This window comes from Desulfovibrio sp. GTC20076, from assembly GCF_055385905.1.
Genome location: NZ_AP039366.1, coordinates 343,312 through 400,982, shown reverse-complemented (window position 1 = coordinate 400,982; position 57,671 = coordinate 343,312). Strand labels below are relative to the sequence as shown.

At 52.3% G+C, this 57,671-nt stretch carries 54 protein-coding genes, 1 tRNA gene, 1 other RNA gene and 2 pseudogenes (1 of these 58 running past the window's edge); 45 read left to right on the top strand and 13 right to left on the bottom strand.

The features are described 5' to 3' along the window. The 8 genes from ACZ495_RS01845 to ftsH form a co-directional block, all read right to left on the bottom strand. A protein-coding gene (locus ACZ495_RS01845) for an OmpP1/FadL family transporter (RefSeq protein ID WP_012625332.1) crosses the window boundary here: on the bottom strand, window positions 1–720 show its 5' portion. 573 nt of this gene lie to the left of the window's left edge; the window shows 720 of its 1,293 coding nt (coding positions 1–720); the start codon lies at window positions 718–720; its stop codon lies off the left edge, out of view. A 188-nt stretch (window positions 721–908) separates the two neighbouring features. Then, entirely contained in the window at window positions 909–3,293 is a 2,385-nt protein-coding gene (gene priA, locus ACZ495_RS01840) for a replication restart helicase PriA (RefSeq protein WP_464262527.1), read from the bottom strand. A gap of 198 nt (window positions 3,294–3,491) precedes the next feature. After that, window positions 3,492–4,364 carry a UTP--glucose-1-phosphate uridylyltransferase GalU gene (galU, locus tag ACZ495_RS01835; RefSeq protein WP_012625334.1) on the bottom strand — a complete coding sequence of 291 codons (873 nt, stop codon included), beginning with the start codon at window positions 4,362–4,364 and terminating at the stop codon, window positions 3,492–3,494. Window positions 4,365–4,429: 65 nt separating this feature from the next. Continuing rightward, window positions 4,430–5,782 (bottom strand): phosphoglucosamine mutase, encoded by a 1,353-nt coding sequence (gene glmM, locus ACZ495_RS01830; protein WP_012625335.1) that lies wholly within the window; start codon window positions 5,780–5,782, stop codon window positions 4,430–4,432. Between the two features lie 59 nt (window positions 5,783–5,841). Beyond that, on the bottom strand, window positions 5,842–6,774 hold the full coding sequence (locus tag ACZ495_RS01825) for a CdaR family protein (protein WP_012625336.1): 933 nt from the start codon (window positions 6,772–6,774) through the stop codon (window positions 5,842–5,844). Continuing rightward, complete coding sequence (gene cdaA, locus ACZ495_RS01820) at window positions 6,761–7,633, bottom strand: diadenylate cyclase CdaA (protein WP_371261800.1); 873 nt, start codon at window positions 7,631–7,633, stop codon at window positions 6,761–6,763. The genes ACZ495_RS01825 and cdaA overlap by 14 nt, the downstream gene beginning before the upstream one ends. 374 nt (window positions 7,634–8,007) lie before the next feature. Beyond that, the gene (folP, locus tag ACZ495_RS01815; RefSeq protein WP_394027260.1) at window positions 8,008–8,910 is read right to left on the bottom strand and encodes a dihydropteroate synthase; all 903 of its coding nucleotides are present in this window, start codon (window positions 8,908–8,910) and stop codon (window positions 8,008–8,010) included. Further along, window positions 8,910–10,937, bottom strand: coding sequence for an ATP-dependent zinc metalloprotease FtsH (ftsH, locus tag ACZ495_RS01810; protein ID WP_464262526.1), 2,028 nt, complete (start codon window positions 10,935–10,937; stop codon window positions 8,910–8,912). The genes folP and ftsH overlap by 1 nt, the downstream gene beginning before the upstream one ends. A gap of 254 nt (window positions 10,938–11,191) precedes the next feature. Between ftsH and ACZ495_RS01805 the strand changes: the two genes are divergently transcribed. The 12 genes from ACZ495_RS01805 to trbD all read left to right on the top strand — a co-directional run bounded on the left by ACZ495_RS01805 (window position 11,192) and on the right by trbD (window position 17,569). Beyond that, window positions 11,192–11,285 (top strand) — tRNA-Sec (locus ACZ495_RS01805). A 256-nt stretch (window positions 11,286–11,541) separates the two neighbouring features. Further along, entirely contained in the window at window positions 11,542–11,946 is a 405-nt protein-coding gene (locus ACZ495_RS01800) for a single-stranded DNA-binding protein (RefSeq protein ID WP_072311935.1), read from the top strand. After that, window positions 11,946–12,533, top strand: coding sequence for a helix-turn-helix domain-containing protein (locus tag ACZ495_RS01795; protein WP_407844126.1), 588 nt, complete (start codon window positions 11,946–11,948; stop codon window positions 12,531–12,533). Before ACZ495_RS01800 ends, ACZ495_RS01795 begins: the two co-directional genes overlap by 1 nt. Continuing rightward, window positions 12,531–12,592: hammerhead ribozyme type II (locus ACZ495_RS01790), an RNA gene on the top strand. The genes ACZ495_RS01795 and ACZ495_RS01790 overlap by 3 nt, the downstream gene beginning before the upstream one ends. 14 nt (window positions 12,593–12,606) lie before the next feature. Next, window positions 12,607–12,951 carry a hypothetical protein gene (locus tag ACZ495_RS01785; RefSeq protein WP_072312551.1) on the top strand — a complete coding sequence of 115 codons (345 nt, stop codon included), beginning with the start codon at window positions 12,607–12,609 and terminating at the stop codon, window positions 12,949–12,951. A 222-nt stretch (window positions 12,952–13,173) separates the two neighbouring features. Beyond that, on the top strand, window positions 13,174–14,424 hold the full coding sequence (locus tag ACZ495_RS01780) for a hypothetical protein (protein ID WP_407844125.1): 1,251 nt from the start codon (window positions 13,174–13,176) through the stop codon (window positions 14,422–14,424). Continuing rightward, entirely contained in the window at window positions 14,421–14,801 is a 381-nt protein-coding gene (locus ACZ495_RS01775) for a TraK family protein (RefSeq protein ID WP_072312553.1), read from the top strand. Before ACZ495_RS01780 ends, ACZ495_RS01775 begins: the two co-directional genes overlap by 4 nt. Further along, the gene (locus ACZ495_RS01770) at window positions 14,801–15,535 is read left to right on the top strand and encodes a nucleotide-binding protein (RefSeq protein WP_407844123.1); all 735 of its coding nucleotides are present in this window, start codon (window positions 14,801–14,803) and stop codon (window positions 15,533–15,535) included. Before ACZ495_RS01775 ends, ACZ495_RS01770 begins: the two co-directional genes overlap by 1 nt. A gap of 4 nt (window positions 15,536–15,539) precedes the next feature. Beyond that, window positions 15,540–15,977: a hypothetical protein gene (locus ACZ495_RS01765; RefSeq protein WP_407844122.1), complete on the top strand. Its 438-nt coding sequence runs from the start codon at window positions 15,540–15,542 to the stop codon at window positions 15,975–15,977. Further along, a complete protein-coding gene (locus ACZ495_RS01760; protein ID WP_407844120.1) occupies window positions 15,974–16,978 on the top strand; it encodes an ATPase, T2SS/T4P/T4SS family in 1,005 nt (334 codons plus the stop codon). The genes ACZ495_RS01765 and ACZ495_RS01760 overlap by 4 nt, the downstream gene beginning before the upstream one ends. Continuing rightward, window positions 16,962–17,291, top strand: coding sequence for a TrbC/VirB2 family type IV secretion system protein (locus tag ACZ495_RS01755; protein WP_072312556.1), 330 nt, complete (start codon window positions 16,962–16,964; stop codon window positions 17,289–17,291). The genes ACZ495_RS01760 and ACZ495_RS01755 overlap by 17 nt, the downstream gene beginning before the upstream one ends. Next, window positions 17,288–17,569 (top strand): conjugal transfer protein TrbD, encoded by a 282-nt coding sequence (gene trbD / locus ACZ495_RS01750; RefSeq protein ID WP_407844119.1) that lies wholly within the window; start codon window positions 17,288–17,290, stop codon window positions 17,567–17,569. Before ACZ495_RS01755 ends, trbD begins: the two co-directional genes overlap by 4 nt. Before the next feature lie 78 nt (window positions 17,570–17,647). Here the strand turns inward: trbD and ACZ495_RS01745 are convergent, their stop codons facing one another. Beyond that, window positions 17,648–17,854 (bottom strand): hypothetical protein, encoded by a 207-nt coding sequence (locus ACZ495_RS01745; protein WP_407844118.1) that lies wholly within the window; start codon window positions 17,852–17,854, stop codon window positions 17,648–17,650. Between ACZ495_RS01745 and trbJ the strand changes: the two genes are divergently transcribed. From trbJ to ACZ495_RS01730, 3 genes are all read left to right on the top strand, one after another. Continuing rightward, on the top strand, window positions 17,853–18,686 hold the full coding sequence (trbJ, locus tag ACZ495_RS01740; protein WP_407844117.1) for a P-type conjugative transfer protein TrbJ: 834 nt from the start codon (window positions 17,853–17,855) through the stop codon (window positions 18,684–18,686). The two genes, ACZ495_RS01745 and trbJ, sit on opposite strands and share 2 nt — an antisense overlap. Window positions 18,687–18,850: 164 nt before the next feature. After that, window positions 18,851–20,089: a P-type conjugative transfer protein TrbL gene (trbL, locus tag ACZ495_RS01735; RefSeq protein ID WP_407844116.1), complete on the top strand. Its 1,239-nt coding sequence runs from the start codon at window positions 18,851–18,853 to the stop codon at window positions 20,087–20,089. Continuing rightward, window positions 20,082–20,579, top strand: coding sequence for a thermonuclease family protein (locus ACZ495_RS01730; RefSeq protein ID WP_407844115.1), 498 nt, complete (start codon window positions 20,082–20,084; stop codon window positions 20,577–20,579). Before trbL ends, ACZ495_RS01730 begins: the two co-directional genes overlap by 8 nt. Window positions 20,580–20,699: 120 nt before the next feature. Here the strand turns inward: ACZ495_RS01730 and ACZ495_RS01725 are convergent, their stop codons facing one another. Continuing rightward, entirely contained in the window at window positions 20,700–21,032 is a 333-nt protein-coding gene (locus ACZ495_RS01725) for a hypothetical protein (RefSeq protein ID WP_407844114.1), read from the bottom strand. A gap of 40 nt (window positions 21,033–21,072) precedes the next feature. Here ACZ495_RS01725 and ACZ495_RS01720 point away from each other — a divergent pair, with 40 nt between their 5' ends. From ACZ495_RS01720 to ACZ495_RS01615, 22 genes are all read left to right on the top strand, one after another. After that, window positions 21,073–23,523 (top strand): VirB4 family type IV secretion/conjugal transfer ATPase, encoded by a 2,451-nt coding sequence (locus tag ACZ495_RS01720; RefSeq protein WP_407844112.1) that lies wholly within the window; start codon window positions 21,073–21,075, stop codon window positions 23,521–23,523. Continuing rightward, complete coding sequence (locus ACZ495_RS01715) at window positions 23,523–24,209, top strand: VirB8/TrbF family protein (RefSeq protein ID WP_407844111.1); 687 nt, start codon at window positions 23,523–23,525, stop codon at window positions 24,207–24,209. The genes ACZ495_RS01720 and ACZ495_RS01715 overlap by 1 nt, the downstream gene beginning before the upstream one ends. 13 nt (window positions 24,210–24,222) lie before the next feature. Further along, window positions 24,223–25,143, top strand: a complete 921-nt coding sequence (gene trbG / locus ACZ495_RS01710; protein WP_407844110.1) for a P-type conjugative transfer protein TrbG — start codon at window positions 24,223–24,225, stop codon at window positions 25,141–25,143. A gap of 7 nt (window positions 25,144–25,150) precedes the next feature. Next, a complete protein-coding gene (locus ACZ495_RS01705) occupies window positions 25,151–26,350 on the top strand; it encodes a TcpQ domain-containing protein (protein ID WP_407844109.1) in 1,200 nt (399 codons plus the stop codon). Between the two features lies 1 nt (window position 26,351). Next, window positions 26,352–27,920 carry a secretin N-terminal domain-containing protein gene (locus ACZ495_RS01700; RefSeq protein ID WP_407844108.1) on the top strand — a complete coding sequence of 523 codons (1,569 nt, stop codon included), beginning with the start codon at window positions 26,352–26,354 and terminating at the stop codon, window positions 27,918–27,920. 4 nt (window positions 27,921–27,924) lie between these two features. Continuing rightward, window positions 27,925–29,187 carry a type 4b pilus protein PilO2 gene (gene pilO2 / locus ACZ495_RS01695; RefSeq protein WP_407844107.1) on the top strand — a complete coding sequence of 421 codons (1,263 nt, stop codon included), beginning with the start codon at window positions 27,925–27,927 and terminating at the stop codon, window positions 29,185–29,187. 2 nt (window positions 29,188–29,189) lie between these two features. Then, complete coding sequence (locus ACZ495_RS01690) at window positions 29,190–29,804, top strand: hypothetical protein (protein WP_407844106.1); 615 nt, start codon at window positions 29,190–29,192, stop codon at window positions 29,802–29,804. Between the two features lie 7 nt (window positions 29,805–29,811). Beyond that, window positions 29,812–31,437 carry an ATPase, T2SS/T4P/T4SS family gene (locus tag ACZ495_RS01685; protein ID WP_407844105.1) on the top strand — a complete coding sequence of 542 codons (1,626 nt, stop codon included), beginning with the start codon at window positions 29,812–29,814 and terminating at the stop codon, window positions 31,435–31,437. Next, entirely contained in the window at window positions 31,434–32,504 is a 1,071-nt protein-coding gene (locus ACZ495_RS01680; protein WP_407844104.1) for a type II secretion system F family protein, read from the top strand. Before ACZ495_RS01685 ends, ACZ495_RS01680 begins: the two co-directional genes overlap by 4 nt. Further along, window positions 32,501–32,974, top strand: coding sequence for a type 4 pilus major pilin (locus ACZ495_RS01675; RefSeq protein WP_407844103.1), 474 nt, complete (start codon window positions 32,501–32,503; stop codon window positions 32,972–32,974). The genes ACZ495_RS01680 and ACZ495_RS01675 overlap by 4 nt, the downstream gene beginning before the upstream one ends. Before the next feature lie 2 nt (window positions 32,975–32,976). Continuing rightward, the gene (locus ACZ495_RS01670) at window positions 32,977–33,933 is read left to right on the top strand and encodes an ATPase, T2SS/T4P/T4SS family (RefSeq protein WP_407845244.1); all 957 of its coding nucleotides are present in this window, start codon (window positions 32,977–32,979) and stop codon (window positions 33,931–33,933) included. After that, on the top strand, window positions 33,930–34,349 hold the full coding sequence (gene pilM / locus ACZ495_RS01665) for a type IV pilus biogenesis protein PilM (protein WP_407844102.1): 420 nt from the start codon (window positions 33,930–33,932) through the stop codon (window positions 34,347–34,349). Before ACZ495_RS01670 ends, pilM begins: the two co-directional genes overlap by 4 nt. Before the next feature lie 4 nt (window positions 34,350–34,353). Continuing rightward, window positions 34,354–35,499, top strand: a complete 1,146-nt coding sequence (pilV, locus tag ACZ495_RS01660; protein ID WP_464262525.1) for a shufflon system plasmid conjugative transfer pilus tip adhesin PilV — start codon at window positions 34,354–34,356, stop codon at window positions 35,497–35,499. A gap of 12 nt (window positions 35,500–35,511) precedes the next feature. Beyond that, entirely contained in the window at window positions 35,512–36,729 is a 1,218-nt protein-coding gene (locus tag ACZ495_RS01655) for a TrbI/VirB10 family protein (RefSeq protein WP_464262524.1), read from the top strand. After that, on the top strand, window positions 36,730–38,721 hold the full coding sequence (locus ACZ495_RS01650) for a type IV secretory system conjugative DNA transfer family protein (protein ID WP_464262523.1): 1,992 nt from the start codon (window positions 36,730–36,732) through the stop codon (window positions 38,719–38,721). It begins immediately after the preceding gene. Next, entirely contained in the window at window positions 38,684–39,220 is a 537-nt protein-coding gene (gene traF / locus ACZ495_RS01645) for a conjugative transfer signal peptidase TraF (RefSeq protein WP_407844098.1), read from the top strand. The genes ACZ495_RS01650 and traF overlap by 38 nt, the downstream gene beginning before the upstream one ends. Beyond that, entirely contained in the window at window positions 39,210–39,413 is a 204-nt protein-coding gene (locus ACZ495_RS01640) for a hypothetical protein (protein ID WP_407844097.1), read from the top strand. Before traF ends, ACZ495_RS01640 begins: the two co-directional genes overlap by 11 nt. After that, window positions 39,379–41,619, top strand: coding sequence for a zincin-like metallopeptidase domain-containing protein (locus ACZ495_RS01635; RefSeq protein WP_464262522.1), 2,241 nt, complete (start codon window positions 39,379–39,381; stop codon window positions 41,617–41,619). Before ACZ495_RS01640 ends, ACZ495_RS01635 begins: the two co-directional genes overlap by 35 nt. Further along, window positions 41,619–42,146, top strand: a complete 528-nt coding sequence (locus tag ACZ495_RS01630) for a lytic transglycosylase domain-containing protein (RefSeq protein ID WP_407844095.1) — start codon at window positions 41,619–41,621, stop codon at window positions 42,144–42,146. The genes ACZ495_RS01635 and ACZ495_RS01630 overlap by 1 nt, the downstream gene beginning before the upstream one ends. 293 nt (window positions 42,147–42,439) lie before the next feature. Then, a complete protein-coding gene (locus tag ACZ495_RS01625; RefSeq protein ID WP_407844093.1) occupies window positions 42,440–44,743 on the top strand; it encodes a DNA topoisomerase 3 in 2,304 nt (767 codons plus the stop codon). A gap of 20 nt (window positions 44,744–44,763) precedes the next feature. Beyond that, on the top strand, window positions 44,764–45,672 hold the full coding sequence (rdgC, locus tag ACZ495_RS01620; RefSeq protein WP_407844092.1) for a recombination-associated protein RdgC: 909 nt from the start codon (window positions 44,764–44,766) through the stop codon (window positions 45,670–45,672). A gap of 56 nt (window positions 45,673–45,728) precedes the next feature. Continuing rightward, window positions 45,729–46,319 carry a phage tail protein gene (locus tag ACZ495_RS01615; protein ID WP_407844091.1) on the top strand — a complete coding sequence of 197 codons (591 nt, stop codon included), beginning with the start codon at window positions 45,729–45,731 and terminating at the stop codon, window positions 46,317–46,319. 5 nt (window positions 46,320–46,324) lie between these two features. Here ACZ495_RS01615 and ACZ495_RS01610 read toward each other — a convergent pair. Continuing rightward, window positions 46,325–46,516 (bottom strand): annotated as a pseudogene (locus ACZ495_RS01610) (IS3 family transposase); the annotation flags it as partial. 296 nt (window positions 46,517–46,812) lie between these two features. On the opposite strand from ACZ495_RS01610, the gene ACZ495_RS01605 reads away from it, so the two are divergent. The 6 genes and pseudogenes from ACZ495_RS01605 to ACZ495_RS01580 all read left to right on the top strand — a co-directional run bounded on the left by ACZ495_RS01605 (window position 46,813) and on the right by ACZ495_RS01580 (window position 55,450). Next, window positions 46,813–47,919, top strand: a complete 1,107-nt coding sequence (locus ACZ495_RS01605) for a glycosyltransferase (RefSeq protein ID WP_407844090.1) — start codon at window positions 46,813–46,815, stop codon at window positions 47,917–47,919. After that, on the top strand, window positions 47,916–49,220 hold the full coding sequence (locus ACZ495_RS01600; RefSeq protein ID WP_407844089.1) for a lipopolysaccharide biosynthesis protein: 1,305 nt from the start codon (window positions 47,916–47,918) through the stop codon (window positions 49,218–49,220). Before ACZ495_RS01605 ends, ACZ495_RS01600 begins: the two co-directional genes overlap by 4 nt. After that, window positions 49,217–50,116, top strand: coding sequence for a glycosyltransferase family 2 protein (locus ACZ495_RS01595; RefSeq protein WP_407844088.1), 900 nt, complete (start codon window positions 49,217–49,219; stop codon window positions 50,114–50,116). Before ACZ495_RS01600 ends, ACZ495_RS01595 begins: the two co-directional genes overlap by 4 nt. A 272-nt stretch (window positions 50,117–50,388) precedes the next feature. Next, window positions 50,389–52,701 (top strand): glycosyltransferase, encoded by a 2,313-nt coding sequence (locus ACZ495_RS01590; RefSeq protein WP_407844087.1) that lies wholly within the window; start codon window positions 50,389–50,391, stop codon window positions 52,699–52,701. 86 nt (window positions 52,702–52,787) lie between these two features. Continuing rightward, on the top strand, window positions 52,788–54,185 hold the full coding sequence (wbaP, locus tag ACZ495_RS01585; RefSeq protein ID WP_407844086.1) for an undecaprenyl-phosphate galactose phosphotransferase WbaP: 1,398 nt from the start codon (window positions 52,788–52,790) through the stop codon (window positions 54,183–54,185). 155 nt (window positions 54,186–54,340) lie between these two features. Further along, a pseudogene (locus tag ACZ495_RS01580) lies at window positions 54,341–55,450 on the top strand (IS3 family transposase). 11 nt (window positions 55,451–55,461) lie between these two features. Here the strand turns inward: ACZ495_RS01580 and ACZ495_RS01575 are convergent. Both ACZ495_RS01575 and ACZ495_RS01570 read right to left on the bottom strand, forming a co-directional pair. Then, entirely contained in the window at window positions 55,462–56,169 is a 708-nt protein-coding gene (locus tag ACZ495_RS01575) for a helix-turn-helix domain-containing protein (RefSeq protein ID WP_407844084.1), read from the bottom strand. A 69-nt stretch (window positions 56,170–56,238) separates the two neighbouring features. Further along, window positions 56,239–56,496: a hypothetical protein gene (locus tag ACZ495_RS01570; protein WP_407844083.1), complete on the bottom strand. Its 258-nt coding sequence runs from the start codon at window positions 56,494–56,496 to the stop codon at window positions 56,239–56,241. Window positions 56,497–56,590: 94 nt separating this feature from the next. Here ACZ495_RS01570 and ACZ495_RS01565 point away from each other — a divergent pair, with 94 nt between their 5' ends. Both ACZ495_RS01565 and ACZ495_RS01560 read left to right on the top strand, forming a co-directional pair. Next, a complete protein-coding gene (locus tag ACZ495_RS01565) occupies window positions 56,591–57,355 on the top strand; it encodes a ParA family protein (protein WP_407844082.1) in 765 nt (254 codons plus the stop codon). Between the two features lie 12 nt (window positions 57,356–57,367). Next, a complete protein-coding gene (locus ACZ495_RS01560) occupies window positions 57,368–57,634 on the top strand; it encodes a hypothetical protein (protein ID WP_407844081.1) in 267 nt (88 codons plus the stop codon). Window positions 57,635–57,671: the final 37 nt, after the last annotated feature.

Sequence of the window (57,671 nt, the reverse complement as noted above, 5' to 3'; positions counted from 1 at the left end):
GAAGTCCACATCGCCGAAAAGGTTGAGCGTGATCTGGCTTTTGTAGGAAAGGCCCAGGGACCACTGGTCATTGAAACGCATGTGCATGCCGAGATGCGCGCCCACGCCCCAGCCGCTGCCTTCCAGTTGCAGATCATTACCGACAATATCCGGATAGGATGCGGCAGTTATCGTCGGGACCTTGTTGCCCATGTACACATGGGCGTACAGGGCCTCCACTCCCACGGAAAGGGAGAGCATGTCGTTGACCTTGTAGGCCAGGCTGGGCACAAACGACACGGTCTGCATGCCGATATCATACATATTGTACCGGCCGACCCACTGGCTGTTGAAAGAATTGCCCAGACCGAAGCGGCTGAAAGAGGCAAAGCCCAGCCACACATTATCGTTTAACTGATGGCTCACAAAACCGTGCGGCGCCAGCCACACATTGGGCTTGGTAGAGGTATGCTTTTCCACTCCGTTGGCCATGTCGGACACAATGGTACCCATAGGAGCAATAAAGGCCAGGCCGCCCATAACGTGAGTGCCGGGAATCTGTGTTATACCCGCGGCATTATACGCCAGAGTGGACACATCATCCGCGCGGCCCACCATGCCGCCGGCAAGAGCCACCCCGCGGGCGCTCCATTCGTTAAGGGCAAAGCCTTCAGCCCGGGCATCGGGCGAACAGCAGAGAACCAGGGCCAGCACCAGCGCCAGTGCGCGAAAAATCTTCATTACTCCTCCAGAAACCTCAGCCGGCGCAGCCGCATCCCGAATACAGAACGCCAGCTATCCGGACCGTCACGCAACGGCCTGAAACGCCGCCCCCAGTGGGCCAGTCTGCATTAAAAAATTGGCCGCCCTGGCTTCTTCGGAGAAGAAGCGGCGGCACCCCACAGCCAACAGAAAAATGCAACTGCCATTCACAACATATTTACAGGATCAAGGTCAAGAAAAAGTCGTAGATTTTTAGCGCATTTTTGTGAAAGAGCAAAAAAATACAGCGACCGGATGGCCTGCCAGTCCTGCCCTTTCACAAGGCAGGTATACCGCCGCCTGCCCCGCAGCAACGCCAGCGGCGCGGGAGCGGGACCCAGCAGTTGCAGGCCCAGTTCCGTCGAGCGGCCGCGCAGGGCCACTGCCAGGTCATTGAGGGCCGCAGGCCCTCCGCTTTCTTCGATGCCGTGGGAAATGCGTATGAGAGCCAGGCGCACAAACGGCGGATAGCGGCGCAGCCGGCGGCGGGCCAGTTCTGCCGCGTAAAATCCCTCGTAATCGGCCTCACGCACGTACTGCCAGCAATAATGGCTCACGTCCCGCGTCTGTATGAGCACCTGCCCGGCCTTGTCGCCACGTCCGGCCCTGCCTGACGACTGCACCAAAAGCTGAAAGGTGCGCTCCGCTGCGCGATAGTCCGGCAGGTTAAGCCCAAGGTCGCCATCAGCCACCACAGCCAGGGTCACGTTGGGAAAATGATGCCCCTTGGAAAGCATCTGCGTACCCACAAGAATGGACGATTCCTGCCGGGCAAAGGCTGCCAGGATTTCCTCCATACGGCCGGGGCGGCGGGTACTGTCCCTGTCCAGCCGCAGCACGGGTGCTCCGGCCAGAACCTCCAGGCGTTCGCCCAGGCGCTCTGTGCCTTCACCCATCGGCAAAAAATTCATTCCCTTGCATTCGGGGCAAGGCGAAGGAAACGGACGAGTATACCCGCAATAATGGCAAACAAGCTTTTCGCGCCCCTTGTGATAGGTCAGGCCTATTTCACAATGAGGGCAGCGCAGGGTACGCCCGCAATCCAGGCAGTACATAAGCGGGGCATAGCCGCGACGGTTGAGCAGCACCACGGCCTGCTCGCCCCTGCTGATAACCTCACGCAGGGCTTCTTCGCTGCGGGGAGCCAGCAGACCGGTTTCGGAGGTGGCCGCCGGCGAAAGGGAACTTATGTCCACAAGCTCCACAGGCGGCAGGTCGCGGTCGCCTACACGCCTGGGCAGGCGCAATATGGGCAGATGCCCGCTTTCCGACGCATGAAAGGTCTTGAGGTCAGGCGTGGCGGAGCCGAGAACCAGCAGGCCGTGAATCTGCGCCATACGAAACCATGCCACCTCCTTGGCCTGATAGGCGAGGCTTTCATCCTGCTTGAAAGAAGCGTCGTGCTCTTCGTCCAGCACAATGCAGCCCAGGTGCGGTACGGGCAAGAACAGGGCCGAACGTGTGCCTACCACCAGACAGGGTTCGTCACGCCCGGCCAGTTGCCTGTAGGTATCTTCCCGGCGCGCGGGAGACTGATAACCGTGATGGAAAAAAAGTGGAACCTGGGGCAGGGCGCAGGCGGCGTCACGCCGCAGCTTGTGGGCCAGCGCGACCTCGGGCGCAAGCAAAAGCATGCTCCTGCCCGATTCAAGACAGGCGCGGGCCAGCTCCAGATACACAGCGGTTTTGCCGCTGCCCGTCACCCCGTACAGCAGGCGCGAAGCAGCCCGCCCGCCGGAATGCGCGTTTTCAAGCGCCGCCTTCATATCCGCGAGAGCGCGCTCCTGATCATCATTGAGCGTAAAAGAAGCTGGAGGCGGCGGCAAAAGGCTCTGCTCCACGGCCTCAACCACATCCTCGGCATCCTGCCGCGTCAGGGTGACGTGTCCGGCGGCCAGCAGAGACTGCAATGGACCCCCTGCCCCCTGCCCCAGCGAACGGATAAGATGACGGCGGCTTACAGCCCCGTGCTCGTGCAGAAACTCCAGAATTTCTATCTGCCGTGTGGCAGAGGGCCGCACCGGCCAGGGGGGGTCCACACGCAACACGCAAAATTCCTCACTGGCGGCATCGGCTCCCGGCGGCAGCAGCCGGGCCTGCCCGTGGGCAAGAGCCTGGGCAAGGTGCTGCCTTGTGGCCGCATCAGCCCCCCGAATGCGGGCCAGGGGCCATGAGGCTGCTCCCTTTTCGTGGAGCAGGCGCAGGCGCACACGGGTAAGGCGCAGCCCTTGCGGCAGCACATGCCCCAGAATATGACCGGGGCTGAGGGCTTGCCGCAGGGCAAGATCCTGTGCCAGCGCCAACAGTTCGGGCGTGAGGACAGCCTTTTCTTCCAGCGGCCAGCAAACACTTTTGCAGGCCACCCCCGCGGGCAGGTCAATGTGGGTGCTGGTTTCAAGCAGAACCCCGGCGCGCAGGGCCGCCTTGTCTCCCCTGCCCAGCGGCACGGCCACGCGCAGGCCGGGCTGCCAGAACTCCTGTGGAAATTCTGGCGGCAAGGCGTAACTCAAGGTGGCATAAGGGGGACTCAGAAGAGCAATGCTGGCATACATGTGGGGCAGAGTTAACCAATACGGCGGGGAAAGCAAGCCTCTGCACAAGGCCCGGCCCGCCGGAAGCCTGCCTGCAGCGTCTGCGCAGATTTTTGAGCACAAGAAAGGCCCGTTTCAGCCCGGCGGCATAAACGCGCAGACAGCCTGAAACGGGCCTCTGAAACTGCTCAGCAGGCCAAATGTCGTTAACCGCGATTCCTAGTGGAATTGCACAAAATTCTTGAGCAAATTCAACAAATCATAGCGCAATTCTTCGTCCTGCAGGGCAAAATAGATATTGGCCGTCAAAAATTCCGCCCAGTCTCCGGCGTCAAAACGCATGCCCGACATGCGCACCGCCATCATGCCCCTGTCCTGCGCCATGGCCTGAAGAGCGTCAGTCAGTTGAATTTCGCCGCCGTGCCCTGGAGTGACTTTTTCAAGATAGTCAAAAATATCGGGTGTAAGCACATAACGGCCCACAATAGCCATGCGCGAGGGGGCCTTGTCACGGGCGGGCTTTTCCACCATACTCTTGACCCTGAATACGCCGGGAGCAACTTCGTCCCCTTCAATGATGCCGTAACGGTCTACCTTTTCCCATGGCACTTCCATAACGCCGATGACGGGCATCTTTTCAGCCATGGCCACGTCAATAAGCTGGGCAATGCCGGGAACACCGCCAAACATCAGGTCATCACCCACCATAACGGCAAAAGGATCGTCCCGTACCAGTTCACGCGCACACAGCACGGCATGCCCGAGACCGAGCTGTTTTTTCTGGCGCACGGACATGATGTTGACCATTTCCGCTACCTTGCGCACTTCTTGCAGCTTGTCGAGCTTTCCGGCGCGTTCAAGCACAGCTTCCAGTTGCAGGTTATAGTCAAAGTGGTCTTCAATGACGCTTTTGTCGCGGTTGGTTACAAAAATAACGTCCTGGATATTGGCCTTCTGGGCCTCTTCCACCACATACTGGATGACCGGCTTGTTGTAGATGGGCAGCATTTCCTTGGGAATATTCTTGGTCGCGGGTAATGAACGCGTACCCCATCCGGCCACGGGAATAATAACCTTGCGAATATCCTTCATGCTCGCCTCCGCTGTTGCTTTGCTTGTCTGTAGTCTCGTTCAAAAACCGGATGTCCGCAAGGAGCTTAACGCAGTTCCCGCTCCACCACCTGGGCCAGGTCTTCGGCGTAGGTCCGCACCCTGTCTTCATGCTCGCCTTCCACCATGACGCGGCACAGGGCCTCGGTGCCGGAATAGCGCAAAAGTACCCGCCCACGGCCGCCCAGTTCTTTTTCCACCTGGGCCACGGCTTCACCAATGGCGGGGCGCTCCTCAAAGGGCAGGCGCTTTTCCACCCGCACGTTGATGAGCTTTTGCGGAAAGGGCGTCAGCAGCCCGGCCAGTTCAGAAAGCGGCCGCTCTTTTTCCCGCATGATACGCAATATCTGCAGCGCGGCCAGCAGTCCGTCACCCGTGGTGCTGTAACGGTGGAAAATAAGATGCCCCGACTGTTCACCGCCGAGCATGGCTCCTTCACGGCGCATGGCCTCCATGACGTAACGGTCGCCCACCTTGGTGCGCAAAAGCTGACCGCCGTGATCGCGCATGAAAAGTTCCAGAGCCATGTTGCTCATGGCCGTGGCTACCAGCAGGTTGCCGGGCAGTTCGCCCCTGGCCATCATGGCCTGGGCACACAGGGCCATGATCTGGTCGCCGTCCAGAACTACCCCGCGCTCGTCCACCACGATAAGGCGGTCGGCATCGCCATCCAGGGCCAGGCCGATGTCGGCCCGCACCTCGCGCACCTTGGCCGCGACCACGTCAGGATGCAGCGAGCCGCAGTGCTCGTTGATATTGGTTCCGTCAGGGCCGGTCCCGATGCGGAATACTTCAGCCCCAAGCTCTTCCAGAGCAAGGGGAGCCACCTTGTAGCTTGCCCCGTTGGCACAGTCCACCACAATGCGCAGGCCTGAAAGGGTCAGGTGGGCAGGAAAGCAGTTTTTGGTGTAGACAATGTAGCGCCCGCCCGCGTCTTCAATCTTTGTGGCACGGCCCACGCCGCGCGAATCGGGATACGGCCAGGAAAAACCGGCATCCAGCACCATGGCCGCGATCTCGTCTTCGGCCATATCGGGCAGCTTGTACCCGTCGGCATCAAAAAACTTTATGCCGTTGTCCTGAAAGGGATTGTGCGAGGCCGAAATAACCACACCCAGATCCGCACGCATGCTGCGCGTCAGAAAAGATATGGCCGGGGTAGGCAACGGACCTGTCATGATGACGTGCATACCCGCAGCGCACAGCCCCGCCGTGAGGGCGGACTCAAACATATACCCCGACAGGCGCGTGTCCTTGCCGATAACCACTTTATGCTGATGCTGACCCCGCCGGAAACGAATCCCTGCGGCCAGCCCCAGACGCAGGGCAACGTCCACCGTCATCGGGTATGTATTCACCGTGCCACGCAAACCATCCGTGCCGAAAAGACGATCGGCCATGCCATCTCCTTCAAGGGCAAAAGCGCCCTCCGTTTCCCGCAACTTGCCGGGAGTACGGGCTATTTTTTCTTGCGGCTTACCGTAACTTCTTCTGTGCCGGGGTTCAAGAGCGTCATGCCCTCGGGCAGGCGAAAGCGCACTTCTACCCGGCGGCTTTCGCCTTCATCAAGATCGGGCGGGCTGACGGTAGCCTCCAATTGTCCAAGATAGCGGGAATTCTTGACCAGCGCATCGGGCACCTCCACGAGCACGGTCAGTTCTTCCGGCTCCACTTTGTAGAGGCGGCGGTTTTCGGCAGAAATTTCCACCTTGCAGCGCTGGCTCACCGTAGTGCGCCCGCTGGTAATGCTGTACTGCACCTTGACTGTAGGAGGAATCGCGGTCACCAGACTCGGCGTATCCAGGGTTATGACCTGATGCACAGTGCTTCCCGCTGCCGTGGGGTCGGCCATGATGGTAACCGGCACGTGAGAGATTTCTTCCACCACGCTTTCCGGTCCGCGCAGGGTAACCGTGGCAGGGTCCACCCTGGCATTCTCCACAGTCAGCGCCCCGTTGCGCAGGGGCGAATCCACGGTGAGCCGCACGGGAACCGCCCGTTCCACCAGAGTATCAGCAGTAATGGCGATGCGCGGTGGCTGCACGTCAATAAGCTCAAAGGCGCGAAACCCCGGGCCGAGATGTTCGGCCGTAAGGGGCACCATTGTAACACCTTTTTTGATATGGGAAAGATTGACCGCCTGGATAAGCTTGCTCTGGGTAACCGAGCGCAAAAGGGTTTCCGGCCCGCGCAGGCGCACCACGGCCTTGTTGATAAGGCCATCGGTGATCACAAGGTTTGCGGGTATGCCGTAGTAGTCAAGGGTGACTTCCAACTGGGCTTCAAGGCGCTCGCGCACGCTGACCACATACCACATGCTCACGGCCGCAAGCACGGCCACCAGCAGGGACGCCAGATGTGGCGCACGCCGGGGAATATCAGAGGACTTCATTAAGCACCTCCCGCAGGCGACCGGCATCCAGGGCACGCATGAGTTCGCCCTTCATGGCTACTGAAATCTCGCCCCGTTCTTCAGAAACGACAATAACCACAGCATCGCTTTCCATAGTTACCCCAAGGGCCGCGCGGTGACGGGTGCCGAAGCTTTGTCCCTTGGCCACAGCCAAAGGCAGTATGCAGGCCGCAGCCATAAGCCGCCCCCGGCTGATAACCACCGCCCCATCGTGCAGGGGCGCTTTGGGGTAAAAAATATTCATGAGCAGCTGACGCGAAAGCTGTGCGTCAACCCGCACGCCTTCGCGCTTGATCATGTCGCCGAGCCGCATGCTGCGCTCCACCACAATAAGCGCTCCCACGCGCAGGCGGGCCATTTCCACACAGGCCATCACCACTTCCTCAACACCGTCCTGCATAAGCTGTTTTTTGCGAAACAGCCGGTGCGTACCCATTTCACCAAGGGCCTGTCGGATGTCGGACTGAAAAATGACCACTATGAGTATGAAGATGGAGCTGAAGATATGCTGCAAAAGCCAGCTCAGCGTGTACAGGCCCACGGCTCTGGAAAAAAAATACAGCAGCGTCAGCAGACCGAGACCGGTCAGTACGGCCAGAGCACGCGAGCCTCGCACCATCTGGATAAGCTGGTACAGAAGCACGCTGACCACGCCGATATCCAGAAGATCGCGCCATTCGATGGGTATATTGTCAAACACCGTAGTATCCTTGGACGAAGATATAAAAACCGCTGTTGTGCGCCGCCTCGGGCAGACGCCGCCCGCTGTCTTGCCGTGCGCCGGGTATTGAACAACGTTCTTCCGGAGCGGCTGCCTGCCGTCAGCCGCAGGTAGCATGGCGTTTTCCGGCGAATCCTTGCCCGCTACATGGCCTTATCCGCCCGGCCGGCGGATTCGTCAAGAGCTTGGCGGTGTGAATTTCAAGGCGGCTCTTATGACTTTTGGGCGCGGCAAAAAAACGATCTCGATGTATTGAAGACAGCTTTCCGGCAGTTACCGCTCAAAATTCTGCCGGCTCAATACGACAGGTGTTTTCGCCACACTGCCAAGACAGCCTTTACCGCCGGGATGCGCCTGAACTGCCCCGGAAACGGAGCGGAAAAGTTCACCCGCACTCGGCCAGCAGCCCCTGCATGCTGCCATTGGCAGCCTGGGGGCCTGCCGCAGTAGCATGAAAAAAAGGACACGCACCGGCGTGCCCTTTTTGTATTTTACTCTACAGATGGGCCACCCGGCAAGGGGCCGGGAGTGAAAGCCGTGGCAACCGCCAGCCCTTGCCGGGCAGCAGCCACCTGATGCACTCTGTGCCAGAAAACGCCCCGTGCACGCAGCAATGCCGTTGCTGCCACGGTAGCCGTACCCCGTTCGCCCGGCGGCAGTGAAAGCAGGCCGCCAAAAACGGACTTCATTGAAAGGGCCATGAGCACAGGTCGCCCCAGGTCCAGCCAGTCTTCGGGGTGCGCCAGCAATTCCAGGTTATGAGCCAGCGTTTTGCCGAAACCTATGCCGGGGTCAAGAATGATGCGGTCTTCGGGCATTCCCGCCCGCACCAGACGCGCAAGATTGCGCTCAAAAAACTCCCGCACTTCACGCCGCACATCCCCATACTGCGGATTGTGCTGCATGATCTCGGGCCGCCCCTGACTGTGCATGAGCACATAGCCCGGCCGGTACTGCACAAGCACGTCCAGCAGGGCCGGATCAAAAGCACACGCCGAAATATCGTTGATGATAGCCGCCCCCTGCTCCAGCACAGCGGCGGCAGTGGCGGCATGATACGTATCAACAGAAACCACCGCCCAGGGGGCCTTGCGGCGCAGCCCCATAAGCACGGGTGTAAGGCGGCGGATCTCTTCATCCGGTGAAAGCTCGGCGGCTCCCGGCCGGGACGATTCGGCCCCCAGGTCAAGAACATCAGCGCCTTCGTCAAGCAGGCTCAGGGCATGCCGTAGACCGGCCGGAGGAAGGTGATGCGCGCCACCATCGTAAAAGGAATCAGGAGTAAGATTGACAATGCCCATAACGCCAAAGGGGGAGGGCGTCTTCAACGCCCGCCCCCCCATGACATGCCAGGCTGCGCCCGTTACGGGCGCTACCGGGAATGAATTTTTCATTACTGATTTCGCTTGTTGTCGTCTTCACCATTCTTGGCGGCCACTTCGCCGCTTCCAGCACTTTCCGCTTCCGCCGGAGCTGCCGGGGCATCTTCACTGCCTGTATCCGGCTCAAGGGTGAACTCGGCAGGCTCGTCGCCAACGGCTGACTCGCCCCTGGCGCTTCCGCCGCTCTTGCCGGGGCGGCTGGGAGCTTCGGAATACTTGACGGGTTTACCGTTGCTGTCCAGCGGAGGCAACTCCTTGCCTTCCATCAGGAGTTCAAGTTCTGCACCGGTAATGGTCTCACGATCCAGCAAGGCACGGGCAATGCGGTGCAGCGTTTCTTCGTTTTCCTTCAGCAGCGTGCGGCAGCGCTCATGCGCTTCGTCCACAATACGCTTGACCTCCGAATCCACCAGGCGAGCGGTGTCTTCGCTGAAGTTCTTATTCTGCACCCATTCCCGGCCGATAAAGACCTCTTCGCCGGTTTCGCCGATAGCCAGCGTACCGACAGCTTCGCTCATACCCCACTCGCAGACCATTTTACGGGCCATGCGGGTGACGCGCTCGATGTCGTTGGAGGCCCCGGTGGTGATATCGTCAAAAATAAGCTCTTCGGCCACGCGGCCGCCAAGCAGAACCACCAGGGTATTGCGCAGATAGGAGCGCGAGTAGCCGTGACGGTCTTCTTCGGGCAGTTGCATGGTCACGCCAAGAGCGCGCCCGCGCGGAATGATGGTGACCTTGTGCACCGGGTCCGAGCCGGGCAAAAGGCGCGCCGCCAGCGCATGGCCGCCCTCGTGATAGGCTGTGATGCGTCTTTCCTCATCAGAAAGGATGAGGCTGCGGCGCTCACGCCCCATAAGAACCTTGTCCTTGGCGTATTCAAAGTCGTGCATGTCCAGCCTGTCCTGATTCAGCTTGGCAGCCTGAAGGGCAGCCTCGTTGACCAGGTTTTCCAGATCCGCGCCGGAGAAGCCGGGCGTACCGCGGGCCAGAACCTCCAGGTCCACATCGCCGGAAAGCGGGGTACGCTTGGTGTGTACCTCAAGAATACGGCGACGCCCGCGAAGGTCGGGGGTGGGAACCACCACCTGGCGGTCAAAACGGCCGGGACGCAGCAGGGCCGGGTCCAGCACGTCGGGACGGTTGGTGGCGGCAATAAGGATGACACCCTCATTGCTTTCAAAACCATCCATCTCTACCAGCATCTGGTTCAGCGTCTGTTCGCGCTCGTCATGCCCGCCACCGAGCCCGGCGCCGCGCTGACGGCCAACAGCGTCAATTTCGTCAATAAAAATAAGGCAAGGCGCATTTTTTTTGCCCTGCACGAAAAGGTCGCGCACGCGCGAAGCGCCCACGCCCACAAACATTTCTACAAAGTCCGAGCCGGAAATGGAAAAGAAAGGCACCCCGGCTTCACCTGCAACGGCGCGCGCCAGAAGCGTCTTGCCCGTACCGGGAGGCCCCACGAGCAGCACCCCCTTGGGGATACGCCCGCCAAGCCGGGTAAATTTTTTGGGATTGGACAGAAACTCCACCACTTCGGCGAGTTCATCCTTGGCTTCGTCCACCCCGGCCACATCGGCAAAAGTGACGCGGGCGCTGTCCTGATTGAGCATGCGGGCGCGTGAGCGGCCAAAATTCATGGCCTTTCCGCCGCCGCCCTGCATCTGCCGCATGAAAAAGATCCATACGCCCACAAGCAGGAGCATGGGAAACCACGAAACCAGCAGCGTCATGTACCAGGGCTGCTCTTCCGGCGGCTCTGCCTTGACTTCCACCTTTTTTTCAATAAGGCGGTTAACCAGACCCAGGTCCTGCGGAGCGTAGGTCTGCACGGTTTTGCCGTCTGATGTTTTACCTGTAAGCGTGTGCCCCTGCATGGTTACAGACAGTATCTGACCGCCGTCCACCTGACTCAGAAAGTCAGAATAGGGCACTCTTTGCATCACGCCCTGTGGCTGCTGGAACATATTAAAAAGCATAACCATCGCCAGGACGATAATGGCCCACAGCATCAGGTTGCGACTCATCTGGTTCAACATTGCCTCCGTTACGTTTTCCGTGCGCTCCGGCACACGGCCAGGACCTGGACATAGGCCCACGCAAGCAGAGAAATACTACCTGTGTACGCTCCATGTCAAATGGCCAAGGCCCACGGGGGCCTGCCGCTTAAACCGTTTTTCACATATAATGCCTGCCGCCCGATTGGCAATGGGCAAAACAGTATTTTGCCGCTGACAAATCAGACTCTTGCAGCAATCGTTTTTTTCACATAGCATACACACGCTTGCGCGGAGACGTTTCGTCACCGGTGTGGCGCCCGGTCTTCAAAACCGGTGGCAGGCTTTACGGTCTGCGGTAGGTTCGACCCCTATACGTCTCCGCCATATAATATAAAATCAACGTTCCGATAAGGTTAACTAGGATAACCCCTTTGAGGCTCTGCTTCAAAGGGGTTTTTTATGCGGTTTTTATCAGACACCACCACCGGGCCATTGCCCACCCTAGCCGCTTCTTACTCTTCCCTTGCGCCCCAACTTCCCCTGGGCTTGCCGCTCTCTTGCAACTGCATCCTGCAAGTGCGTGGCAGCTCCAGGGGTTTTTCATTTTTCGCTCATGGCCAATCATCTCTGGAGGTTCACCATGCTTAACCGTGCCACCATCCTTGGTCGCCTCGGACAGGACGTAATCCTCATGTACACTCCAACGGGCATCCCCGTTGCCAGATTCAACGTGGCCACCAGTAAGACATTTAAGGACACCAACGGCAATCCCGTTGAGAAAACGGATTGGCACCGCATCGTAGTGTTTCAGCGTTTGGCCGAAAACTGTTCCAATTATCTGGCCAAAGGCAGCTTGGTCTATGTTGAAGGTTTCATGTCTACGCGCAAGTGGCAGGATCAACATGGTCAGGATCGTTATACAACGGAGATTACCGCCCGCCGTGTCCAGTTCCTCGACCGCAAGCCTGAAGCTCAACCGCAAACGCCGGTGGACGACCTGCCCCCTGCTCCTCTGGAGGATACGGGCGAGGGAGGGGCATGGTAATGAGCCACACGTTCTCGGCAGCATACGACCGGGTGCTGAGGGCCACCGGATGCGCCGGCCAAGAGGAACTGGCGAAAAAGCTTGGGCTCCGACAATCGTTCATAACGGACTGCCGCCGCCGTGGTGAATTTACCCCGGAAGTTTTGCTGGCGTTGGTGGAGCGGTGTAACCTGAATCCTCATTGGGTCCGCACGGGGGAAGGGAAGAAATACCTTTTGGCGTTTGAAGGAGCGCCACACCTGTCTGCAAAAGAAATTAAAGAAAACCAAGCGAAAGAGCTAGCCGAATTTCGAGCACAATATGACTCCATGAAAATATTCTACAAAGCGTGTGCTCTCTGCATTTTAATCGCTATGATCTGCTTCTTACAGACTGTGTTTACTTTTATAATAGGCAGCAAAGATAGCCCATGGGCGTTAAGTTTGGCATTTAATTATTCTTGTATAATGCTATTTTTTTTCTTCATGCCATTTTATATTATTAGAGCAGCATATTTTACTTTTTTGGATCATTGGATGAATAGCTTTGGCCAGTTTGTTTTCCTTTTCCGGGCTATAAAAAATCGCGTGATCAATAAAAATAAATAGCGAAACCGCTTGTGCGGTCGTCGGAGCGTGGCGGCTCCGGCCTGATGATGCAGCCAAAGAAGAGGAGAACTTTATGCGCAAAGCCAGAACACGCATTCGGAGCCAGAAGCGCTCCAAAAGGGAACACCCTGATGACAGGGGCCGCCTGCTTATGGACGCCATCTATGAATCCAATGACCCCGAAGTACAGCGCGTCTTTCACCAGGTCATGAAGGAAGAAGATATGGTGCTCAAGGCGCAGATCCGCCAGGGCGAGGAATGGAGCATGGACAGCTACCTTGACCGCGTTTGTATGCGCATGGGCAAACGCTTTTTCCATTTGTTGTCGCCGGTCATGCAACAGCGTTTCCAGAAGAAATATCCCCAGGCGCTCATTGACTCCGGCGATGCCGGCGCCACGCTGGCCACGGCGGTCTGAAACTCTGCGCCCAACGACCAGGCTCGGTAAGGGTAAGGAAAGAAATGCGATAACTAGAGTTGAAAAAAGAGAAGGCCGGTTGTTACAGCAACCGACCCTCAGCCTCTCGTATAGAGACGAATAACATAAATTCACTCTATACACTCCCTAAGCCGGCGTCAAGCCGGGGGGCTGCCGCCTTGTCTTTTTTCTGCTCCTTAAAATACATAAGGATGCAGAATCATGGATATTCTTGTTCCAAAAAATGTTTTCCTGCGTGTGGACGACAAGTCTGTTCCTCACTTTATCGACAATGACAAGGCCGTCCGCAGCAGCGCTGCCCTCTTGTACAGAAAGCTTTTTTCATTATGCGCTAAAACGGGAAAATGCACTCTTCCGCAAAAGGAACTTGCCGCCGAAAATATTGCCGTTCGCACTGTCCAATACGCGCAAAAAAAGCTTGAGGCTCTCGAATTTATCCACATTGAGCACACTCCTGGGGCATGCAACACTTATGTCCTGCTCCTTTCCAGCCGCGTGAAACGGCTTCTGGCCAGCGTTGATCTCATTGACCGAAGCGGTTGGTATGAACGCCCCGAAAAGCCCGCACAGCCGGCTATGCCGTCCCCTCTGGAAGCCGCCGAAGCCAGAATTGCAGAGCTGGAGCGCAAGCTGCGTGTCTTAGAAGAAGGGGCCGCCCCCCTGCACGACGACCAGCCAGCTCATGCTATACCCCCGCAAAAAGCGCAGGATGGGTACGCAAGTTCCGCACATTCCTCTTATAAGGAAGATAAGAAGTATAAGAATATTTCCCCCCTTTCCCCCCTCCCGGAAACACCCGCCATGCCCAAAGCCGTCACACCTCCTGACGCTCATCATGGGAGGGGGGATTCTTTTCCTGTTTCCAGCAAAAACTACGCGGCCATGCTTCAGGCCTTTGAACAGCTCTGGGCGATCTGGCCGGTAAAGCAGGATCGGCATCGGTCGCTGCGCGTATTTTGCTCTCTGGCCAGATCCGGGCGTCTGCCTTCTCTGGCTGCTCTTCTGGCGGCGATCCAGAATATGAGCGCCAATGACGACCGCTGGCGGCGAGGCTATCCGCCGAATCTGGTGAACTGGTTGCAAGGCCGGCGCTGGAATGACGAACCAATACGCCGGTCCAGCGCACATGCTGAACCTGCCGCGCCTTCGGCCCGGCCTGACGCCAAAAAAGAGCACAAGGTGTTGCCACTCCCGGCATCTGCCCCCTTACCGGAACTTTCGCCAGCGATGGAAAGCACGGTTCAAAACCTCTGCTCCATCTGGCCTGCGCCTTCACATACCCCTGTACGAGCTTTTTTCCGTGCGCTTCTGGCGCGAAAAAACACTCTGGACACGTCTGCATTGCTGGCAGCAGCTCGCGCCCACTTGGCTGAAGCCGGGGCGGCCTCTGGATCGCTGCTCCGCTGGCTCATGTCACACCAGTGGGACGAACAAAGGAACTGCGCGGCATGAGTAAAATCAAAAAAAAATCTTACCGAGGCCGCGCCAGAGTCGAATTTCTGGCCTGCAAACCGGAAATCGATGTGATGCTCGACAAGGGCTACTCGATCCGCATGGCTTACGACGTGCTGAAGGAAAAAGGTAAAATCAGCGTGGGTTATCTCCAATTCCTGCGCTACGTCACAGGAAAAACAGCCTCAAAAGTCTCAGTGAAAATAAATAATCCCGAACCAAATTCGGCAGCAGTTCCCCCCGCCGCGCCTGCGGAGCAGGTTGCCACGCCGAAGCAACCAGGCAGCCGCAAATATCTGAACATGAACACTGGGACTGTTGTGGACGTTACTGACGGCTTCGAAAGCCGAAGCTTTAACAAAGGCAAGGAAGACTAATGGATACACATATTGTTGTTACCGGCAAGGGCGGCGTGGGCAAATCTTTTGCAGCCTGCCAACTGCACCAGTATTTCAGGGGTAAAGGCCTTGCCGTACACGGATTTGATACAGATCCTGTGAACGCAACCTACGCGCAACACGAGGCCTTTGACGTTACCACCGTACCTTTGCTGGATTCTGGAAATACCGTTGACCCTCGCAATTTTGATGTTTTTTTCGAGCATATTGCGGGGCTGCCTGACGACAACAGCGTTGTTGTCGTGGATAACGGTACCTCATCCTTCCTCCCCTTCTGCTCCTACATGGCCTCATGCCCTGCTCTGCCCCTGCTGGAGCAGCGTGGGACCGTCTATCTGCATGCCATTTTCGTGGGCAGCTCCATCAAGGATTCCTGGGACAACCTTGGCGACCTGGCGCGGGCCTTTCCCCAAACGTTCATTGTCGTCTGGCACAATCCTTATTTCGGGAAAATCGTCAACAAAGACGGTCAGAAATTTGAGGAAATGCCTGAATTCAAAAAATATCACGAGCATATCCACGCTGTTGTGAAGGTGCCAACTCTCATACCCGCCACCTACGGCAAGGACATGGAGGCGCTGATGGCCCGCCGGCAGTCCTATGAAGACGCCATTCAGGACGACTCTGGCCAGTGGAGCCTCATGGCCAAGCAGCGGCTCATGATAATCCGGCGCGATATGGCTGCTGCGCTGGATAGCGCCCGCATAGGATAACGCCATGCCTGAACAGTCGGCTCAAAGCTCTGCCCAGGAAACACGCCAGCTCACTTCTCTTGAAGATGCGCGGCTGTTGCTCATGAAAAAGAATGGGCTTCCGGTTCCGGAGTCTGACCCCATCATGATGCTGGTCAGCCTGTTGATCGCTTTTGCTGACGACTATGACGCCATGCTGGCGCGGCATAACAAGGCCGTAACTGCCACCATGAAAGGGGTCATTGGCAATGCCCGCGCCGAATTGGAGAAGGAAATTCAGGAATTCGGCAACCAAGTCAGTTCAACGACCATGCAAAACGTGGTGCTGCTCATCTCAGAACACAAAAAGCAAATGATCGAGCACCAGCAGGCCATGCGCCAGTCCACAATACTGGTCACGGCTGCATCAGGCCTTTTTGTCATTGCGATCATTGTTGTTGCGCTGTGGAAGGTGTTTTCATGAATAGCACACTGAACTCCCCTGGCATTAAAGACCTGGACGACAGCTCCGAAGAACGCCGTCTTGAAGTCCTCGTGGACAGTCTGGGCGAAGACTTTATGAACACTTGGGCCAAGCCCGATGTGACGGAAATAAATGTCAACGATGACGGCAAAATGTGGGTGAAGCGGCATGGCCTGAATGCCAGCCATTTTTCCAACTTGACGCCATCTGAGGCCATGAACGTCATCTCCTTGGTCGCGGATTCTGTGAAAGAAATCGTTTCTTTCGAGAATTATAAGCTGGAGTGCGAATTCCCCCTGGATGGTTCGCGGTTTTCCGCGCTGGTGCCACCCGTAGTCCGGGCTCCATCGTTCAGCCTGCGCAAGCATAATCCCCGCCAGATACCCCTCAGCGACTTCGTGGCACAGGGCGTTTTTCCGCAGGAGGTTCATGATCTGATCCGAAGCGCTATCGCCCAAAAACTGAACTTCCTGGTTGTTGGTGGGACTGCCAGCGGGAAAACCACCCTGGTCAACAGCGTGATCAATGAAATGGCGCTGATGAACCCAAGAGAACGTGTGGTGATAGCCGAGGACACGCGAGAGCTGAAATCCAGCTTCGACAACACGCTGTACCTCCGCACCACGCTGGCCGCCCCTCTGTCAGAAGTGGTCAGTGTCATACTGCGCCACTCGCCGGATCGTATTTTTGTCGGTGAAGTACGCGACCACACAGCCCTCAACATGCTCATGCTCTGGAATACGGGTCATCCGGGCGGCATTTGCACGATACACGCCAATTCTGCGCGTGAAACTTTTGGGCGCATGGAAGACATGGTGCGGCAGGCCTGCGGCGAACCATTGAGCAGGGTCGTAGGCCAGGCCGTCGACATTGTGCTGTTCCTGGAGCCTGCACAAAACAGCGCCGGCCGCGTCTTGTCACAGGTGATTCGATGCCACGGCTACAATGAAAAAGACATGAAATATGAATTGGAGGAAATATATAATGCCTCAAATCAATAAAAGAAGCTTTTCCTGCCTTGCAGCGCTGCTCTTCATCGGAGTGCTCTTCCTGCCGGAATTTGCATACGCGGGCGGAATTACTGAATTCGCCAATCCTCTGGAACAGGTAGTGAACACACTCAGCGGGCCTGTGGGCAAGATCATTTGTGTGCTCATGCTGATCCTGTGCGCTGTGGGCTACTGGTTCACGCGGGGCGAAGAACTGAGCGGTATCGTGAAGGTGCTGTTCGGCGTGGTCTTCATCATGACCATTATCGCCTTTGCCCCCACTATTGTTAACCGCCTCTTCTCTTTCTCCGGAGCCATGCTGTGAGAACCGTCCCCGTTCATCGCTCGCTGTACCGGCGTATTCTTATTCTTGGCGGGGAGCGCGACCTTGTTCAGCTCTCAGCCTTCATCGCCTTTCTTGTCGGTGTTGGCGGCATGACGCTGATTTCGTTCTTAGCTGGAGGCATCTTTTGGCTTATTGCCATTTTTTGCCTCCAGCGCATGGCCAAGGCAGATGTTTACATGGGGCAGGTATTTGAACGTCATGTTCGGCAGCAGGACTTCTATCCTGCCAGGACGTCAGTGTGGCGAGGAAATAGATAGGACACAGAATGAAAGTTTTTCTGCGCAGAATCTTTATAAAAATAGTTAAATACAAGATTAGTGCAGACATTCAATGCGTTATATTTTTTGTAATAATAACTGTATTGAATCTTTTACTATTTCTAGGGGTGATCGCACCACACCATAAGTAAAAATATCAATAGTCATCATTATTCCAAATATAAAGAACAGCATTGGTAAATACATAGCACATAACATTAAAAATCTAGAACGTTTAAGCGAAGCAGCATTTCCAGCCCTTCTATCGCGAGGAATTTTATCCATGAAAGGCAATCCCCAGAATAAGAATTTGGACTTCGGTGGACACTTTGCACTCGGCGGACTCGGCTTCCTTGTTGGCCTTCTTTTCATTCTCATGGCGTCACCCTCTCTCGCAGGTTCTGTTTACTGCACCAACTGTTCCACAAAATGGACGCAGACTATGGATCGCGCAACAAATTTGCAACAATTGGCTCGTCTCTCTGATCAGCTCGTTCAGGAAATTTCTCAGACAGAACAGCAGATCCGCATGGTCCAGCAGAATATTGAGCGCTACCAGAACATGGTTCAAAACACCCAAAATCTGGGGCCGGAAGTGCTGACACAACTCTCTGGGGAATATCGCCGCCTGGGTAACCTCTACTCCGAAATAGAAACCCGGCGCGGTGATCTGGAAGCCATGCGCCGGGCCTACAAGGATATGTACCCTTCCTACGGCGATCTCTCCGATGAGCAAGGCGGTAAGTACCAGCAGCGCTGGCAGACCTGGTCTGCGGAAGTGGACCGCGCCAACAAGGCCACCCTGGAACAGAGTGGCCGCCAGCTCAAGGATCTGCAAGAGGCCGATTCTTACGATTCCAACATTCAGCAGCTCTTGAACTCTCCCCAAGGAAGAATGGAAGCCATCCAGGCCGGCAACCAGCTCACAGCCATCCAGCTTCAGGAAGCCCGTGAACTAAGGGCGCTGATGGCCACCTCTCTCCAGGAGCAGGCAGCCGTCAACGCCAAAAGGGAAAAGGTCGAGCAAGCCCGCGAAGAACAGTACCAAAGGCTGTTCAAGCCACGGCAGACGCCTGTGAATCCGCGAAGCGCTATGGGATTTGATCCCTATAAATAGTCTATTTGTAAGGATCGAATCCTTTCGCCTTGTGAGGATCGACAGGGACTTTGCGTGGCGACAACAACCTTTCGCGCTGCTCCTCAATCTGCTTCTCTTTTTCGCTCTTGCAACCAGACAAAAGCGGCAAAGTGGCAACAAGAAAAAACATAAGGAATACAACCATGAATGGCTTACTGAAATTTTGTAAACTGTTCACAAGCATTTTCCTTTTACTTTTTTTTGCAAATATTGCACTGCCAACATTTTCTACATGGGATGTCAATATCGCCTATGCAGCATCACAAAACGGCCAGCAAGATACAGATATTTTAGGGAAGATAGAGCAAAAATATTTTGATAAGGCGCGTTCTTGGGGAACTCAACTTGAAGATTTTGCAAAGCGACTTTTCAAGTGGTTCCTCCTTGCAGACATCTTGATGTTCGGCATAGCCGGTGGCATCGCCATGGCTGCTGGCGGGAAAAACATAGGGCAAGTTATTGGGGAGTTTACAGTTTCAGTCATCATACCTGCGGCCTTTATGTTTTGTGTTATTGAATATTATCAACAATGGTCAATAGATACAATAAAAGGTTTGTATTATATAGCTGGAAATGTCGAACCGCATAGCGCTGTTTACGCCGGAACATTTTTCACAGCCGGGATCAAACTTTTTGATGGGGTCTGGGAAGCATTCAAAGTAGCAGATCCTGCCACTTGGCCGCTTATTCTGGCCGGAATCGTCATCCTCGTTATCTATGCCCTTATGGCCATGAAGATTCTGCTTATCAAGTGCGAATCTTACATAGTACTCAATGCCGGCATAATCATACTTGGCCTTGGAGCCTTCTCTCAAACCCGTTCATACGCGGTAAATTTTATCACATACGTCTTATCAGTGGCCGTGAAGCTGTACGTCATGCAGCTGATCATCGGCATTGCCTTCAGCTTCGTTGACGAATTTCTCGCAACTCCCCCTGACATGAATAATAGCATTGTCATCTTGGGTGCGTCCATAGTTATGCTTGGACTTCTCTCAACCATTCCGGATATGTGCGCGGGAATCATCCAAGGGCAACATGTAGGCTCCGGCAATGCCCTGGCTAGCGCAATGGGGGCATTCACCGGCGCTGTGGCCGGCACTATCAGCGCTGCCGGCACTGCGGGGGCCACAGCCAATGCGGTCAAATCTGTGGCCGCAGCAGCTACGGAACAAGGTCTGAGCGGCGGGGCCAAGGCGGGCTATGTGGCGCGTCAGGTTGCCAATGCCGCGTGGGGAACCAACGCAACCACCGGCGAATCACGCGGGACTTTTACGGGGCGCATGAACAGCCGGATGCAGAAGCACGCCGGCGACATACTACAGAAGGGCAACAGCTCTGGCGGTACTGGTGATTCCAGTGGAGGTTCCGGCAATGCGTAACCTCATACCTACCCTGTTGTTCTGCATCTGCCTTGTGCCGGTCTCAGCCTGGTCATTTCCGGCGAAAATCCTGCGCGCTCTGGACGGCGATACCTATCAGGTACTTCAACTGCCGGATGACCATGCTGCCGAGCCCCACGGCCAAATCCTGCGGATCAGGCTCTATGGGATTGATAGTCCTGAAAGTGCTCAAACCTACGGCGCTGAGGCATCCAGCCAGGCGCATTGTTTCGAAAATGTTCTGGTCGATATTGAGCCCACGAACATCGACAAATACGGCCGCACTGTCGCTCTGGTCAGGCTCAATGATGGCAGCACCATTCAGGAACACCTTCTCCGGAACGGCGCGGCATGGGTCTACCCCCAATTCTGCAAGAAATCCGAATGCAAGAAATGGCGCAAAATAGAGTCCCAAGCCCGCAAAAACAAAGTCGGCTTATGGGATTCTGCCTCCCCGACTCCCCCTTGGCGTTGGCGCAACGCACAATGACGTAAGAAATATATAAATTTACTATTAATCACATGATATTATACTACAATAATTAAGAGAAAAATTATGAACATTAAAAATATCAAACTAAAATTATCAAAATATATTACACTTCGTGATTTATATATCATTCTGTATTTTGTTTGTTTGTATCTTCTTCATGCATTCCTTAAGTCTTGTACGTAACACTCTATTTATTTCACGTTCACGCTGCAATGCGTTTTTCATAAACATATTTACAAACCAATTTGGGAATTTGATCAAGAACGCAATTGAAGTAACTACAAGAGTAAATCCAAAGTACTCTAACGTTGTTGATTTTATTTCATTTATTTCGATGGAAAGAAATGAACATATCTCTGGAGTTAAATACAGCAACAGCCCTAATAAAGTTGTGAGAATCCAGCGCGTGTAGTCAATCTCAAACACAGAGCGGATGTGATCTTCTGACATTGCGTCACCTCTAATCGATTGTTTTGGCACAAGGAATGTTATGCTAAAATTAAAAACTTTTCGATCCCATGCTAAGGGCCTCCCGGACCTGCTCCCCTACGCAGGCCTCATTGAAGATGACGTGCTTGTGACCAAGGACGGAACTTTTCTGGCCGTATGGGAAATCCGTGGCGCTGATACCGAATCAAGCACTGAAGATGAACTGGCAGCGGTCAGCATGCGCGTCAACGCGGCCATACGTAATTTGGGATCGGGCTGGATGCTGCATGTAGACGCCGTGCGTTTGCCGACAACCGAATACTTTGCATCTGAGCATTGCCATTTCCCAGACAAGGTTTCTGCCCTTATCGACAGGATGCGGCGCGAAACATTTGCCAGTGGACATTACTACACCACGACAACTTTTTTAACGGCTTGCTGGAAACCATCCGAAACGGATGATCGCCTGAAAAAATTTGCAACCAGTGATCAGAAGTCCAAAGAAAAAAACTTTCTGGATGCAAGCTTGGCTTCTTTTAAAAAATCATTGGTTGACCTGGAAGACGGGCTGTTGGCAGCACTCGCTTTGGATCGTTTACGAACCTACGAATCCGCCGATGTTTTCGGCAATAAGGCGTCTTTCTCTTCCCTACTTTCTTTTCTCCAGCTTTGCATCACTGGCGATGAGTTTGCCGTGCGTCTGCCCCGCACACCGATGTATCTGGATGGCATGATCGGCGGACAGGATCTTGTTGGTGGCCTATCTCCGCGTATCGGAGAAAAACATATCGCCACAATCGCAATGGATGGCCTTCCTTCGGCAAGCTACCCTTCGATGCTTTCTGCGTTGTCGTCTTTGCCTTTTTCCTGCCGTTTTTCAACACGCTATATGTGTATGGATCAATTCCAGGCACAGAAAGAAGTGGACAAATACCGCAAGACATGGGCGCAAAATATTTACAAATTTTTTGACAAGGTATTCAACAAGTCAAATCCGCGCCCTGACCATGACGCTGTGTCAATGACCCAAGATGCCGAAGCAGCATATGCCAGTTTGCAAAGCGGCCATATTGCAGCAGGGTACTATACGGCCAACATTGTCTTGCTCGACGAAAATGCAGATACACTTAAAGAAAAAATACGTATTGTTGGCCGTACACTTAGGGCCTTGGGCTTTGGCTGCCGCCTTGAAGAAATCAATGCGTTGGAAGCCTGGCTCGGTACACATCCTGGCAACTGGTGGGCCAATGTACGCCGCCCCATCATCAGCACCTTAAATCTTTCTGATTTTCTCCCTTTGGCATCCACCTGGCCAGGCCATTCTTTCTGCCCTTGTCCGTTTTATCCGGATAACTCCCCGGCGCTCCTTCAGTGCGCGACTGACAACACGACACCGTTCTGGCTCAACCTGCATGTGGACGACCTGGGGCATACACTGATTACCGGCCCCACCGGATCTGGCAAATCCACCCTTCTGGCGCTCATAGCCGCTCAATTCAGAAAGTACAAAAACAGCTCTGTCTTTGCCTTTGACAAAGGCATGAGCCTGTTTCCCCTCTGCAAGGGCGTTAATGGCCATCATTATGAAATCGGCGGCGATAAATCTCCATCTTTCGCTCCGCTTCAGGATATTGATTCCTCAGATTCTGAGTGCTCCTGGGCCGAAGAATGGATTGGGGTGCTGTGCGAACTTCAAGGTCTCAACTTGCTGCCCGACCACCGTAGCGCAATCCATGAAGCCATGCAGCGCTTGCGGGAAAAACCTCGCCAGATGCGCACCATCACGGTCTTTCAGCAGTTCGTCGGCAACCAGCAAATAAAACAGGCCCTTCAGCACTACACAATTCAGGGCGCTATGGGCCATTTACTGGATGCCCGCGAAAACCGCGTCTATGACTCCAACTTCATGGTGTTCGAGATGGAACACATCATGAACATGGATGATGCAAATCGCCTGCCCGTACTTCTGTATTTATTTCATCGCATCGAAAAATGCCTCAAAGGCCAGCCAGCATTGCTGCTGCTGGATGAAGCATGGGTCATGCTTGAAAACCCTGTTTTCAGAAGCAAAATCCGGGAATGGCTCAAGGTCATGCGCAAGAACAATTGTGCGGTCGTTATTGCCACACAAAGCATTTCAGACGCCCAACAATCCGGGATCATGGACGTGATTTCGGAATCTTGCCCCACCAAGATTTTCCTGGCGAATGAGAGAGCCCGCGAAACAAATTCACTACCCATGTATCAGGCTTTGGGGCTGAATGAGCGCCAACTTGACCTTATCGTCCAGGCCAGGCCGAAACGTGAATATTACGTTGTGTCGTCCGAAGGCTGCCGCATGGTCAACCTCGCCCTGACTCCCGTTGAGCTGGCTTTCGTTGGTTCCAGTTCCAAAGAACACATAGCGCGAATCCAGGAACTTATTGAGCAATACAAAGACGGCTGGATCGTCCCCTGGGTTGAGGAGCGTACCGACTTACGAGCTGAAGACGTGTGGAAGGAGGCTGCATAATGAGCTTTTTCAAAAAAAATAAGGCTGAAAAATCTTCTGAAGGGGATTCTCCCTTTTTGCGGGCGCGCGAGGAATGGCTGGAAAGAATGGGAGTAGTCGCGCAACAGGCTTCTACATGGCGACTTGTAAGCTTTTTGACCATCTGCGGATGTCTGCTCTCATTGACATTGAATATTGTGCAGATGCAGCAGGCAAAAATAACTCCATACATCGTGGAAGTGGACAAACTTGGCGCAGCTGCGGCAGTGCGCCCTCTTCAGGATAATGGCGAAGTACCAAAACGGCTTATTCAGGCCGAAATTGTGAATGTCGTGACCAACTGGCGCACTGTCACTGCGGATCTCGAACTCCAGAAAAAAATGCTCAGCAAATTGGCCGCTTACATCGGCGGTAGTGCGAAAGGGACATTGCGAGAATGGTTTGAGGCCAACAATCCATATTCCCGCGCTGAAAAGCTGCTGGTCTCCGTGGATGTGAACGCCATGCCCTTGCCCGTGTCTTCGAATTCATGGCGCGTCAGTTGGCGTGAGACTACACGCAACCACTCCGGGACTACTCTGGATGTTACGGCCTACGAAGCCACTATGAGCATAGCAATTGCTGCGCCCAAGGATGAAATGCAGGTCATGGCTAATCCCGGCGGCGTTATTGTGACGGGAATCAGCTTCGGAAAACAACTTAATTAAGGAATCTATCAAGATGCGCTTTCTTACTCTTTGTTTGCTTTCCGCTGTGCTGACCATGCCAGCGATGGGCCTGGCGGCATCAGCCGATCCCCTGAAACGCACCCCTGGGGACACGCTGGATCTATCCGGCTTTGAACTCCCCCCCATGCCTCCCTATATATCTCAGGAAAAGCCTGTTCTGACGCCCAAGGAAAAAACAGCGCTGCAACTGAGCAAGGCTTTCTATGACCGTAATATTCCTCCTGTTTTGGCTGAAAATGGGCGTGTCACATACGCTTATGGAATGACCATGCCTTCAGTTGTCTGCGCACCGCTGATGATCAGCGATGTGGAATTTCAGCCTGGGGAATTCGTGAACAATGTGGTCATGGGTGACACGGCCCGCTGGCAAGTCTCTCTGGCCAGATCTGGAGCGCCGGAATCAACACACCTGATCGTCAAGCCCCTGGATGCCGGCCTGGAAACCATGGCCGTCATTACTACTGATAGGCGTGTGTATCATATCCAATTCAAATCGCAGCCCAAAGGACACACAGCCTATGTTGGCTTTGTGTACCCGGAAGACGCTGCGGCCAGCCTTCAGAAGCAGATTGACGCCCAAAAGAAAAAGGAAACCTGGGAGACGACCACTGTCCCCGGTGCTGAGGGCCAGGTGGATATGTCAAAGCTGGCCTTTAACTACACACTGTCCGGCAATGCTCCCTGGAAGCCTGTGCAGGTCTTCAACGATGGAAGGCAGACCTATGTGCGGCTGCCCAAGACAGTCTCACAATCCGAGTTGCCGGTCTTGCTTGTGCGCCGTGAAGGAGGGGACGTTCTGGTCAACTATCGGGTCAAAGACGACACCCTGATTGTTGATGACATTTTCAATGAGGCGGTTCTGCTTGCCGGTGTAGGCAGCAAGCAGCAGCGCATAACCATTCGCCGCAAGTGAGTAAATCATGAAGAATATAATTATGCTTTTCATGATTTCCATAATGATGGTAAACTATGGTTGCGGCTTTCGGACTCAACACAATGCAGGGGGTATGACTGCCTATGATGGCGTAAGTGATCGTCATCATGGCGATGCTCAAGCCTTGGCGGAAAGCACAGCACAAGCCTTAGCCTTACGTTACCCGCCTGGGCATACGTCGATTTCTCTCGTCTCTTCGCCTGGCGTCTTTGCCCAGGCGCTGGAAAATTCTCTGCGGCAAAAGGGCTTTGTTGTATTGCCGGGTGAACAGTCTGCGGCAGTTCGCGTGGCCTACATTCTTGATGAAATCCAGGGCGAGGCCAGATGCTATCTTCAGATAAAAACTTCGGACGGTGGAAGCTTTGGCTTTGTACGCGATCTGACAAATGACCCCGGCACTCCGATCACGGAGCCGCCGACTGTCTATGCATCAGCCCCTCAAGAAGTGTCTATACCGGAACGTCCTCTCCCGATGTCGTCTTCGCTGCCGGTGGCTTCAACGTCAGAGCTGGCCACCCAAGCGACTCTACCGCCTTACACGGTTCGCTCCACTGCCACGGCTGCAAAGATTGCCAAGCGCAACAAGGTTCCTGTGGCCGACTTCTGCCGCTGGAACAATGTTGATCCCCAGGATTCACTTCATGCTGGCCGTCGTGTTTATCTGAAGGAACCGGGCATTATCTCCACCGCTCCTGTGACGCAGCACCCTGAACCAACTGTGGCCGCCGCAGTAGCTACTCCTACTGTTTTTACGCCAGTGGCTGTTGCACGGCCTGAACCGCTTTCTCCAATGCCGAAGCCTATGGATGAAATGAAGCCTCCAGCACCTACCATCTCAGAAAAGGTAGCGCCTGAACCAGCACCACTTCCTGTGGTAGCAGCAGTTCCCCATCCGCTCACACTTGAATCCGTGGCTCCCCCCCTGACAGATACGCCAGCTGCCCCAGAAATATGGAACATCACGCCCGGAACACTTCGGGTACAGTTAACCGCTTGGGCATCTGTCGCCGGTTATCAGATCATTTGGAAGACCGATCACGATTATGACATTGAAGCCCATGCAAACTTCAAGGGAAACTTTTTGTCCGCAGTAGAACAACTGTTTTCCGGCTTGCAACGTGTGGGCTCCCCCCTGCGTGTAACGCTTTATAAAGGCAATAACGTGATGGAAGTACTGGAGAACTAAAATGAAAAGACATGTCCTCTACTTGCTGATCACAATATTTATCCTTTCTTTATTCTCCAGTGGCTGCGCCCACAAAGGTGCACCAACACGGGAAACAATCGAAAAGCAAGGGGATAAGTATCAAAACCTCGCCCGCTCTAAAGTTTTTGACGTTCTCGATTTACCATATTTGGGGGCTAAGGCTATCCCTCTGGCTGGTAATGAAACAGCGCTTGGCACACAAATAACTCTGCGAAAAAGAGGAACACTCTCGGGCTTAGGCGATTCCATTGCAGATTTGACCTCCCTGACTGTGCAGGTTGTGGAAGAAGCTTTTGACTCCAATGAAAAAAAGCCGGGGCAAGGTGCTCAGCCCTCACTAGATCTCCCCGCCCTTCTGGCTCTGCCTTCTGGGACGGACATGGGCAAGTTACTTTCAGTAAACTACACCGGGCCTCTGCGTGGTCTCTTGGATCAGATGGCCACTCAATCCGGATATGGATGGGACTACGATGCAGTAAGCAACACCATCACCTTCGCCCGAATGATGACGCGTACATACACACTGCTGGCGACTCCGGGAAAGGTCAGCTACGACAATCAAATCACCAATAAATCCAAAGAAAATGCCAGATCTGGTAGCATCGGATCCAGCAATGTGAATCAGTCCGTTCAAACCGCGGATACAAGCGCCCAGACCGCTCAAACAAATAAAACAGAGCTGAAATTTGACATTTGGACAGACACTGAAAAAGCGGTCAAATCCCTTCTCTCCAAGGATGGGACCGTCGTCAGCAACCAATCTGCTGGCACTTTGACAGTGCGTGACAAGCCATCAGTGATGCGCCAGGTCAGCACACTTATCCGCGATACGAATCAGCGTCTCTCAAGGCAGGTTGCTTTGCGGGTACAAGTCTGGAGCCTGGAACTCAGTGATAAGAATGAAGCTGGCCTGGATTTGCAAGTCATGTTTCGCAATGACGATGTAGCAATTACCGCTGGCAGTCTCGCCGCACTTAGTGGGCTTAATACAGCCACGGCCACCATTGTCTCGGGTAAGCTCAAAGATTCCACTGCCGTTCTCAAGGCTCTCAAGCAGTGGGGCAATGCTACTCAGGTAACGTCTGGTGGTGGTTTGGCAATGAGCAATCAACCTTTGCCGGTTTTGGCGATTAAGCGCCATGCCTACCTTGCTGGAGCATCAACATCACAATCCGACTATGGTCAGACAACGGAAATCACGCCCGGCGAAGTTACCACCGGTTTCAGCATGACGGTTATCCCCCATATTCTGGATAAACGCCGCGTCGCCCTGCAATACAACATAAATCTCTCATCGCTTGATGACATGGTGGAATTTAAAACTACGGACATTACGGTCCAACTCCCCCAAGTCTCCACCCGCGCCTTTTCCCAACGTGCCACCATGCAAATGGGGCAAACGCTGGTACTCGCAGGTTTTCAACAGGAAACACAAACTACAGACAATGCTGTAGGGCTGCTGCGCCTTGGCCGCGGAGCTGACTACGCCAAAACCCTGCTGGTGATCACCATTGAACTCGAATCCGCTGGTGGCGGCACGGAGGTCTAGCCACATGCGGATGACAATCATTAATAACCGAGCTTGGGCTGTTGGCCTCGACTGGTCATCGACACGGACAGAGAAACTGTCTCGCCTTCAATTGCTTGAGACTGCTCAAAAGATTGACCCCTCGTTTGACGTTATGGCCGTCCAGCGTCAGCTATACGGTTTTGGATCAAGTGGGGGGCGTCCTGAGGATTGGAAAAAAGTCCGCTCCCTGGCGGCTTTTCTCGAGCTTCCTCCTGCGTTCTTGGGATTATTTGCCCTCGAAGATGTGCAAGGAGAAGTAATATGGTGGGTACTTTGCCGGCAGAACGGTCAAAATGTTGGTCAGGGCGATGTGGTCTATGCCACTCGCCAAGAAGCGGAAAAAGAGCTGAAGAGCCTCAATGAACTGCTTGATCCCACGATCACAGATATAGACATTTTTGATGATCCTGCCCGCAGTGCTGCATGGCTTAGCCCCCTTCTCCATGTCGGGCCTTCTGCGCTGCTGTATCGGCGTGGTTGCTTGCGATCTCTTCTTCCCACGGGGAAAAAAATTCCGTGGCGTTCGCTGGCGGCAGGTCTGGCTTTGACCGGCGTCTTTGGCCTGGCGCTCGACACATGGATGACAAAGCAGGCAGAACAGGCGTCCCGGGAAGCAGCTTATCTGGCCAGGCTGAACAAAGAACAGCGTCGCCAGGATATAGCAGCACATCCGGAAAAACACTTTCAGCAAACCTGGACGGATGCACCTCTGGCTATTGATGTTGCTATTCCGTGTGTGTCGTCTTTGTTAGAGCTGCCGACTGTTGTCAATGGCTGGTTGCTTTCCGAAGCCACCTGCAATCATCGGGGCGTGACTACAGTATGGGCTCACCAGCCTCAAGGAGATTTTATCAATTTGCCACGCTCAGGCACATTGAAAACTCCCCAACTAGCCGCTTCCCAAACACCCTTGTCAGTAAAGCTGTATCCACGCCGTGGTCAAAAGTACCCAAATCTACTGCTGCGCGATTCCATCTCACAGCACCTCTATCACATTACTCAACAGATCGGGGCTAAACTGCGACTTTCGTTTCAGCCAGCTGAAAAACGTACTGTCCAGAATGTAGAATTGGCAGCCCCGTGGTTCAAGGGAAATTGGGAAATGACCTCAGTTCCAGACTCGTTACTGCGTAGCGCTGCTCTGTGGAATGCCTTCTCTTATCTGCCCGGCCTAACCCTAGACAGTATTACCTTCAAAAATGAGTCCTGGACACTCCAGGGTCAGGTATATGCCAAAGGAAAATGACCATGCAAATCACAAAAAGAGCAAAAATAATTTGGGGTGCAGCCATTACCCTGCTGCTAATTTTCAGCTTTCTGCTGTGGACACAGCAGACTCCTCCCCCATTGCCGCCAATTTCATCGACAGCCAAGCCCAAGCTCCCGCCACAGAAATCTGAGGGTCCTGAGAGCGATGCCCCTCCCCAAGGGCAACATCAGGCAAGTACAAACCCTGCCGTCATTGTTGAAGCCGGGAATTTGGGAAAAATCACGGCCCTGAAAAGCCAAGTGGAAGAACTAAAACTGGAGCTTCAGATTGCCGAGCTGACCGCAAAAAAAGACGGAGCCACCCGTTCGCAACGGATTACGGAACCTCTTCCAAGCCTGTCTCTCCCGGCTTTTACACCGCCAAGTCCGTCTCCGCAGGCCTCCGTACCCACTAGCAACTCTCGTAGGGCAAACCTAGCGGTGCTTTCCGTGCAGGGGGTTGGGGACAACCTTTCAGCAACGGTTCGTACTGGCTCTGGGCAAACAGTCGTGCGCATAGGCTCTCGGCTCGGTGATTCCGTAGTAACAGCCATCTCGCGCCAGGCAGTGCTTGTGAAACGCGGGAATCAAATCAACACACTCCCTTTTGAGTGAGGAAAGTATGGACCCCCAGAACACCATCCATCCCGCTCCTGAGGCTTTGTTTTTTGATAAAGATTTTGAACAAGTTTCGGACAAAGTCCGTGGCAAAGTTGCCTTGATCGATGGCGTCCTGCATATCTCGGAAGACCTTAAGGGGCAGGTGGATATGCTTGGCCTGGTTGCCAGGTTGCGCCGGCGTGGCATTGGCTCCCCCAAGGTTCATAAGCCCAAAGATTTTGAAGAGCAGTATGCAAAGTACGCAATGCGCCACGCCCGTGGGGATAATGAAATCCAGCAGTTAGCCATTGACCTGATTGCACGAGCCCACAAGGCCGGAGCATCAGATATCCATATAGTTGATACAGGCACTTATACCCGCATCAAATTCCGTATTCTTGGCATGTTATGCGAAGATTCGCAGATGGAGGCTGAAACCGGACGGCAGATGATCAGCACTATCTACGGGATTCTTGGGCAATCTGCCGACAGCGAGGCCTTCAACAACATTGAGCGTCTGGATGGGCGTATTGTCAAACGCGACTACCTTCCCGAGGGAGTCCATTCCGTCCGTATTCATACTGAACCCATAGAATGCGCCCATGCGGAAAATGGTACAGGCACGTTTATGGCTCTGCGCCTGCTCTATGATGCCACAATGGCCACAGGGCGGCTTGAGGAACGCCTGACTGCTCTCGGTTTTGCAGAAAAACAGTGCGAAGGCATGTCTTTTCTCACAAAGCGGACAGGACTGACGATCATCTCTGGCCCCACTGGACACGGAAAATCTACAGTTCTGAAACATACAATGGAGTCCCAGACAGAAACGAGCCCTGAAAAAGCATATCACTCTGTTGAAGACCCGCCTGAATTCCACATGCGCGATGTCAACCAGATCAAAGTCACCACCAAGGCTGAAGGTGACTACGATCGTGCCAAACGGGCAGCAGCGTACATCAATGCCATTGCTGGAGCCATGCGCTCAGATTCAGATGTACTGATGATTGGTGAAATCCGCTACCCTGAAGCTGCTGTTGCCGCTATTGATGCAGCTCTAACTGGCCAGGCGGTTTGGGCTACCCTGCATGCCAATAATGGTTTCGGTATCATCACTCGTTTCGAAAGCCTGCTCCGTTCTGCCGGCTATCGAGATCCCCTCGATGTTCTCTGTGATCCCAACGTACTGGCTGGCCTCGAATATCAACGCCTGATCCCAAAACTTTGCCCTCACTGCAAAAAGGCTTGGCGCGAACTCTCCTCAGAAGAACGCAGCCAACACATCCCTGAAGATGTTTACGAGCGCCTCGCTCGCCCGTTGGAGCTGGAAGAAATAGAGGGGGATTCCAGACATGATGGCTTGTTCGTTGTCAACTACGAAGGCTGCGAACACTGCTCACGTGGGCTCAAAGAACAAACGGTCGCAGCTGAAGTCATCGTACTGGATATGGATATACTGAGTCTTCTCCGCGCAGGGAAACTGCCCGATGCCCACGCGCTTTGGCGCCAGAAAGGGGGCATGACCTACATTGACCATGCGCTCCAGCACGTTACACAAGGCTTGGTTGATCCTGTTCTGGCTGAACAACGCTTGGGGGTTCCGTGGACGTTCAACAAATTTTTTGAGTTGTCGGACAGAGGCGGCATATGAATATCAAAAACCTTTTTGCACGTCTCTCTTTTGACGCGGCCACGCGCAGTCGAACTTGGAACAAACTGGCAACACAAGCCCACTATGGGCTACCCCTCAAAGACAGTTTGCCCCTACTGCGTGATCAGGTGCAACGGCGCAATCCAGCTCTCGCGTCAATTTTTGACCGTGTTCTGGAACGGATGGGGAGCGGACACCAACTTGGTACGGCATTCACCGGATATGCCTCACCTGAAGAGATCATGCTGATCACCTCTGCCCAAAAGGCTGGCAGATTGTCAGAAGGGCTAAAATTGGCTGCGGAGCTGATAGATTCTCGAAAAAGGATCTCTGGGGCTGTTGTCGGGGCGCTGGCTTACCCCCTTTTCCTGCTACTTCTTGCTGTAGCAATGCTGACCACAGTTTCTTTTTACGTCATGCCAGAATTGGTACATTTGTCAGACCCTCGCCAGTGGACGGGCTTTGCTCGTGGCCTTTATCTCATAAGCTCTTTCTTGGGTTCCTGGGCCGGAGGGGTTTTCTTTATTTTTTCCGTCGCCGCATGCCTGGGCGTTATTATAACTCTCCCCATATGGACGGGACAGACCCGAAAAATTGCTGATGGATTTGCTCCCTGGTCCATGTATCGCCTGATGGTGGGTAGCGTCTGGCTATTCACCTTGGCAACACTTATGCGCTCCGGCAAACAAATTTCTGAAATACTCAAAACAATGTTGAGTTCGGAGGCGATCAGTCCATACCTGCGTGAACGAGTAAAAGCTATTAACGATTATGTCATTCGTGGAGAAAATTTAGGGAATGCCATGCACCTCAGTGGCATGGGTTTCCCTGATCGTGTCCTCATTGACGATTTTCGCACTTACGCAACCCTGCCTCATTTCAAGGAACAGCTTCACAATCTTTCGCGCGACTGGCTGCACGAAGGCATTGCCGCCATCCAGCGGAAAGCCCGCATTTTGAATATAGCCTTTCTCCTCTTCATTATTGGTCAAATGCTCTTGGTCGCCTTGTCCGTCATGGATTTACAGGCGCAACTTTCAGCTCAAACAATGGGTGGTATCCGATGAATATGATGGAAGTCCTTGGGGCTCTTTTGATCGCTCTCGTAGTTATTGCCGGCTCCGCTGTGTATCTGAACACTGGTTTTTCCAGAAGCAAAGTTGTTTCTTTGGAGCAGGACCTTGTGAGTATGAGGATGCAAATCCAGCAATTTTTCTCAGGCTCCTCGGATTACAGCGGTCTGGACAGTGAAACAGCAATCAAGGCTGGAATCGTCCCCAAAAGCCTTATTAAAGGCTCATCTTTGAAGACTCCCTGGGGTGGAGAAATAGCCCTTTCCACCAACTCTTCGAATGGAAGCTTCACCATCGAACTGTCAGGGATTCCCCAGGAAGAATGCACCCAGTTGGCAAAGTTTCAATCTGATGCATGGCTTTCCGTAGAAGTAAATGGAAATGCACTCAGTGCAGATAACAATGTCTCCGACATTGTAAATAACTGTACATCTGTCAACACCATTGCTTATGAGGTTCGTTGACCATGCCTCTTGCGCACGAAGTTTTCAGCGACCTGATTCTTTTTCCTGACGGAACAGCGCGGCTAAAAGGCAGCCCCGGCTGTGGCTCCCATTTACTCCCCTTGCCTACGGACTGCGAAGAAGAGGTTGCGAATCTATCCAGCCGCTTGGAACAGCATTGTAAGGCTGCAATGCGCTATAACCACAATGACATCACATATCGAGTGGCTCGAATTGATGATGTGGATGGTAAACGTACATGGTTTTTGCGCAGGCTTGCTGACACTGTTCCACAGTTTGACTCTTTAGGTCTAAATCCGGTGGTTACATCCTGGCTTCTGTCTCAGAACCAGGGCCTAATTTTATTTTCCGGCGCACAAGGTTCTGGAAAAACAACGACTGCCAGTGCCTTCGTCGCCCAACGCCTTGAGCTACATGGAGGGCATGGAGTCACTTTCGAAGTGCCTGTGGAACTCCCTCTTGCCGGCGCTTGGGGCAGTTTTGGATATTGCTTCCAGAAAGAAATCTCCAACGAGTCTGAGCTGGCCCAAGAGATCGAACGCGCTCATAGATATGCCTCTCCAGATATAATTTTCATCGGTGAAATCCGAACTCGCCACGCGGCTTTTGAAGCTCTGCGCGTTTCACTTGGATCCAGTCGTCAACTTGTGGTGGCCACAATTCACGGGCAGGACGTGATCACTGCGCTTGAAAGGCTCCTGACCTGGGCCAGAGAGCAAGACGGAGAATCCGCAGCACAAAACCTATCTGACGCCTTGGTGGCGATCATTCATCTTTCTCTTGAAAGCGATGCAGCTGGCCAGCGCGAACTAACATCTCCTCAGTTTCTTCTTCTTCCCTTTACAGACGAATCTCGCGGAATCAGAGCCAAACTACGGGAGGGAAAGTTCCAAACTCTCCCCGATGATATGCGGCAACTCAAGGCCAGAATTGTCACAAAAGGAGAACGAGGCATATGAAGGCGCTGGCAGTCCTTGCTTTGCTGCTCGGCGTTCTAGCCGTTCTTTCTCCTGCCCCGCAGACCGACAGCATTGAAACTGGAGCCAGAAGTATTGCCCTGAACTATGCGGTATTCCGTAATGCGGCGTTCCTTCATGCCTTTAAGCATCGGGCTAATGGCCCTATAGCCCAAGCCGACCTGGATCTGCCGACGGAATGGCATGCACTGCGCTACTGGACAGCACGGATAGAAGGAGGGCGCTGCTATGTATACGGACCAGCCTCTGCTGAAGAAATTTCGGCTGTAAGGGACATTTTCCAAGGCAGCTTGGCTGTGGGCCGTGCTTCAGACGGAAGACTTGTCCCAGATGGGCTCACTCCACTGCCGGAATTTATCCCTTCTGGCAGCTTGGTCAGCGTTATCGAGGTAAGGTGATTCTATGAAACTTATTGAAGTTATCGGCGCTCTCCTCATCGCTGCCATCATTATGCCGATGTTGGCAAATCTTATGAAAACAGGTTTCGTTGAAACCCAAAAGCGCCAAGCTGCCGATCATTTAGCCTTGGTCAATCGGGCTTCAGCCAGCTATGTGCGCAAGCACCATAATGATTTGGCCTCGCAATCTTCGGCAAGCTCTGGCCCGGTGATCACAGTAACGCAGCTAGTCAATGACGGACTGCTCCCCGATGGTTTCAGAGATTCCAACGTATGGGGGCAAGATTACAATATATACATCCGTAAGGATGCCAGCAGCGGACATTTACGGGCTATAGTGCTGACCACTGGCGGTCGTGGACACGAAGAAGGAACATCTTTTGCGACAGCAACGATTCCAAGTGCAGCAGCTCTTCTGGGAGGTTCAGGGGGCTTTGTTCCCACAGGTGACATCCCTGGCCAGACTGCTGGCACCCTACAAGGCACTGGAGGGGGATGGGTACTCTCATTGGCCGCTCTCGGTATTCCTTCTCCAGGCGCGGGGCATCTTGGCGCATTGACGAACTTTGACGCTTCGGTTCTTGGTCAAGATTTTCTCTATCGCGTTGCCGTCCCTGGCCATGCAGAACTGAACGCAATGCAAACCGAACTGGATATGACGGATCATGCAATCCGCCGAGTCTCTGAACTACAGTTTGTAGAACGGGAAATCACGGATGAGTCCTGCACGTCTGCCGATGAACAAGGTCGTGTTTTCCTTGATCGTCTCCACGGCCTTTATCTCTGTCGTAACAACTCTCTTGAAATCATCGGTGACTCTGGAAACAGTTCATTACTGAAAAAAACCACTGTGGCCAAAAGCGGCGACCGAATAGAGAAACCCACCTGCGCGACAGGCACAAACACAGTGCCGGCCATCTTCACAACCCCTTCCATTTTCGAAGCCGGGCCTGAGGCCCCTCCCCTTACGGCGGTACAAACCTGGGCCGTGTCTCTTTCTGACACGGAGTGGCAGGTATTTGCCCGCGTCCAGACGCCCGACAAAAGTTTGAGCCTTGATAATACGGGATGGGTGTACCCTGAAGAAAACTACGGCCGAATATTTGTTATGACCACATGCGCCAAAGAAACCACTCCAGTGGTTCCCTAATCGGAGACGAAAATGTCCCTTCTCCCAACTGAAAGCCCAAACGGTTTTGAACCTCCAAAGGCAAAAGTTGTTCGCATGAACAGCAAGGTTGTGCTCGTTATCGTGGCAATTTTAAGTGGCATGGTATCAATACTGGTTTATAGCATTTTTGACGTCAGCAAGGGCAACGAAACACAGCAAAATCAACAAAAAGAGCGAGCTGCGCAAACAGACAATCTGCCTTTAACTGAAGGTGCTCCATCTTCAAGTGGTTTGGCCACCGCAAAGCCCGTGGCGAACCTGCCGACAATTGGCGAGCCTCAAGAATCCCCAACACAAAAGCCCATGACGCCAGAAGAAGAGGCGAGACGCCGGGACCTTGAGCAAATCCGGCGTATGAAAGCCCAGATGCACCTGGCTGCGCTTCAAGCGCCCTTGGCGGTCACAATCTCTATGGAAAATCGAAGGCCTGATAGCGTTGTCACGAGACAAAACATTTCGCCTTCTGAGGGAGCCAGGACTGCATCTTCATCTGAGTCGTCCAGTGAACAATATGATGCCAGTGACCGCCGTGACAAAGAGGCATTTTTGGATACCAGATCTCGGCGTGCTGATGAGTGGACCCTAGGGCATCAACGCCAAGCCGGGGCTCGGTGCGAAATCAAGACGGGTACGGTCATCCCCGGCATCATGCTGACAGGCGTCAACTCGGATCTGCCGGGAAAAATCATCGGCCAAGTTTCGCAGAATGTTTACGACACGGCCACAGGGCGACTTTTGCTGATTCCACAGGGCAGCCGCCTTTTGGGTGTTTATGATTCCCGCGTTGCCGTTGGCCAGGACAGAGTACTCATCGCATGGAATCGGATTATCTTCCCTGATGGCTCTTCTATTACGATCGACAGTATGCCCGGCACTGACCAGGCAGGCTATGGCGGTGTGGAGGATCAGGTCAACAATCACTACTTCCGCATCTTTGGTTCTGCAATGATCATGAGCCTGATCTCCGGTGGAACCGCCTATGCGGTTGACTCTCTTCGCCCTGAAAGCAGCAGCAACAGTAATCAAAATCCTACACTTCGTGACGAAATGGGGACAGCTCTGGCTACTCAGTTAGGGCAGGCCTCTCTTCAGCTTTTGCAGCAAAACGTCAATATCAAGCCGACACTAGAGATACGTCCGGGCTTCCGCTTCAACATCGTCCTTATAAAAGACCTGGTGTTTGAAGCCCCGTATGCTCCCATGAGGTAAATGATGAGCACTCAGTCTTCATACGGTTTGCCGTTAGAAAAGAAATCTGGACTATGGAAGCTTTATGTCTTCCTGGCCTCAACCGTTGTCCTGCTTGTGGCTGCGTCATGGTGGACAACACAGGGCATTGCAGAGGCCTATAACTTCCACTCTGCTCTTGGGAAACCGCTTTGGGGGCATTTCTATGCTCCCTGGAAATGGCTGTCCTGGTGGCGGCAAGTGCCTTCCAGCGCTGCTATGGATCAAGCGATTTCTGAAGGGCTTATGGTCTTCATCTTCCCGCAAATGGTCATTCTCGGTTTTTTGTTCACCTTCAGCCGCCGTCCCAAAGGCACGCAGAATATTCATGGCAGCGCGCAGTGGGCGCAGGAAGAGGAAATAAAACAAATGGGCTTCCTCGGCGGCAAGGGCGTTTATGTAGGAGGCTGGATTAAACGATTTTCCGGCAAGGAGGCAGCCAAACGGCTCTTTAAGGGGCTTCACCCTTTCCAGACACAACTTTACCTGCGCCACAACGGCCCGCACCATATTCTGGCCTTTGCTCCCACGCGCTCCGGTAAGGGGGTCGGCCTTGTGCTGCCGACACTTCTGAGTTGGCTGGAAAGCGTCCTTATCTTGGACATCAAGGGTGAAAACTATGCCCTCACCTCGGGTTGGCGAAAGAGCCTAGGGCATAAAATTCTGAGATTCGACCCAAAGGATGTGACTCAAACAGCCCGGTTTAATCCCCTTGAAACAATTCGTCTTTATCAAGACGAAGCTGTCCAGGATGCCCAGGCCGTGGCCACCATTATTCTTGACCCACAAGGTGAAGGCCTCAAGGAATATTTTGAAAAAGCTGCATTTGCCTTTTTCACGGCGGCAGTTCTGCATTGCCTGATTGTCCATCAAGAAAAGGGTAGAACAGCCACCATGTATGATTTCGCTTTGATGCTGAGTGACCCGGATAAAAATACCGAAGAACTTTTGGTGGAGATGATCGAATTTGATCATGCCGCTGTCCTGAAGGGAAAATCCCGCTTCGCCAATGAAGTTCATACTAATATCGCGTCCTCGGCCAAAGAGATGCTCAACAAGGCCGATAAAGAACGCTCCGGTGTTTTAAGCACCGCTGGCGTCAATCTGTCCATCTACAAAGATCCCACTGTCGCTTATGCCACGAGTCATTGTGACTTCCAGATTGAAGACCTCATGGACCACAACGTTCCGGTGGCTCTGTATTTTGTTGTCAGCCCGGCGGACATTGACCGCCTGCGCCCGCTCACTCGCCTGATTTTCAACGTCATCTTGTGCAGGCTCACTGAAAAAATGGATTTTGAAGGCGGGCGCTCCATTTCCCTTTTCAAACATCGTTTGCTGTTGATGCTGGACGAATTTACCAGCCTGGGGAACCTGGCGATCCTCGAACGCGCCCTGGCATATATGGCGGGTTACGGAATCAAAGCCTACCTGATCGTCCAGGATATATCTCAATTGCAAAAGGCCTACTCCAAGGAAGAGGCCATTTTGTCCAACTGCCATGTTCGCATTGCCTATGCGCCGAACAAAATGGAAACAGCCCAAATCCTTTCGGACATGACCGGCAAAACTACGGTCATAGAACACAAAACATCACTATCTGGTTCGCGCTCCGGGCATTTGAAAAATGCCAGCGTAAGTGTCCAGGAAATCGCCCGCCCGTTGCTGACTCCCGATGAGTGCATGCGTCTGCCCGGCATTATCACTGACGCCGATGAAAAAATTCTGGAGGCTGGTGACATGCTCATTTTTACAGCGGGGTTCGCACCTGTGTATGGCAAGCAGATTCTGTATTTCCGTGATCCTGTGTTTGCCCAACGGGCCAAAATCCCTGCGCCGGCCACAGACCGGCTGCATGGAGATGTTGATGTAATCCTTCCGAAAAAGCAGGCGTCCGAGACACCGAAACCCTCTACTCCTGAAGAAGAGATTTACGATGCAGCGCTGGCCATTTCTGATTCTGACAATCATTAGCCTGGGGACTTCGATTGCAGGAGCCTGGTTTGTCGGGTTCAGGATCAACCTTACGCCGTCCATGCCCCTTGGTCTTTACCGCATTGTGGATAGCCCTGCGCAGCGAGGCGACATCGTGGCGCTCTGCCCTCCTGCCTTCTGGGGCGATCTGGGCAAGAGCCGAGGCTACACAGGAGACGGCCTGTGTCCTGACGGCTCCAGGCAGTTACTCAAATTTCTGGTGGGCATTGAGGGGGACAATATCTGCGTTGGATCTGAAGGAATCACAATCAACGGAACTCCACAACCGCACAGCGCCCGACAGACTCAGGACCGGCATGGGCGCAGCATCATTTCACTACTGGAGTCAGGAATCATTCCTCCTGAACAGGTTCTAGTCCTTGCACCAGTGAGCTGGAGCTTTGACGGCCGCTATTTCAGCTTTGTACCAGCCGCCAGCTTACTCAAAATACAACCCATACTCACAGTTAATTCTCAGGAGCAAGATTATGACAACTGAAGAGTTGATGGCGACGGCCAATGTCATATCCCAACAGGCTTCGGGCAATCCGGGCATTGGTATCCCCGTCGATCCCGAAGTGGCCGACTACATGGGAGCGTTTACCGAAGACGCCATTGTTCTTGTGGATATGATGGACGACATCGAACTGTCCATCAATGCTGAAGGGGAGGTCATTTATGAAGGGAAATAAGCAGCAGACCCCCTCTAAGCCCAAGCGCCGCCCTTTTCATGAGGAGTTCGCTGAAAAAATCATTGAACACCTGAGGGCGGGGACAGCCCCTTGGCAGCGGCCTTGGCATCCGGGCAAAACCATCATGGCTCCGCATAATCCTGCTTCCGGCACCGTGTATCGGGGTATGAACCGGGTTCACCTGGCTCTTTCCGGCTTCGACGATCCTCGCTGGATGACCCTGCGCCAGGCAAACGAAAATGATCTTCGGATCATCACCGGCAGCAAAGCCACCCCCGTGGTCTATTACCAGTTTTCCGAAGAACGGGATCGCGTTGGCGAGGATGGCAAACCTGTACTTGACGAAGGCGGCAAACCCCAAAAGCAGACCGTGGAACTGGACAAGCCGCTTATACGCTTCGCCTATGTTTTCAATGGACAACAGATCGAAGGGATGCCGCCGTTGGAGCTTACGGACAAGGCCTTTGAATGGGAGCCCGTGGAAAAAGCGGAAAAGATCCTCTCCGCTTCCGGCGCAAACATCAATCACGACCAGAGCAACCAAGCCTTTTACCGCTACTCGACCGACTCCATCCACCTGCCTCCGCGTGAAAACTTCGAAAATCCCGGCCTGTACTATGGCACAGCCTTGCACGAATTGGGACACTGGACGCGCCACTCCACACGCCTGGACCGAGAGAACGGCCCCTTCGGATCCGAGCTGTACGCCCAGGAAGAACTCCGGGCGGAAATCGTCTCCTGGATGCTCGGCCAGGACATCGGCATTCCGCACGATCCGGAGCAACACGCAGCGTATGTGGGCTCCTGGATCAAAGCTCTGGAAAATGACCCGTATGAAATCGTCCGGGCCTGCCGAGACGCGGAACAAATCAAGGAGTACGTTCTGGGGTTGGAAATGAAGAAGGAGTTGACTCAGGAACAAGGCGTCAAGCAGGAAGCAGCGCAACAGAAAGAAAACATCAAGGCCATGAAGCTTCCGGCCAATCCGGCCACGGAAAAAATCTTCCTCATGGTTCCGTTCAAAGAAAAGAACCAGGCCAAACAACTCGGCGCCAAGTGGGATGGCAGAGAAAAAAGCTGGTACGCGCCTGAAGGAAGCGACCTTGAAAAACTTTCTCGTTGGATTCCCGAAAAAAATAAAATGCAGCCGCCCTACCCGGCGATTGCCCCTGAAGCCGAGTTTGCGGAACGGCTCCGCGATGCCGGCTTGGATCTGAAGGGGGAACTCCCGATTATGGACGGGCAGTTACACCGCGTCCCGCTCATTGACCGACCTCATGCGCGTGACGGCGCGTACAGGGGAAACCTTGACGGCCGCCCGGCCGGTTGGTTCCAGAACCACGTCACCGGCGAAACCGCCAACTGGAAGTACAGCGGCCACAAGCTTGATCAGAAAGATATTGCCAGGCTGCGTGAGGAGGCTTTGGCCAAGCGCAAAGCTGATCAAGAAAAACGTCAGGAAGAGTATGACCGGGCGGCAAAGCGCTGCTACGCCATATGGAAAAATACTCCCGCCTGGGCCACCGGCAATGAAGCCTATCTCCAGGCCAAGGGTGTTCCCGCTTTCGGCATCAAGGTGGACGACAAGGGCAATCTGCTGATTCCGGGGCGTGATGCGAGCGGTATCATTCGCACTCTTCAGACCATAACTGCCGATGCCAAACTTTTCGAGCGTGGCAGCCAAAAAACAGGTTCGTTCCACGTCATAGATCCGGAAAAGCAATTTGGCAAAGGTCCGATCCTCATTGCCGAAGGGTATGCGACTGCCGCCAGTATCCATATGGCCACCGGTCAGCCGGTGGTGTGCGCCTTCGACGCAGGAAACTTGCTCCATGTTGCCAAAGAGCTGCACGAAAAATTACCTGAACAGCCCATTGCGATAATGGCGGACAATGACGCCACCAACCAATACAACCCCGGCATCAATAAGGCCAAGCTGGCGGCTGAGGCTGTGGGCGGCAGTGTTTATGCCCCTCAGTTCAGCAAAGAAGAAGCTGCCGGCAAGATGAAGGACTGGAACGACCTGCATGTCCTGCATGGGCTCAACGCCCTGCGACAGCAGATAGATTTCTCGCGTCCTCTGTATCAGGCGAAGCCTCTTGCCCCTGCGGGCCTGGAAGCCCCTCAGGATCTCGACATCCTCCAAAAAGCCCGATCCAGAACAAAAAAAGTCCAAAAAATACAGGACGAAGGATTGGAAATATAATGTGTCATCTCTGCCGGATAATTGTTTGTTTTGGCTTGTTGCTGCTTCCCTCTGTTATTTTGGCTGCGGGTGTCAAAGAACGCCAGATTGCCATGGCTCCACTTTTTGACACTCCATGCGCAAAATATGGGGTTCCCAAGGTATTGGCTCTTGCGATCGCACGTCAGGAAAGCGGCCTGCACCCCTGGATAATCAATATATCCGGCAGAGATGTCCGGCCTAAATCACGTGAAGAGGCCTTGGCTGTCGCCAGGGCCGCTTTTCAGGCTGGCCGCTCTTTCGATGTTGGGATCATGCAGGTCAATGTCTACTGGATTAAGAAATACCGTTTTCCCTTGGAAGTGGTGCTTGACCCCCGTGCCAATGTCGAAATCGGCGTCTGGATTTTGGCTCAGGAAATCAGACGCCACGGACTGAACTGGCGGGCCGTCGCGTACTACCACACGCCGCTCCATCGCAATCCGGAGCGTGGCCGCAATTATGCGGCAGCAGTTCTGGGGCACCTGCGAAGAATTATGTCTGAATAAAAATCGTGCTACGGGGCAAATTTGCCCATACTTGAAAATTCAGCAGGTTACTTTTCTGGCCAACCAGGGAAACCAGCTGCGCCGGCAATTAGAATCGTGTTACCCAAGGAGTAAAAACTGTGACGTTCGAAGATACGTTAATCCCATTTATTTGTGGTGCGGCTTTCATGTTTCTATTCGGCATGCTTGCCACCATCGTGAGCGGCCATTTCAAGCCACGTCTGGCCAGGGGTTCTGTAGCCCGTGATGGAACGGTTGATTTTAAGTAATTCCACAGACTGCAAGGAATAACCATGCGACTTTACATTGCGGAAAAGCCATCCCTCGGCAGAGCCATTGCCGAATCTCTGGGCATCAGCGCCAAAAACAATGGCTATATCACCTGCGGCTCGGACATTGTAACTTGGTGCTTTGGACACCTTTTCGAACTTTATAACCCTGACGACTATGATCCAACGTGGAGCAATTGGAGCATTGTCCCGATCATACCGCCCACTTGGAAAATGAAGCCTCGGGAAAGCTGCATCATCCAGATAAAAATCATTGGTGATCTTCTCCGCCAGGCCGCGTCTATCGTCCACGCTGGCGACCCAGACCGCGAGGGACAACTTCTTGTGGATGAGGTACTGGAGCATTTTGGTTATCACGGGCCGGTAGAGCGCATTTGGCTGGCCTCCCTTGATGCTCGTTCTGTGGCCAAGGCCTTGAACAGCCTGACCAGCAATACTCGGTATGCTCCGCTGCGTGACGCTGCCCGCGCCCGCTCCCAAGCTGACTGGCTCATTGGCCTGAATGCTACCCGTGCTTTGACAAATATGGGCAGGGACGCCGGTATTTCCGCCACGCTTTCTCTCGGGCGGGTTCAGACGCCAGTGCTGAACCTCGTTGTTACCCGTGATCGGGAAATTTCCGCCTTCAAAGCCCAAGACTATATGGTCCTTCAAGGACACTTCGATCATCCTTCCGGTCAGTTCACGGCGAAATTTGTCCCAGGGGAACTCCAAACGGGCCTTGACGCACAAGGCCGCCTTATTGACTTGGTTGCCGCTGAATCGATTATCAAGGCAGTACGCGACAAGCAAGGCGATGTAGCTTCAGTTGTCAAAGAGAATAAACAGAAAGCTCCTCCCCTGCCGTATTGCCTCTCCAGTCTTCAAAAAGCGGCATCAGCCCGATGGGGCATGACCGCTCAACAAGTGCTTGATGTAGCACAGCGTCTTTATGAAAAAAAGCTGACTACCTATCCACGCTCAGACTGCTCATATCTGCCGGTTGAGCAATGGGACGATGCGGGGCGTATCCTGTCGGCCCTGGCTTGCCAGCCGAACTTGGAAAAGGCCGCACATGGTGCCGACCCACAGATGAAATCCAGTGCTTGGAACACGGCAAAGGTCACAGCCCACCACGCGATCATTCCAACAGGAGATCTTCCCGGCCCCCTCTCCGCTGAAGAGTTGGCCGTGTATGAAATGATTGCCACGGCCTATATCCTCCAGTTCTATCCCGCCATGAAATTTGTTTTCCAGAAAATTCAAGTCAAGGCAGCGGATACACTCTGGGAAGCCACTGGCCGGCACATAACGGAGCATGGTTGGACGAGCGTGACGCATGAGGATGAGGAAGACGGACAGCAGGAAAAAGAACAGTCCCTTCCTTCGGTGTCTCAGGGCGATACCGTGACTTGTGTTGTTGTGGACATTCAAAAAAAGAAAACGACCCCGCCCCCTCGTTTCACCGAAGGTAGCCTTATTGAGGCCATGGCCAATATCCATAGGTTTGTTGAAGATGCAGCCGCCAAAGCTACGCTGCGCGAAAATGAGGGGATAGGTACGGAAGCAACCCGTGCCGGCATCCTGGAGACCCTTAAAAAGCGCGGCTATCTCACCCCACAGGGCAAAGCGTTGGTTTCCACACGCCTGGCCGGCCAGGTCGTTGACCTCACCCCACAGGGGCTCAAAGATCCAGTCACCACGGCCAAATGGGAAAGCCGTCTTCAGAGCATTGCTGAAGGCAAAGATTCCCTGGAGGCCTTCATGGCGGACCAGCTCCAAGCGCTGCCCAGGTTGCTTGAGCCTTTACTTTCCGGACAGACATCTATCAGAGCTGATGGCCCGGTGTTTCCCTGCTCCACCTGCAGCAAGCCTCTCCAGAAGCGCCAAAGTGAAACAGGCCCATACTGGAGTTGCTTCCGAAAGGATCTGCACCCTGATGGGAAGCCAGTTTTTTTCCCTGACGTTCATGGACGCCCTGGCGCACAAAAGCGCGGCCCTGAGCAGACGAATTTCAAATGCGAAAAATGCGGTATAGCCCTTCAGCACTTAAAGGGGAAAAAGAAAAACGGCGCGGGAACATATGATTTCTTTAAGTGCCCGAACTGCGAAAGCACTTTCAATAACCAGGCCGGCAAACCGACAGCACGGGAAGAACCCAAGGATTCTGGTTTCAACTGCCCGGATTGTGGTAAGCCGCTGCGCCCATTCAAGGGGATCAGCAAACGAACTCGAAAGGTATTCAGCGTCTTTAATTGTTCAGGTTATCCCGCCTGCAAAGCGTCCTTCTTCGAGAAGGATGGCAAGCCGAATTTCACCAAAAAATAAACATCCTCCAGGAGACTACCATGGCCTTTTTGCGCACAAGCACTGACCTGACCGTATACCGCATCAATGATCCGGCTGCTGTTACAGCCGACAAGCTGAAACGCCATGCCTTTCGGCCCATTGACGACCTCACAACCGAAGAAATAGCTGTGGGCTGGACTAATATCGATGACATGCTTGATACGGCCTGGGCGCTGTCAGTTCCAGAAAAAGGGGAATGGCTTTGTTTCACTTTCCGACGCGATAAAAGGAGCATCCCTGGGGCTGCCTTGAAAAAACTATACGCGGAAGCTCTGAAAAATGAAAAAGAGAGCACCCCTGAACAAAAGTTCATCAGCCGAAAGCGAAAGGCAGAACTGAAGGGACTGGTTAAACTTCGGATGCTTCCAAATATTGAACCGTCCCCCGCCCTGGTTGACGTGGCCCTGAACATGCATTCTGGCTTATTGCTTGTCAGTTGCTCTGCCAAGGGGCTTTTGGCCAGCTTTGAAGAACTCATGACCAATACTTTTGGCGTGGAGCTTCAGCAGCCGGAAGCCTCGGCCGACGTGCAAGCTATACTGCGCGGCCTTTACAATGAATCCCTCCAGATTGCCCACAATGACTTTACCTATCAGCTTTCTGAAGCTGGCCATATCACCCTTGCCGGAACCAATGACGATGGGGACGTACAGATTGTTGTCAAAAATGATAGAGCCAGCGCGGATGCAGGGCTTGCGTCAGGGCTTTCGATCACCAAACTGAAGCTCACAATTGAACGTGACGATGCGTTATCTTGGACTTTCAAGCTGAACTCTTCAATGAGCTTTTCCGGTTTGAAATCCCCGGCAGCGGAAGCAACGGGCAAAGATGAGGCGGCACTTCTTGAAAAGCTCTACCTGATTGAACAGGCCGTGGGCGTGACCTGGAAGGTGTTCGGCGTCAACTAGAGAATGCTACAAGGGCTGGCCAGAGCGGCCAGCCCATTTCTCCAGGAGAAATTTCTATGTTACAACGGCTTCGCTCATTTTTCACTATTTGTCTTCTGATTTTCCCTCTGCTTGCAACACTGCCGACGCCAGTCAGCGGGGCCGACGCGACCAGCTTTGATCCTACAACCGTAGCAGTAGAAGCAAAATCGGTCGGGGGTGTACCTGTCGGCTTTATTTTACCTTGGCCGGTTGGTCAAAATCCGGCCGATTTTCAAAATACGGACGGAAGCTATAACTGGCTTGAATGTAATGGACAATCCATTAACGCAGCAGTTTACCCAGAACTGTTTGCTTTGGTGGGGCCGGCCGTGCCTGACTTAAGGGGGCTTTTTTTGCGTGGCCAAGGTGGCAATAGCGCAGCGCTCGGCATCCAGCAGGGAGATGCAATACGAAATATAACTGGAACATTTGGTGGGCATGCCATTGGCTGGAAAGGCGGGTGGGGTAGTGGCCCATTTTATTCATGGAACTCTGGAGATAGAGGGTCAGGAGGCAACGGACAGGGGACATCATGGGGCTTTGATGCCAGCCGCATTGTCCCCACAGCTGATGAAAACCGTCCTGTAAACATGGCCGTGCGATACCTCATGCGCGCCCGGCCATAAGCATAGGGAAGTGAAAAGTCGATCTCAATGCCAAGCCCTTCTCTGTTAAAGTCGTCAATAACGTTCAACAGGCGTATACAGCGACCGTTTTGCAACTGATCGTGCATAAAGTCCATTGACCATACTTGATTTATGGCCTTCGGTACGGCAAGCGGTTCCGGCTTTTCGCGTTTTAGACGCCTGCGCGGTTTAAATCGGGACGTTTTCATGCAAAATCTCCGGTTGCTCTATTCTCGGAAATTCTACTTTTAAACGCTACTTTTTTCTGGGGGGATTACCTAACAGCTGATTCATACGATTCAACTTTGTTTTACAATAAGTCTTGAAGTTATGAGACTCCACGTGATAAGATATAAAGTCAAAAGAATTTTTAGAAGCTTACTACATTAAATCTTTGTTCCTTCATTGAACAATCTGAAATGCTTAGTTTAGCAGGGGTAGCTTCAAGTACCTGCGACTTTCAGCCGAGCACTGACGAGAGGGGTTGTACAGCGTGAGCTCCGAGCAATGTAGAATACTACACATAGTTGAATCTTTTGGCGGTGGCTGTCTTACCGCTCTTTCACTCTTAACAAAAAGTTTAACAAAGAATTATCAGCACACTATAGTTTACAGTAACCGCAACGAGACAGTAAAAAATTTTCGAGACAATTTCCAAGATCATGTTAACTTTATCCCTCTAAATATGAACTTGTCAGCAAATCCAGCACATATTTTATTTACTCTTATATCACTAAAAAAAATAATTTCTGAAAATAATCCCCATGTGGTACACTGCCATTCATCTATTGCAGGAGTCTTTGGCAGAATCGCTTCTAGGCTCGCAGGAGTTCCATCCCTGTACACACCACATGCCTACGCCTTTTTGCGCTCAGACATTGGGGCAATTGCGCGAACTGGCATTAGATCTATCGAGTGGGGACTAGCAAAAATAGGCACTGCCATTGCGGCTTGTGGCGATGAAGAATATCTGTTGGCACTACGCCTGTCGGGCGATGAGCAGAAGGTTTTTTTAGCCCACAATGCTATTGATCTTGTAATGATCGATGCCATTAGTGATACACGTACGCCAAAATCTGAAACGAACAAGATCCAAGTAGGAACTTGTGGCAGGCTGACGAACCAGCACGGACTCGATTGGTTTGTTCATGCTGCAACAAGTTTACAATATGAAGCCAGCTGGGTTTGGGTTGGAGCCAAAGCAGATTCACGCGATCTCCCCGCTTTTGTTAAACGCACGGGCTGGGTTGACAATAAAATCGCCCTGAACTGCGTGGCAAGCATGGATATTTTCGTACATCCAACACAGTGGGATGGTCTTTCTTATGCGTTACTTGAGGCAATGTCGTTACGCAAGCCTGTCGTAGTGTCCGACATTCCTCCCAACCGGGCTGTAGTTCAGCATGGTGTCAATGGATTTGTGGCTAAAAATGCCCCAGAAATGGAGCACTACATACGTATTTTGATTAACGACCCTGAACTTCGGCACCAGATGGGCGCGGCGGGTCGCCACTATGTCGAACAAAACCATCGCATCGATATTGTAAGACAAAACTATGATGCGATTTATCAAAACCTTGCAACCAATATAGCTCGATGAAAATCATGTCATTTGGGTGGAAAGGGCGACGCAGAATTGTAAGCGCAGTTCTTTCTTTTGGCTGCATACAGGCGGCACAAATTTTTTTGCCACTACTCGCGCTCCCCTATCTAGCTCGGATTTTGAAAGCAGATGCCTTTGGCATGATTATGTATTGGAGTGTTGTTCCAATCATAGTGGGCTTTGTACTTGACTGGGGATTTTTGCTGGGGGGAGTGCGAGAAATAGCATCTCACAGGAATGATGCTGAACGGCTTTCAGTGGCTTGGAGCAACGGACTTCTTGCAAAATTTCTGCTTGCCATGTTGGTCATAAGTCTTTCTTGCCTCCTTTTTCCAATAATTCCCCACGCGAAAGAGTCCCCCAATATGTTCTTCTGGGCCATTGGCGCGGGAGTAGCGCGCGGAGCAAATCCTCTTTGGTTTCTCCAAGGATTGGGTGATGGCAGTATTCGCAGGTTAGCACTATGGGATGTTGGTAGCAGTGCTGCATTGTTGATTATGACATTTGCTTTGGTTCACGAACCTCAAGACGGGGAAAGGTACTTGGCGCTTCTTGCCCTGTGCAAAGGTGGGGCCTATCTTTGGCTGACCATTGGCATATGTCGGCAGTATTATCAAAAAACTTCGATTAAAGCCGCATCCACGCTTTTGTGGCAAACTCGGATTTTTTTTGGGGGAGGCATTGCCGGACAACTTTATGGAAGTGTGGCGTATCTCGCGCTGGGGGGCATCCTGCCAGCAAGGGATATGGGATTTTTTCTTGCTGCGGACAAAATAGTTCGAGCAATAGTGAGCTTGAGTAATCCGCTCACACAAACGCTATTTGCTGAAATTTGTGCACTGCACGACGATCGTAATACTCGAATCCGCATACAGCAGCTGGCCCTCGGGGCCTGTCTATTACTTAGCACCTGCGCTGGAGTAGGACTTTATGTGTTGGCGCCCGAGGTCATGCGAATCGCTCTCGGCGAATCGTATGTTGCATCAGTCTGGGTGTTAAAAGCTCTGTCGATGGTTGTACCATTACTGAGCTTGAATATGATTCTTGGCCCTCAAATTTTAGTACCGCATGGAAAAGAAGCAACGCTAACGCTGGCTCAAGTAGCAGCAGCCTTAATCAGCGTACCTTGCGCTCTTTTTCTTGCTGATCGATACGGGTTAGTTGGGGCGATTTCTCTGCCAATCATTGCGGAGGGTTGTATTTTTTTGATTGTTTTGATCCAGGTGATACGAACTTACCCATGTATATTTTCAAAGTGTTCTGGTGGGTCGATTAATAAAGCAAATGCTGGTGAATGATGAGTGTCCGCGAATCCGTCCCTCTGCTTTCTGTCATTGTTCCTGTATATAATGCGGTGGAGTGGATCACCCCTTGTGTCAAAGGGCTGCTGGAGCAAAACACTCCCCCAGATGAAATCATTTTTGTGGACGATGCTTCAAGTGATGAAACACACGAGCGGTGCTCTGCGTGGCATCAACGCTTTCCTTCTCTGGTACAAGTTTTACGCCTCCCGAAAAACCTTGGCCCCGGAGCCGCGCGCAACACAGGCATCGCCGCTTCAAAAGGGAGATATGTTGCCTTTGTTGATGTGGATGACCAGCTTTGCCCTCAGATGTTTGAACAACTGCTACAGCGCATCGATGAGCGCCAGGCTGATGTAGCAATCTGTGGTATTACAATCACAGATAGGATAAAAAATAAAGTTGTGCTTCCACCTAAAGAAGAAAGCCCAGAAGCTCTTCTGGAACAAAAAATACTGTTATATTCAGTCTTCAATAAAATTTATAAACGTTCTTTTTTGGTAGACAACGGATTATCATTTATAAATTGTCGCATTGGGGAAGATATGGCTTTTTCTGTAAAACTTTTTAGTCTCCACCCAATTATTGGATGTGTCCCTGAACCTTTATACACATATATTCGTAAAGATATCAGTCTAAGTACAAACCTGGAACAGCGAAAAGAAATTTTTCTAGCGCTTGATGATCTCAAAAAATTTCTTGACTGCCACAACTTGTCAAAACAAAAAGCCACATTATATCGCAAGCTTTGCTTTTTGCATGGGGTATATTATCCCTCACGGCTATTTTTAACTGCCCTACTGCGAAATACTCATTCAGTTAAGCAACTGATATTTTCCATAGTTGGATATACCAAGGTTGCGCTATACTTCATAAAGAGAAATATCTTATGACGATACGTTCTATCGTAACATTTTTTCTTTTCCCGTGTGCTGCGTGGCAAGTTTGGATCACCAACCTCCCCAACTACTACTTACAACACCTGTTCATATGGCTACTCGTGCCTTTTATGGCCTGGGGCTATCACTCTGGGTGGTGGTCCATACGCGGAGCGTACAATCTTTTTCGACCCGCCTTACCTTGGCTAAGCATTTTTCTGCTGATACAGGTAGTTACTAGTTGGCATAGTGCGTACTATTTTGGGCAAGAAGTCATTGCAAAATCAGTGTTTTTTGATCTGATTAAGCTTTGTGCTCAACTACCGTTTTTAGCGCTCTTTGCACTCCTGGGAGTGGTAATAACCCAGACCGAACAATCCCAGCGTGCAGTTTTATATGGTGTTATCACACTTTTTTTATTCATATTTATAATCTTTTGTCTCCAGGCCACCTTTGTTTATCTAAGGGCACCGTTGGGGCATGAGTACCACCTTTATGCCCTTCCTGAAAATCCATTTATACAAAGCATCATTAACACACTTCATCCATTGTTGAAATCTATAGCTTCAATCTTTGAAGCACGATGGAAAGATGCAGTACATGATTTATATAAAGATGGTGCCTACGTCCTGGCTGCAGCAAGAATCAATGGTATTTTTGAAGAAGCTTCCATCTTTGCATCACATGTTGGAGTGGTGTTTGTCCCACTTTCAGTGGGCCTACTGGCTGTAGGGCGCCAAAAAAAATCAAAGCCATTGAAAATAATTTCCTGGATTGTTTTTATTTGCTCATGCCTTATGATGGCAGCTTGCCGATCTACAACTGGTCAAATCTTGGTTATAGTGGCAATACTTGTCTGGATTTTCATGTATCGCGCTGTACAACTGAAGAAAAATCTTCTCTTTGCTGTCATTGGGGTAATAGTTTTCGCTTCTGCTTTAAATTGCATACCTCAAGGGAATACCAATTTATTTAAGCGTATTACTGAAGGGTATGCTGCCAGTGGAAACCCGCGAGCTGTAGTATTTAGAGGCAGCTTAGCTGTGATTGCAGAGCACCCCTTTTGGGGAACTGGAAGAAGCTGGTATCTCCCCTATCTCTACACTGGAGAAGAATACCAAAAGCACCTGAACGACCGTGAGCTTGTTCATTGGAAAAAAACAAATGTTGGTGAGATGTCAGCCATATTGGCCTTCACAGCACGCTACGGCATCCCTTTCGCAGTAGGGGTTGCACTGCTTTTCTTTATGCTCGGACGACGATTGTTTTTTTTGCGAAACCTTGTTTCCAATAATCCCTGCCTCGAATTTACAGCCCCAGCCTTTTTGGCTTGGAGTGTTATGGCTTTTACAGCCCTTTTAGGGTTGTATGATTTTCGTAATACACTTCTGCTTTTGCCTTTATGCTTTTTCTTTGGGACAGCAATAAATTATAGCAAGCTTGAAAAAATAGTGAATAAATCATGTTGCATTATCATGCACAGTGTTGGTGGTGGCGGAGAAAAGATGGCTCTACTATTAGCAGCACAATTGGCAAAAAAAGAACATAGTGTTGTCATCGTTTGTTTGCGCTATCTACCAGAGCTATATAAACACTTGCCTCATGGGGTCAGCATTTCTATGCCGTCAAGCGGTGGGACATGTAAGATGTTGTATCACTTGTTACGTGTCAAAGATATTACACGCATGAGTAATACTGTTATTGGCAGCCTTGAGTTACAAAGCCTTTTTATAGCCGGACTTTTTGCTCCTGGGCGAGCCATTGGCTGGTTACATAAAGACTTGTCTGGCTACCTTGAACAGCGCGGTAATATTTATAAACGCTTGTATCGCATTTTGTTCGGTTGGGCGGCATCCAGATGCAAGACAGTAGTATGCGTGAGCGATGGCATTGTGCGCTCAAGTCAACAATTATTCCCTTGTCTCAAAGAAAAATTTATACGCATACACAATCCAATCGACCTTGATGCCATTCGGACTGCTTCTAAATCTCCTCTGCCAAAGAATGTCGAATCTTTTATAAATAAATTTCCAACAATCATTGGAGTCGGACGGTTAGAATGGCAAAAAAACTTCTCTCTGCTTCTCGATGCACACGCACTATTACTGCAACGAGGATTTGAAGTTGGCTGTTGCATTGTAGGGGAAGGAAGCGAACGTGAGCTGCTTGAAGCAAAGGCTGCAGAGCTAGGCACAAGTGAGTATGTTTTACTGCCTGGATTTTTAAACCCATATCCTGTCATGTCATGTGGGCGTGTATTAGCTCAATCCTCCCATTTTGAAGGTTTGCCGCTAGTCTTGGTCGAGGCCTTGGCTCTTGGTGTACCTGTTGTGGCGGTGGATTGCCCCAGTGGCCCGTCAGAAATTTTGGACTCTGGCCGCTACGGAATTTTGACTCCCCCCGATGCAGTTAAGCTGGCTGAGGGCATAGAGCATTACCTGCTCCATGAGGCATTAGAAAAAGAGCGTGACCGTCTCAGAAAAAGAGCAGAATGCTTCTCCCTGGCCCGACTTTTTCCAGTATGGTTAAATTTACTTTATCCAAGCAATCAACGGGTGGATAAAGATGGAAATAAGCATACGCGCGTTGGCCTGCAGTAATCAAATTTAGTCGGTTACTCAAAAAAACTGTCAACAAATTAACCCAGCTAAGCCACCGCGGCCCGTCCGCGTCAATCAGTTGCCATATGAAAAATCCTATTTTTATCCGAATCCTGTGCAGGCTGAATATCCCTCCACGACCTTTTCTGCTGTGTATTTTTGATTTGATTGCTCTTTTGGGCACTGCGATAACTATGCTTTCCTTTCGTCACATTTGGGGTGGAATTGACCTCACTTTATCCCAGTGCACTCTGGTCCTATTGCTCTTGGGGCCATTCTTCGCTGCAACCCTCGGATTGTATCACACAGTTGACCTGCCACCCCACTTGGAACTTAAAGCGCTGTTTACTCTGGCCACCTCTGTTTATGCCATCATTTTAGCGGTGCTATTTTTGACCAAGACAGGGGATCTTTTTTCCCGTTTGACCATAATTGGCGGGTGGGGCTTGACCATCATTACCCTACCATTAATGCGCTGGCTATGCCGCCGGATCTTTTCCCGTGCCAAGTGGTGGGCCACGCCTCTTGTAATACTGGATAAAGATGGACAAGGCCAAAATATGTTTGACTATTTTTCTAATAACCCAGGCTTCAACCTGCACCCTACTGCAATTTATCCAATAGCATCAGACATTGAAACCTTGCGTCACTCAATTGCAGCCATAAAGAGAAAGCATCCAAACGCCTTACCCTTGCTCAGCATGTCCTTGGGCGCAAGAACACAGGGGTCCTGTGCAGTTGAAATTAGCCGCCATTTTCGACGGGTGTTGTTCGTGCCTACTTTTTATAGCTCGTTGCTGCGCGCATGGCTTACCCCCTGCGACCTGGGCAAAGTAGGTGGCCTTGTTCTGCAACAAAAACTGCGCGATAAATGGCGGATTTACTTTAAGCGTACCCTTGACCTGATAGGTTGCACTCTTGGCTCAGTAGTTCTAATACCGCTTGGCCTTCTGCTAGTATTGATCATACGGCTTGATAGTCCAGGTCCCGCCTTCTACCGCCAGAAGCGGTTGGGCCAAGGCGGCCGAACCATCCTGATTTATAAATTTCGCACAATGGTGCCAGACTCCGAGTGCGTACTGCGACGAATACTAGCTGAAGATTCCAGCCTTCGTGAAGAATGGGCAAAGGATCATAAACTTAAAAACGATCCCCGTATCACGCGTGTTGGTAAATTTTTGCGAAAGTATAGCCTTGACGAGTTGCCCCAATTACTCAACGTCCTTAAAGGAGAAATGAGCCTTGTGGGACCAAGGCCAATAGTCGAGAGTGAAGTTGAAAAGTACAAATCTGCCTTTGAGGATTATTGCCTTGTACGTCCTGGCATTACGGGCTTGTGGCAGATATCAGGCCGTAACAATACAAGCTATACAGAGCGGGTATACTTGGACAGTTACTATGTTAACAACTGGTCGGTTTGGTTAGACTGGTGGATTTTAATCAAAACGATACCGGTGATACTTGGCGCAAAAGGGGCTTATTAAACAACGAATGCAACAAAAAGGGCTCCATGGGCGAAGGCGCAGGCATGCGATGCACCTCATTCTCGTTTGAGATTCGCGGGCAAATGTAACCTTCCCCTAAAATAGGACCAGCGCATGGTAGAGATTTCTGGCAAACTGCCCTCAAGGAGACGGCAATGCAGAAATCTCGATTCACGGAAAGTCAGATCATTCGGATTCTGAAGGAAGCTGAAGGTGGGCGCACGGTAGCCGATGTCTGCCGAGAATACGGTGTAAGCCAGGCCACGTACTACAAATGGAAATCCAAGTATGGGGGCATGGAGGCTGCGGACATCAAACGCCTCAAGGAGCTTGAGGAGGAGAACCGCAAGCTCAAGCGCATGTTTGCCAACCTCAGCCTTGAGCACGAGGTCTTGAAGGACATCATAGCAAAAAAGCTCTGAGGCCAACCGAGAAGCGGGAGATCGTCGACTACGCTCGCGATGAGTTCGGGCTGAGCGTGCGTAAGGCATGCGCCATAGTGCTCATCAGTCGGACGCTGTATGCCTATGCACCGACACCGCGACGACACCGACGTTATCGAGACGCTTATCCGGTTGGCCGACAGCTATCCCAGATACGGATTTGGCAAGCTGTTCAGCCTGCTGCGGCGACAGGGATACCGGTGGAACCACAAGCGGGTTCATCGCATCTACCGTCAACTGAAGCTGCATCTACGGCGTAAAGGGAAGAAGCGACTGCCAACACGTAACCCACAGCCCTTGGCCGTTCCACCACAGGCCAACTGCTGCTGGTCAGTGGACTTCATGCATGACTCGCTCTCCAGCGGACAGCGGTTCCGTACGTTCAACGTGGTGGATGATTACAGCCGGGAATGCCTCGCCATTGAGGTAGACACCAGCCTCCCCGCAGCCCGGATATTACGGGTTCTGGACAGGGTGGCGGCATGGCGAGGGTATCCGGAAAAGCTGAGAATGGACAACGGGCCGGAACTGATCTCGATCCAGATGGCTGAGTGGGCTGAGGCGCATGGAGTGGAGCTGGAGTTCATCCAACCGGGCAAGCCTACCCAAAACTCGTATGTGGAACGATTTAACAGGACGTATCGGACGGAGGTTCTTGACTTCTACCTGTTCAGCAGCCTCGCGGAAGTTAAGGAAATCACAGCGAACTGGCTGAAGCAGTACAACGAAGAACGGCCCCATGAGTCCTTGGGCAACATTCCTCCGGCTGAGTATTTGGAAATCAATTCACCCCAGAAAGTCTCTACCTTCGGGTGGCACTAACTTGGGGAGGTTTACATTATCCCAAACTCACGGCAAGCGTCTCGAAATTTCCAAGACCTATAGCAAGCGCCATTGTCCGTCAGAATTCGTTCTACTTTGATGCCGTGCGAAGCATACCACGCGATGGCAAACCACAAAAACTCTATGGCAGATTCCGCCGTTTCATCCGGCAGTACTGCCGTATACGCGGCCCTGGAAGCGTCATCCACACATACATGTAAATATTCCCAACCTGGTCGACGCCGACGGACTTGCCGTGTCCCCGTCTTCCTATGACCAACTCCATCAATCTTGCCGAGACGCTTGATGTCCAGATGAAGCATCTGCCCCGGCTTCGCCCATTGATAACGCTGTACCGGCTCTTTTTCTTCCAAAGAAGAAAGCCGGGAGCAGCCGAGTCTGCGCAAGGCACGAAACACAGTGCTGCGGCACAGGCCAAGGCGTAATGCGATTGCGTCGCCAGTCTGTCGCTTTTTCCGCAACTCAAAAATTCTGGAAACGTCCAGCTCCGTCAGCCGATTTCTGCAATGTCGAGGCCGGGAAGAGGCGTCTGCTAAAGAAGCAAGACCTCCTTCACGGTATCGCTTCATCCATTTTCTGGCGGTTCGCAGGCTTACTCCAAATCCTGCCGCCACCGTAGCGGCAGGATTGTCCCGCATCCGCTGTATCATTTCTTCTCGACCTCTTGCGGTCAGTTTGGCATTCTTATGGCTGTTCACCTTCTCCCTCGATCGGTTTGCTGTTGTCTGTTAACTCCAGCTTTACCGACTTGGGGGAGGGTGAACAACCTATTGGAACACTACAGCTAGGCGGAAGTAACTTTCCAGCAGATCTTTCACTTTAATTCGTGCTTGATTAGCTTTTGGCTTCCGTGCTTTACGCAGTAACGCTTTTTCTTTTGTTGCAATTTCGACTTGGGCTGAATCAAAAGCCACGGCTACAACTTCTTCAGCAAACCTTCGGGAGTGCCTCTTTCCAGTCCAAGGGTTACGCCAAGTTACTTCCCATTTTTTCCCTTTCCGGCACTCTACGTAACGAACAGACATCCTCTTTTCCTCTTTTATGGTTTTCACTATTGACAGCTTTATGGCCTTATATAAAACTGACTTTGCAATTGACCGTAAAGGAGGGAGTCAATAAATGTATATTTGCGCGATAGCAAATCAAAAGGGTGGCGTAGGCAAAACAACCACCACGCAGAATCTGGGTGTCATGCTGGCCCGCAATCATGGGAAGCGTGTTTTGCTGCTGGATCTGGACGCCCAAGGGAATCTGACTGATTCCTTTGGGTTGAATCCGAAGGAGCAAAAGCTCACCTCGTTCAATGTGCTTAATGGGGACACCCACCTTTCTGCCGCCCTGGTGGAGATTGAAGCGGGTCTTAAGCTGCTGCCCGCAAATATTGACCTTGCTGTGGCAGATATGGCTTTCGCAGCAAAGATGGGCCGTGAGAATCTTTTGCGCAAAGCTCTCCAGGGGGTTCAGTATGACTTCGACATTGTACTGCTCGATTGTCCGCCTTCATTGGGCTTGCTTACAGTGAATGCACTTTCGGCAGCTGATGGCCTCCTTGTCCCTGTTCAGGCAGAGTATCACGCTCTTTCCGGCCTACAGCTCATCCGTGAGACGGTAAGCATGGTTCAGGAAAACCTTAACCCCAAACTTGGCCTTGTTGGGCTTGCGTTGACGTTCTACGACCACCGAAAAAAGCTTAACCGGGATGTTGCCGAAGCTCTGGCTGAAGAATGGGGTGATAAGGTGTTCACTGTCAAAATTAGAGACAATGTTAGCCTTGCAGAGGCTCCAAGTAATGGGCAAGACATATATACGTACAAAGCTGCCAGCTACGGCACTATGGATTATGCGGCATTAGCCAAAGAATTTTTAACTAAAATCGAAGAGTAAAGGGGATTAGGAATGGCTGGTCTTGGAACTCGTGGTAAAGCAAAGGTCGGTGGAGCAAATGAACTTTTCAGCAAAACTGAAAAACATGAAAGCCGACAAAATATCAATACTGAAAACCATAAAAATGAAAACATAGAAAACATGCAACCCGTAAAAAAGAGTTTCGTTTTTTCATTCGCCCTGGCAGAGCAGCTGCGCAAGCACGCCTTTGAAAAGAGGATGAAAGAGGTTGATATAGTGCGTGAAGCCCTTGACTTATATTTTAAAAATGCTGACTAAAATGATTAGCAAAGATTATAGTTCGAAGTAAGGAGTG

Coding starts and splice junctions, on each gene's coding strand:
- ACZ495_RS01630 (WP_407844095.1), top strand. CDS start 41,619: ATGTGTCATCTCTGCCGGATAATTGTTTGTTTTGGCTTGTTGCTGCTT.
- ACZ495_RS01680 (WP_407844104.1), top strand. CDS start 31,434: ATGAATATCAAAAACCTTTTTGCACGTCTCTCTTTTGACGCGGCCACG.
- ACZ495_RS01650 (WP_464262523.1), top strand. CDS start 36,730: ATGATGAGCACTCAGTCTTCATACGGTTTGCCGTTAGAAAAGAAATCT.
- galU (WP_012625334.1), bottom strand. CDS start 4,364: ATGAAGGATATTCGCAAGGTTATTATTCCCGTGGCCGGATGGGGTACG.
- ACZ495_RS01565 (WP_407844082.1), top strand. CDS start 56,591: ATGTATATTTGCGCGATAGCAAATCAAAAGGGTGGCGTAGGCAAAACA.
- wbaP (WP_407844086.1), top strand. CDS start 52,788: ATGAAAAATCCTATTTTTATCCGAATCCTGTGCAGGCTGAATATCCCT.
- pilM (WP_407844102.1), top strand. CDS start 33,930: ATGAAGGCGCTGGCAGTCCTTGCTTTGCTGCTCGGCGTTCTAGCCGTT.
- ACZ495_RS01670 (WP_407845244.1), top strand. CDS start 32,977: ATGCCTCTTGCGCACGAAGTTTTCAGCGACCTGATTCTTTTTCCTGAC.
- ACZ495_RS01785 (WP_072312551.1), top strand. CDS start 12,607: ATGCGCAAAGCCAGAACACGCATTCGGAGCCAGAAGCGCTCCAAAAGG.
- trbL (WP_407844116.1), top strand. CDS start 18,851: ATGAATGGCTTACTGAAATTTTGTAAACTGTTCACAAGCATTTTCCTT.
- ACZ495_RS01800 (WP_072311935.1), top strand. CDS start 11,542: ATGCTTAACCGTGCCACCATCCTTGGTCGCCTCGGACAGGACGTAATC.
- ACZ495_RS01715 (WP_407844111.1), top strand. CDS start 23,523: ATGAGCTTTTTCAAAAAAAATAAGGCTGAAAAATCTTCTGAAGGGGAT.
- ACZ495_RS01780 (WP_407844125.1), top strand. CDS start 13,174: ATGGATATTCTTGTTCCAAAAAATGTTTTCCTGCGTGTGGACGACAAG.
- ACZ495_RS01775 (WP_072312553.1), top strand. CDS start 14,421: ATGAGTAAAATCAAAAAAAAATCTTACCGAGGCCGCGCCAGAGTCGAA.
- ACZ495_RS01760 (WP_407844120.1), top strand. CDS start 15,974: ATGAATAGCACACTGAACTCCCCTGGCATTAAAGACCTGGACGACAGC.
- ACZ495_RS01700 (WP_407844108.1), top strand. CDS start 26,352: ATGAAAAGACATGTCCTCTACTTGCTGATCACAATATTTATCCTTTCT.
- ACZ495_RS01720 (WP_407844112.1), top strand. CDS start 21,073: ATGCTAAAATTAAAAACTTTTCGATCCCATGCTAAGGGCCTCCCGGAC.
- ACZ495_RS01765 (WP_407844122.1), top strand. CDS start 15,540: ATGCCTGAACAGTCGGCTCAAAGCTCTGCCCAGGAAACACGCCAGCTC.
- pilV (WP_464262525.1), top strand. CDS start 34,354: ATGAAACTTATTGAAGTTATCGGCGCTCTCCTCATCGCTGCCATCATT.
- ACZ495_RS01725 (WP_407844114.1), bottom strand. CDS start 21,032: ATGTCAGAAGATCACATCCGCTCTGTGTTTGAGATTGACTACACGCGC.
- ACZ495_RS01570 (WP_407844083.1), bottom strand. CDS start 56,496: ATGTCTGTTCGTTACGTAGAGTGCCGGAAAGGGAAAAAATGGGAAGTA.
- ACZ495_RS01625 (WP_407844093.1), top strand. CDS start 42,440: ATGCGACTTTACATTGCGGAAAAGCCATCCCTCGGCAGAGCCATTGCC.
- ACZ495_RS01600 (WP_407844089.1), top strand. CDS start 47,916: ATGAAAATCATGTCATTTGGGTGGAAAGGGCGACGCAGAATTGTAAGC.
- trbG (WP_407844110.1), top strand. CDS start 24,223: ATGCGCTTTCTTACTCTTTGTTTGCTTTCCGCTGTGCTGACCATGCCA.
- ACZ495_RS01640 (WP_407844097.1), top strand. CDS start 39,210: ATGACAACTGAAGAGTTGATGGCGACGGCCAATGTCATATCCCAACAG.
- ACZ495_RS01635 (WP_464262522.1), top strand. CDS start 39,379: ATGCTGAAGGGGAGGTCATTTATGAAGGGAAATAAGCAGCAGACCCCC.
- ACZ495_RS01615 (WP_407844091.1), top strand. CDS start 45,729: ATGTTACAACGGCTTCGCTCATTTTTCACTATTTGTCTTCTGATTTTC.
- ACZ495_RS01560 (WP_407844081.1), top strand. CDS start 57,368: ATGGCTGGTCTTGGAACTCGTGGTAAAGCAAAGGTCGGTGGAGCAAAT.
- pilO2 (WP_407844107.1), top strand. CDS start 27,925: ATGCGGATGACAATCATTAATAACCGAGCTTGGGCTGTTGGCCTCGAC.
- traF (WP_407844098.1), top strand. CDS start 38,684: ATGCAGCGCTGGCCATTTCTGATTCTGACAATCATTAGCCTGGGGACT.
- ACZ495_RS01825 (WP_012625336.1), bottom strand. CDS start 6,774: ATGAAGTCCTCTGATATTCCCCGGCGTGCGCCACATCTGGCGTCCCTG.
- priA (WP_464262527.1), bottom strand. CDS start 3,293: ATGTATGCCAGCATTGCTCTTCTGAGTCCCCCTTATGCCACCTTGAGT.
- glmM (WP_012625335.1), bottom strand. CDS start 5,782: ATGGCCGATCGTCTTTTCGGCACGGATGGTTTGCGTGGCACGGTGAAT.
- ACZ495_RS01745 (WP_407844118.1), bottom strand. CDS start 17,854: ATGGATAAAATTCCTCGCGATAGAAGGGCTGGAAATGCTGCTTCGCTT.
- ACZ495_RS01685 (WP_407844105.1), top strand. CDS start 29,812: ATGGACCCCCAGAACACCATCCATCCCGCTCCTGAGGCTTTGTTTTTT.
- ACZ495_RS01755 (WP_072312556.1), top strand. CDS start 16,962: ATGCCTCAAATCAATAAAAGAAGCTTTTCCTGCCTTGCAGCGCTGCTC.
- ACZ495_RS01705 (WP_407844109.1), top strand. CDS start 25,151: ATGAAGAATATAATTATGCTTTTCATGATTTCCATAATGATGGTAAAC.
- trbJ (WP_407844117.1), top strand. CDS start 17,853: ATGAAAGGCAATCCCCAGAATAAGAATTTGGACTTCGGTGGACACTTT.
- ACZ495_RS01730 (WP_407844115.1), top strand. CDS start 20,082: ATGCGTAACCTCATACCTACCCTGTTGTTCTGCATCTGCCTTGTGCCG.
- ACZ495_RS01795 (WP_407844126.1), top strand. CDS start 11,946: ATGAGCCACACGTTCTCGGCAGCATACGACCGGGTGCTGAGGGCCACC.
- ACZ495_RS01690 (WP_407844106.1), top strand. CDS start 29,190: ATGCAAATCACAAAAAGAGCAAAAATAATTTGGGGTGCAGCCATTACC.
- folP (WP_394027260.1), bottom strand. CDS start 8,910: ATGAAAAATTCATTCCCGGTAGCGCCCGTAACGGGCGCAGCCTGGCAT.
- ACZ495_RS01675 (WP_407844103.1), top strand. CDS start 32,501: ATGAATATGATGGAAGTCCTTGGGGCTCTTTTGATCGCTCTCGTAGTT.
- rdgC (WP_407844092.1), top strand. CDS start 44,764: ATGGCCTTTTTGCGCACAAGCACTGACCTGACCGTATACCGCATCAAT.
- ACZ495_RS01655 (WP_464262524.1), top strand. CDS start 35,512: ATGTCCCTTCTCCCAACTGAAAGCCCAAACGGTTTTGAACCTCCAAAG.
- cdaA (WP_371261800.1), bottom strand. CDS start 7,633: ATGCTACCTGCGGCTGACGGCAGGCAGCCGCTCCGGAAGAACGTTGTT.
- ACZ495_RS01595 (WP_407844088.1), top strand. CDS start 49,217: ATGATGAGTGTCCGCGAATCCGTCCCTCTGCTTTCTGTCATTGTTCCT.
- ACZ495_RS01770 (WP_407844123.1), top strand. CDS start 14,801: ATGGATACACATATTGTTGTTACCGGCAAGGGCGGCGTGGGCAAATCT.